The sequence below is a fragment of the Limnobacter sp. UBA7229 genome, assembly GCF_002473065.1.
In the GTDB taxonomy this organism is placed as follows: domain Bacteria; phylum Pseudomonadota; class Gammaproteobacteria; order Burkholderiales; family Burkholderiaceae_B; genus Limnobacter; species Limnobacter profundi.
On record NZ_DKTN01000013.1, the window covers coordinates 1 to 57671 of the forward strand.

Sequence of the window (57671 nt, forward strand, 5' to 3'; positions counted from 1 at the left end):
GGGAGCTGAACTTGCAATGGGTCGCACGATGACCAGTCAGAAAACTTGCCGGCTTGGCGCGCCGAGACCAACGATCGCGCCATGGCGCGAAAGCCAAGACCCGACCGTTACTTTTGGAGGGCTTGGCTTAGTGCAGGCTCAAGCTGACAAGCCGAAATGCCAAGTTTTCGGGCAGCGGTGACCCTTCAAGTTTAGCTCCCAAGCCCACTAGTCCAGTGCAACACAAGTAACCCACGCCGAGTGAGCAGAAAACCTCAGCGGATGTCGAACAACTCCACATCAAACACCAAATCGGTGTTGCCCGGGATTGGACCTGCACCACGCGCGCCATATGCGGTATCAGATGGACAGAACACGATTGCCCGATCACCCACCACCATTTCGCACAAAGCCTGAGTCCAGGCTGGAATCACGCGGTTCAGCGGGAAAGAGATTTTCTCGTTGCGCTTAATTGAACTATCGAACACACGACCATCCAGAAAGGTGCCTTCATAGTGCACTTCCACGATTGAATTCGGTGTTGGCTTTTGTGTACCGGTGCCGCGCTTTTTGAAAGTCAGCTTCACGCCAGATGGCAGTACGAGTTCGTCGCCAGCGGCGGCGTTGTTGGTTGAATCAGTCACGGCATTACCCCAGGTAAGAATTAAGACAAGCGCTTATTCTAACCCGGGGTGTTCAGCCAGCCGTAAATTCAGCCTTGAAATCAATAGGTTTTGTAGGGCAGGAATTTGCCGCTCATATTGATGCTGACGCGGTCACCCATGGGGTTGGGCTCACGCTGCAAATCCATTTTGAAGTCGATGGCACTCATGATGCCGTCACCAAACTCTTCATGAATGAGTTCCTTGAACGTTGTGCCGTACACACTGATCAATTCATAAAAGCGATAAATCAAGGGGTCGGTAGGCACAGCGGTGGGCAGCGATCCCTTGTAAGGCACAACCTGCAGGCAATCAACCGCCTCGGGTGGCAAGGCCAAATACTCACCAATTTTCTTGGCTTGTTCTTCGGTCAGTGTCATCTGGCCCAACAACGCAGCTGTGCTCCATTCCTTGGACTGGCCTAGTACTTTGGCGCAGTCGTCCCAAGTGCATTTTTTCTTGCGCTTGGCCAATACAATCATCTCGGTTACGTCGGTTCGTTTCATGGTGCACTCCTTTGAATCAAATTTAGTGGGGGTGTTGTCTCGGTGCTAATTTTCGTGTTGCTCAAGGCCTTCAGGCCTGGGCGAACCACCGTGGGTTGTTGGTGTAGCTCAGCATTCAGCTTGTTGCTGTCTGGCTCTGTACTGGGTGCAGGTGCTGCGCGGTTCACCAGAAAATCAACCAGGTGGTTGCGAATGGCGTAGTACTGCGGATCATGGTGCACGGTGCTTCGGGTGCGTTCACGCGGCATGGTGTTTTCAACAATTTCAGCAATGCGCGCGCGCGGGCCGTGGCTCATCAGCATCACTTTGTCGGCCAGTAAAATAGCCTCATCCACATCGTGCGTAATCATGAACACGGTTTGCCCGGTGGCCTTCACAATTTGCAGCAACTCGTCTTGAATCGTGCCTCGGGTCAGCGCATCCAGCGCGCCAAAGGGCTCGTCCAGCAACAGCATTTGCGGTTGAATGGCAAACGCACGGGCAATGCCCACTCGCTGTTTCATGCCGCCAGAAAGTTCATGCGGCTTTTTGTTTGCGGCTTTACCCAAACCCACCATGTCCAGATACTTCATGGCGTGTTCACTGATTTCCTCCGGCGACTTTTCAGGCCAACGTGAACGCACACCAAACTCCACGTTTTTCAACGCTGTCATCCAGGGCATTAGCGCGTGGCTTTGAAACACCACACCACGGTCCAGCGAAGGGCCCACCACTTCCTTGCCATTCATGATCACATAGCCTTGCGTGGCTTCATCCAGCCCGGCCAGAATGTTCAGAATCGTGCTTTTGCCACAACCCGAATGGCCGATGATGCAAACAAACTCGCCTTTCTGAATGTCGAAGTTCACGGCCTCGAACACAGGTGGAACCGAGGTATCAGCAGGCGCATAGCTTTTTACCAAACCTTCCACTTGCAAGAAGGCGGCGGCTTTTTCATTGGGTATCAGGTCTTTGCTGAATATCTTGTGTTCAGTCGTCATGGTTGTTTACTCCTTGTAGCTGACCAGCTTGGCCATGCGAGCCAGCAGCGTATCGAGCAACATGCCGATCAAGCCGATGAACAAAATTGCGCTGATGATGTTGGCAATCGACAGGTTGTTCCATTCGTTCCACACGAAGTAACCAATGCCTGTACCGCCCACCAGCATTTCAGCCGCCACAATCACCAACCAGGCAATGCCAACGGAAATACGCATGCCCGTCATGATGGTGGGCGCCGCTGCCGGCAAAATCACCTGAAATGCTGTGCGTAGCGAACTCACCTCCAGCGTTTTGGCCACGTTCAACCAGTCGCGTCGAACCCCTGCCACGCCAAATGCGGTGTTCACCAACATGGGCCATATGGAGCAAATGAAAATCACGAAGATGGCTGAGGTGTCGCTGTCTTGAATCGTGTACAAGGCCAGCGGCATCCAGGCCAAAGGCGATACCGGCTTCAAAATTTGAATGAAGGGATCAAGCGCCTTGTACAACAAGGGCGACATGCCAATCACAAAGCCCAGTGGAATCGCCACCAAAGCGGCCAAACCAAAACCCACCAGCACGCGAAAAATGGAATAGCCCAATTGAATGCCGATGCCTTTGTCATTGGTGCCACGGTCGTAAAACGGATCACTGATGTGCCCCCACAACTTTTCACCCACATCGCCCGGGGTGGGCAATGGGGTTTTGCTGCCTGTGGATGCAGCCTGACCCACCAGTGCTGCATATTCAGGATCTACATTCACCTCGGCTTGCTCGGGCAAGGTGGCAATGGTCCAAATGGCAATCAACACCACCAGGATCAAACCCGACAAAGCCCATGGGGCCCACTTTTGCTTCCTGAAGTCTTTCATGCCGCTTAACCCTTGGTTCTGGAAATTGCGAAGCTGTTGAGGTATTCCTCTGGCTTCTTGGGATCGAAGGGCTTGCCCATCACACTGAATTTTTTGTCGAGCGATGACGGTGGCTGCATGCCCACTTCTTTCATCAAGCGGGTTGCATCGGTGGCCAAAAATACATCTTTGGCAATTTTGTTGTAGTCCACATCGCCCTTGATTTGTCCCCAGCGTTTCATCTGGGTCAAAATCCAGATCGCAAAACTTTGGTAAGGGAATGGATCGAAGTCGATGCGCTGCGGGTCCTTCTTGATACCACCCAAGCCATCGGCATAGGTGCCGGTCAACACCTGTTCAACCACTGTCAGCGGCTGGTTCAAATAATTGGTGGGGGCAATGGCTGCTGCAATTTCCTTGCGGTTCTCGGCTTTGCGGGCGTAGGCCGTGGCATCCAGCACCGCCTTCAACAGGGCTTTGTAGCTGTTGGGGTTTTGAGTCACGAATTCTTTGCTGGCCGCAAATGCGCAGCAAGGGTGGCCCGACCAAATCTCTTTCGACAGAATGTGAATAAAGCCCACGCCGTCGTACACTGCACGCTGGTTCACTGGGTCGGGCGCCAGGAAACCATCAATGTTGTCTGCGCGCATATTGGCCACCATTTCGGGAGGTGGCACTGAACGAATTTGTACATCGCGATCGGGATCAAGGCCAGCCTCGGCAAGGTAGTAGCGCAACAGGTAGTTGTGCATGGAGTAGTCAAACGGCACTGCGAACTTGAAGCCTTTCCAGTCTTTCGGATTGCGTTTGTCTTTGTGCTTCATGGCCAAGGTAATGGCCTGACCATTGATGTTTTCAACTGCGGGCATGGTCCATGGAATGGCGTTCGAGCCTACACCCATAGAGATGGCCAAAGGCATGGGCGACAACATGTGCGCTGCATCGTATTCTTTGGCCAGCGACTTGTCGCGCACCACCGCCCAACCAGCTGTTTTCACCACTTCAACATCCAGACCTTGCTTGGCATAAAAACCCAATGGCTGCGCCATGATGATGGGGGTTGCACAGGTGATTGGAATGAAACCCACCTTCAGTTTTTGTTTCTCCAGGGGGCCATTGCTTTGCGCAAAGGCCTCCTTGGCTGCAGCCAAGGGAAACAAGCTTCCAATTGCAGCCATGGCAGTGCCACTGCCCACAGCGCGCAGGAAATTGCGGCGCAGGTTGTCATCGGGAAACAGCGCATGCATCACCGCGTTTTCAACGGCACGCTCTTCCATCTGTTGCACGGCCAATTGTTGATCATGCTCTGCCTGGCTGTTGTGTTGGCCACAGGCGCAACGCATGCCCAAGCGGGTATTGGGATCAAACGGGTTCTTGAAAAAAGACATGGTGAACTCCTATGCAGTGTTGCAACAATCAGGCTGTGGCGCGGTTCAATGCGGGGCGAAAATAATCAATGTCGTGTTGGTATTGCTGGTAGGCCTTGGTGTACTCCATCACACGGGCCACCTCAGCAATGAATTCTTCGTCGTAACCGGCGCGGCGCAGCAGGTGAAAACCCACTTCCATGCCGCTTGCGATGCCGCCACCTGTTACGATCCGGCCGGCATCCACCACCCTTGCACGGCTTACCTGGCAGGCTGGTGCTATTTCCGCCAGGCGGTCGATTGGGGTTTTTCCAAGGTGCGAAGCTTCCAGGCGATCGGGTTCTTTGCGGTTGGTGGCAGCCAAGCCATCGAGCAAACCCATGCGAGCGTAAATCCACGAGCCCGTGCACACGCTGGTTAGCAAACAAGTGTTGGGCAGCGTCCGAACGTAGCGGTGCAAGTTGCCATTGTTCATTTCCTGCCGGGTACCAAAACCACCCGGAATCAGAAACGCATCCATTGCGGGTGTGTCAGAAAACGAATAGTTGGGCAACACGGTGAAACCAGCCTGCGTTTGTACCGGCCGCATGCTCTCGGCAATCAGGAACACTTCCAGTTCAGGGTCGAAACGCTTGGCCACCGAGAACACGCCATAGGGCGCTGCGTAGTCCACCACCTCGGCTTCCTTGAACACATACACACCCAGTCTGAACCCTTGCATTCTGGCCATTGGCGCTTCTCCGGCAACACTGCATTAACAGGCTTTCAGTGTGCCGCGGGGGTTGAAGGCTGGGTATCACGCCATTTGTGATTGTGTTGTAGTGCTGGCCCTACAAGAAAATTACAAGCCATGCAGCTTGGTGTAGTTCACCAGATCCACCAGGTTTTTCAGTTCGAGTTTTTCAAACACACGGGCGCGGTAAGTTGAAACCGTGTTGCCCGACAGGCACAAGGCCTGTGCAATGTGTTGAACTGTCTCGCCCTGCGCCATCAAACGCAGCACCTGCATTTCACGATTGGACAGTCGCTCGTGGGGCGGCCTGTCAGCTGGCTTGCGCAAATCGTTGGCCATCAGGTTGGCTGTAGCAGGGGTTAGGTACACTTGCCCGGCGCAGGCCATTTGAAGGGCCTGTGTCAACTCTTGGGGCGAGCAACCTTTGTTCAGGTACGCATTGGCACCACTGCGAATGGCACGCAAAGCAAACTGCGCTTCGGGGTACACCGACAACATCACCACGCCCAGTTTCGGAAATTCACTGCGCACGCTTTTCAGTACATCGAAACCATCGCGTTCGCCCAGTGCAACGTCGAGCAACACGGCATCAAAGCTGCCCTTGCGAAGTTTCTGCATAGCCTCGACACCATCGGCTGCCTGCTCGCTTTGGTACTGCCCATCAAACTCATCCAGAATTTGAACCAGGCCACGCCGAATAATCATGTGGTCGTCCACAATCAAAATCTTCATAAGGCGAGTACCTCGGGCAGGCGCAGCTTGATGCACACGCCCTGCCCCAAAATTGAATCGATCGAGCAACGTGCGCCAATATCCCAAGCCCGTTCTTCGATACCCATTAACCCGAACCCGGCATTGAAAGTGCGCACTGCCATGCCACGGCCGTTGTCTTTCACCTGAAATACCACCGCCCGCCCTTCAGTGTGCACGCGCACCTCTACTTTGTTGGCACCCGAGTGCTTGCTGACATTGTTCAGCGCTTCTTGCAAAATTCGGTACAAGGCAGTCTCGGTGGCTTTGCTCAGACGAACATGTTCCAGTGCCGGGGCAATGTCGAGTGAACTCACCACATTGGTGCGTTGGGAAAACTCACCCAGCAAATGTTCCACTGCCGCCCAAAGCCCAAGATGATCCAGCACACCCGGACGAAGATCAGAAAGTATTCGCCGCAAACTTTCCATGGCACCCTGTGCCAGGTCCAGCATGCTCTCAATTCTCAGGGTCAGTTTTTCATCGTTCGCACAGCGGTAGGAAAGCGCTTTCAACTCCAGATCGAACGCAGTCAACTTTGCACCCAGGTCGTCGTGCATCTCACGCGCTATTCGGGTGCGCTCTTCTTCACGAACGGTGGTCAGGTGTGCAGAAAGCCTGCGCATTCGGTCGTGCGCTTTCTGTAATTGCGCGGTGCGTTCAACCACCCTGCGCTCCAGTTCAACCTGCGCAGCAGCACGAATATTTTGCGCTTCAACCCGCTCGGTGATGTCTGTGAATGTGACCACAGCGCCCACCACTGCTTGTTCTTCGAAAATCGGGTAAGAAGCGTACTCAGCATGAAAGCAGCTGCCATCCCTGCGCCACAACACTTCATTGTCAACACGGCAACCCTTGTTTTCCTGAAAGGCGCGAAAGATTTGGCACTGACACACCGGCATCAAATCGTTGTTCGCATAGGAGTGGTGCATCAGGTAATGCATGTTCCTGCCGAGCACTTCATCGGCCGAATAACCCAACATTTCCGCGCCTGCCTTGTTGATGAAAACACAACGCCCTTTCAGGTCGATTCCATAGATGCCTTCACCCGTGGAGTCGAGCAACAATTCGAGTTGCCTTCGCCAGGCAGCATGATGAGAAAGTTTGGAAAGATGCTTGAACACGGCAGTGCACCTGAAGTTGAATCAACATCAAACTAGCAAGAGCAATGCCAATAAAATTCAAAAAGTTTTTGAAAATTTGCACGCGAGTGGTGCGAAAAAAAAACGACAAAATTTATTGAAATTTACACACAAACGGGTTGTTGATCATGTATTGATGAAAAAAGCTTTTCAGTTAATAAAATTTGATGTACACATAACTCACCACACCGTTTAAGGAAGGTTACACAACATGGTTACAACAGATCAAAAGCCAGTCGAAGCCGAGGCAAGCAAAGCAACCCCAGCTCCAAAAAAACCAGCAGCAAGAAAACCCGCTGCTAAAAAACCAGCCGCTGCAAAACCAGCAGCAGCGAAAAAACCAGCAGCAGCAAAACCCGCTGCCGCGAAAAAACCAGCTGCTGCTAAACCTGCCGCTGCAAAAAAACCAGCCGCCAAACCAGCTGCTGCAAAAAAGCCTGCCGCTGCTAAACCAGCTGCTGCCAAAAAACCAGCTGCCGCCAAAAAGCCAGCTGCCGCCAAGAAACCAGCTGCTGCAAAACCTGCAGCGAAAAAGCCAGCAACATCACGCGCCAAGGCAGCCACTGCCAGCGTAGCGAATGCTGCAGCCAAAGCAAAGAAAACTGTGGCCAAAGCAAAGCCAGCCGCCAAGGCCAAGGCCGCAGCAGCCAAGTCAGTGTTCAGCGCAACTGATCGCAAGAAATTGTTGAGCGATGTTCAGAAGCAGATCAAGGACCTTGAAAAACAAGTCAAGGGCATGGTCAAGTCAGTTCAAACTGACGTGATCGCCAAGATCAAAAAGCAACTGGGCATGAAGTAATCCAGAAATAGCAAAAATAATAAGACCGCTACACGACCTTTCGTATGAAAGGTCTTCTGTAGACTTGATTGAAACCCGTTGTGCGAGAGCACTGCGGGTTTTTTATTTTCCGAGTGGATTCATTTGCGGATCGAAATTGTCCAGACTGGGATATGAAACCCGCTGGCGTGAAGCCAGTGTGTTCACTGCAACATCGAGCTGCTCAAGCATTTCAACACGGGCTTCTTGTGTGATGTAAGGCACATGGTAGGCGGCAAAAGGTTCCAGCACATCAAAGCCGGCATAGCCCAAACTGCCGCGCAACACAGGGCGCAACATGGTATTCAAATCACCGTGAATGGCGTCATCGCCAAACATGTGTTCACGCCCACCCAGTGTGAAAGTAAGCCAGGCCTGTTTGCCCTTCATCAAACCACGGTCGTAAAAATTCCGGCCGCCATAAACCACGCCCGACAAAAATACCCGGTCAATCCAGCCCTTCAAAATTGCAGGCAAGGAAAACCAGTACAACGGAAAATTCAGCACTAGCAAGTCGCATTGCTTCAGCAACTCTAGTTCGGAGGCAATGTCGGCTGGCAAGGTATTGTTTTTCTGGGCATGCCGTTGTTCAAGGGCGTATACCAGGTAATCCGGATTGCTGCGTTCAGCGAAATCAGTGGCACTGGCCACTGGGTTGAATTGCTTGGCGTATAAATCTGACACGGTCACCGTGTGGCCCTGCTCTTCAAAACGGTTTTGCATGCGCTTCATCATTGCAGTGCAGAATGATTGGGGCTCGGGGTGTGCATGCACAATCAGAACGTTCATGGTGTCGGCTTCTTTTCAAGAAAATGATTAGCCATGCTACCAAAAGAAAAGGGGCCGCCAGTCAATTGGCAACCCCTTTTCAGCGCCAACCACTGGGCTTTTAAATGACGCCGTAAGCCAGCATGGCATCCGCCACCTTCACAAAGCCACCCACATTGGCACCCTTGAGATAATCAATGTGACCGTCTTCTTCCGCGCCATACTTCACGCATCGCTTGTGAATATCGCTCATGATGGTTCGCAGGCGCTGATTCAGTTCATCGCGTGACCAGGACAAGCGCATGCTGTTCTGGGTCATCTCCAAACCTGATACTGCAACACCCCCGGCATTGGCGGCCTTGGATGGCGCAAACAAAATACGCGCCTTCTGGAACGCATCAATTGCCCCTTTTTCAGAAGGCATGTTCGCACCTTCAGACACGCCCATGCAACCATTCTTGATCAACATGGCAGCTTCTTCGGCATTGATTTCATTTTGCGTCGCACACGGAAAAGCAAGATCGCAGGGTATGTGCCACGGGCGTTTGTCAGCAACAAACTCTGCATTCGGATACTGGTTCAGGTACTCGCTGATGCGGGCCCGTTTCACTTCTTTCAGTTCTTTGATGTGCGCCAGCTTCTCCATCGTAATGCCGTCTTTGTCGTGAAGTGTTCCGGATGAATCGGACATGGTGATCACTTTGCCGCCCAGCGCCAGAATTTTCTCGACTGCATATTGCGCCACATTGCCAGAGCCGCTGACTGAACACACCTTGCCCTCAAACTTCAAACCTTTGTAGCTCAACATGTCTTCCATGAAATAGACCACACCGTAGCCAGTTGCCTCTACTCGAATTTCACTGCCGCCAAAGGCCAAGCCCTTGCCGGTGAGCACACCAGTGAATTCATTACGGATTCTTTTGTATTGGCCAAACATGTAAGAAATCTCCCGCCCCCCAACACCAATGTCGCCGGCTGGCACATCGGTGAAGGGACCAATGTGGCGGGAAAGTTCGGTCATGAAGGCCTGGCAAAAACGCATGATCTCGCGATCGCTTTTGCCTTTGGGATTGAAGTCTGAGCCACCCTTGCCGCCACCCATGGGCAAACCAGTCAGGCTGTTCTTGAAAGTTTGTTCAAAAGCGAGGAATTTCAAAATGCTTTGGGTCACGTTGTCGTGAAACCGAATACCCCCTTTGTAAGGGCCAATCGCATTGCTGTGTTGAACCCGGTAGCCACGTTGCGTGCGCACATTGCCCTGATCGTCTTCCCAACACACCCGGAAACTGACAATTCGATCAGGCTCGGTCAGTCGCTGCAAAATTTGAGCAGCCTCGTACTTCGGATTTTTTGCAACAAAAGGAATGATGTGTTGTGCAACTTCATGCACTGCCTGGTGAAACTCTGGTTCGCCGGGATTTCTGCGAATCAGTCCATTCATGAACTCTTCTAATTCTGGCGAGCTGCTCATCTCTTATTCTCCTATCGAAGGACGACGTTGGACTGCGTGTAAGCAGTTTACCGAATCGCCTGAGATAGAGCACTCTGGATTTCTGTGGATATCCCCAAAAAGTGGGCACAACCTAGGGGATAGCATGTGGACAAGTAGTCCAAGCTATTCAAAACATGAGGAATTAGATGGCCTGACTAATTATTGTGCAAGCTCGGTTCTGGCATGCTGTTGAGTGCAGCAATTTAAGTGCTTAACTGGCAATTTAGTTCTTAACTGGCAATTTAGTTCTTAACTGGGTCTGAACCAGCTTCGGCAATGGGCTGCAGGCTGGCCACAGCAGGCTCTCTAACGCCGTACCCACACTATCACGATGAGGGCTCAGAGACTCATATTCGCAGTGCGATACCTTGCTCTCTTGGCTGTAGAATCGATGAATACCAATTCTTAAATACATGGACACCTGCACTCAATGCTTACTGGCGAATTAAAAAATCAAATTAACGCGATTTGGGACTCGTTTTGGTCTGGTGGTATCTCCAACCCCCTAGAGGTCTTGGAACAAATCACCTACCTGCTATTCATCAGACGTCTGGACGATGCGCATACGCTTGAAGAAAACAAGTCGAGTTTGCTGGGCTTACCTATGAGCAACAGGGTTTTTCCGGAGGGCAGTGACTCGAAGGGGAGAAGTTATGATGACCTCAGGTGGTCCCGCTTTAAAAATTTCGCACCATCTGAGATGTTTGAAGTAGTTGGCGAGCATGTGTTTCCTTTCATTCGTACAAAGGGAGGCGACGGCTCCACCTACAGTCGACATATGAAAGACGCGAGATTCACGATTCCCAGCCCCAGCCTACTGGCCAAAGTGGTGGACATGCTGGACAAAGTTCCCATGGATGACCGCGATACCAAGGGTGATTTGTATGAGTACATGCTGGGCAAGATTGCTTCTGCTGGCCAGAATGGTCAGTTCAGGACCCCTCGCCACATCATAAAACTCATGGTTGCAATGACAGCACCAAATCCAAAAGATGTTATCTGCGACCCCGCAAGCGGAACATGTGGTTTTCTGGTTGCCTGCGCAGAGTACCTGCAAGAAAAGCGGCCGGAGCTTTTCAATGATGCTGAGGCACGCCAGCATTTTCATAACACAATGTACAACGGCTATGACTTTGACAACACGATGCTACGTATTGGCAGTATGAACATGGCGCTACACGGGGTTGAAAACCCTGACATCAGTTACAAAGACTCTCTTGCTCAAGAACATGGTTCAGATGAAGAAAAATACAGTTTGATTTTGGCCAACCCACCCTTTGCCGGTAGCCTGGACTATGAGAATACCGCTAAAGACCTGCTGACCATCGTCAAAACCAAGAAAACCGAACTGCTGTTCATGGCTTTGTTCCTGCGTCTACTTAAACCAGGTGGGCGTGCAGCGGTGGTAGTTCCGGATGGGGTTCTATTTGGGTCAAGCAAAGCCCACAAAGAACTGCGCCGCATGTTAGTTGAGGACCAAAAGCTAGACGGTGTATTGTCACTGCCCTCGGGAGCCTTCAAGCCCTACGCAGGCGTGTCCACCGCTATCCTGTTCTTCACAAAAACGAATTCCGGTGGTACAGACCATGTGTGGTTCTATGACATGCAAGCCGACGGCTGGAGCTTAGATGACAAACGTCAACCGCTTCTAGATGAGGGTAAGCTGGGGCCGTACCCCGTGCAGCCGCTGACCGAAGCCGAACATGCAAAGAATAACCTCCCCGATGCACTTGCACGATGGGCACAACGCGATGCCTCTGAACGCGAGCGACCACGCACCGCGCAAAGTTTCTGCGTATCAAAGTCCAACATTGCGGCACAGGGCTATGACCTTTCAATCAATCGATACAAAGAAGTAGTACATGAGACTGTGGAGCACGAACACCCGCTGGAGATTCTGGCTAAGCTGAAGCAGTTGGAAAATGAGATTCAGACAGGGATGGCAGAGCTTGAGGGGATGTTGAAGTGAATAGTTTTCCAAGAATTCCCTTGGGCGAATGCTGTGAAATCGTATCCGGCGCTACACCCGATACAGGGACAGCGGGTTATTGGGAAGGCGATATTTGTTGGGCAACACCTAAAGACCTTAGCGGTCTCGATGGGCATTACATTTCAAATACTCCGCGCAAACTCACAAAGCTAGGGCTTGAAAGTTGTTCCGCGTCAATTCTTCCTGCTTATTCGGTCCTCTTTAGTTCGCGTGCGCCAATTGGGCACGTTGCCATCAATACGGTGCCTATGGCAACTAACCAAGGGTTTAAGAGCTTTGTGCCAAGTTCAGATATTGATGCGAAGTTCTTGTTCCACTGGCTGCGAGCAAATCGTTCCCATCTTGAGGGTTTAGGTGTTGGGGCAACCTTTAAAGAGCTCTCCAAAGCCGTCATATCCAAGGTTGAAGTTCCAGTACCTCCAATATCAGAGCAACGCCGCATCACTTCCATCCTCGACAAAGCTGATGCGCTGCGTACAAAACGCCGTGAAACCCTGGCTCAGCTCGACCGCCTCGCTCAGTCGATTTTTGGGGAGATGTTTGGGGACCCACTAACAAACTCGAAAGGTTGGCCTGAAGGTGCCTCACTGGGCGAGGTTGCCGATATTGTTTCTGGCGTCACCAAGGGTCGAAAGTTGGAGGGGAAGACAACCCGAGAAGTACCTTACCTAGCTGTGGCCAATGTACAAGAAATGCGACTTAACATGACTACAGTGAAGCGTATTGAAGCGACCGAGGAAGAAATAAAACGCTATGCACTACGCGATGGAGACCTACTGCTCACTGAAGGTGGCGACCCTGACAAACTGGGACGCGGCACACTTTGGCATGATGAGCTACCGGAGTGTATTCATCAAAATCATGTTTTTCGCGTTCGTGTGACTGCTGATTCTATTACGCCATGTTTCCTTAATTGGCTTGTCGGTAGCCAACGCGGCAAGCGATATTTTCTGAAGTCAGCTAAGCAGACAACAGGCATCGCTTCCATCAACATGACGCAACTTCGAGGATTCCCTTTACTTTTGCCTCCAGTTAGTCTTCAACTCGAATTTGAAGGGGCAATTGGCACAATACAGAGTCACACAGCGCGACTCCGCGCGGCTATGGATTCGTGCGACGCTCTGTTTGAGACCCTACAGGACCGCGCCTTCCGAGGAGCACTCTGACCATGCAGCAACAAAATATTCCTATTGGTACTCTCGTCGACATGTACAAGCGAGGAGAGCTACGCTTGCCGGAGATTCAACGCCACTACGTTTGGCGTGCAACCAGGGTTCGAGACTTGTTGGACTCTCTATATCGCGGCTACCCTAGTGGCTCCATCCTCATGTGGGAAACGGATGAGCCAGTGCCAACCCGAGACTTTGCCATCGCGCAGGAAACAACGGCTTTCGCCGGTCGGAAATTACTGCTTGACGGTCAACAGCGCCTCACTTCACTGACAGCTGTGCTGGGTGGAGAGATGGTACAGGTTCGAGGGCGTAAACGGCCTATCGATATTCTGTTTAACCTAGACCACCCAGAGGGCCCTCCAATTCACGACACGGAAATCACTGCTGACCAAGACTCACCAGTGACCAATGATGATGAGGAAGGCGATGAAATTGATACTGATGAAGAAGAGGATGCGTCTGGTTCAGGTCTTCAGGAACAACTGAAACGCCGGACCTTTGTCGTAGCCGCTAAAAACTTGGCGACTTTACCTAATTGGGTTTCTGTTACCCAGGTATTCTCGACGGAAGGCGATGCACAGATTCTGAAAAAGGCCGGAATTACCTCCTTCGATGACCCACGATTTCAGCGATACTCAGACCGCCTCAAAAAGCTCCGTGCCATCAAAGACTATACCTACGTGGTTCATGTGCTAGAGCGCAACATGAGCTACGAAGAGGTGACTGAGATATTTGTTCGCGTTAACTCGCTTGGAGCCAAGCTTAAATCGTCAGATTTGGCCCTTGCTCAAATGACCTCACGTTGGCAAAACCTGCTGAAAGAACTTGAGACCTTCCAAGAAGAGTGCGAACAGAACTGGTTTTCAATTGATTTAGGGCAGTTGGTTCGAGCAATCGTGGTGATGGCAACCAAACAGTGTTTGTTCCGAACCGTGGCTAGCACACCACCAGCAGTTTTGCAGGCTGGATGGGAAGAAGCAAAGGAAGGCCTTCGATTTGCAATCAATTTTCTAAGAACCAATGCCGGGATTGAAGATGAGTCCCTACTCTCCTCTCCTATGTTCATCCATGTGTTGGCAGCGGTCAGTCGTCTTAAAGACAATAAGCTGACCGCCGACGAGCAAAGTAAGCTATTGCATTGGCTACTTGTTGCCAATGCGCGTGGACGATACTCAAGAGGCTCAACTGAGACCCTGCTCAATGAAGACCTAAATATCGTTTTTAAGTCGGGCGACATTGGCGCTTTGCTTGCTCCCGTAAAACGACAATTCGGTCGCTTGCATGTTGAACCAGGCGACCTTGCCGCCAGGGGTGTAAATAGCCCATTGTTCTCGCTCGCTTACCTCGCACTTAAAGATGCTGGTGCCAAAGACTGGTACAGCGGTCTTGGTTTATCTCTAACCCACCAAGGTAAGCTGCACTTCATTCAATGGCATCACATCATTCCCAAGTCGCTTCTGAAACAAAAGGGTTATGAGACAGGCGAGATTAATGAAATAGCCAACATGGCTTTCATCACAGGGCAAACAAATAGACGTATCAGCAACAAGGACGCATCGTCTTATCTAGTAGATGTTGTTGCAAAGCAAGGCAAAACTGCCCTGGAAAGCCAGTGTGTACCGACGGACCCTGAGCTTTGGTCTATTGATAATTATCGAGGCTTCCTTAAGCATCGACGGGAGGCACTTGCGGACTGCATGAATCAATTCATCCAGAAAAAATCAGGAATATCTGTATTTGATATGAATTAACGTGAAGTAGGCGCAAATGGCAGAGACTGAATTTCCCGAAGACTACTATTTGACAGAGGGTGATTATCAAGCACAGCTTGAAAAGCAGCTAACTGCTGCGCCAACTCAAGAGTCAAAAGCGCTCATTATTGATACTTATGACAGCAGCATTAGGGAGCTCCTTGATTTGCAATCTACAGCTCTTGAATACAGGTCAATACTCTTGAATCGACTGCAAATAAACGACAACTTAAGAGTTAAAAATCGAATAACGAAAAAACACCTTCGGCGTCATTATTTGTAGACCTGAGCAAACAGAGGTTGATGGGTGAGAACCAAACTTAAAAAAGTCATTTCTGATTGGTACGAGGGGCGAACCGTAATTTCCAAACCCCCAATTCTTGGGGTATACCAGGAACGGCATTGGACCGCACAATGGGTTCACGCAGCTGTCGAGTTCCACAGAAAAGAATGGAAATGGGCCATACCCGTATATTTGACGGTGGTGAGTTGGCTATTAATTAGTTAATCTACTGAAAGAAAAAAGACCTGAGGCATATCAAGAATGAGCAATTTCACCTTTCTCCAATTCGAATGGCCTCTGGTCTTTGAATCGGCTGCCAAAGCTGAAGAAATGGTGAATGCTGACCCTAGAACTTCTTGTTTCTACGCTCGGCGCTCGCTGGAGATTGCAGTTGCATGGCTTTTTGCCCACGACAAATCTCTCAAAACGCCCTATCAAGACACCTTAGCGGCGTTCATCCATGAACCCACCTTCAGAAATTTGGTAGGGGACGCACTTTACACGAAGGCAAGATTAATCAAAGACCTAGGTAATATCGCGGTACACAGCTCGAAAAAAATGACCCAGGCTGACGCAGTGAATGCAACGCGAGAACTGTTCCACCTGAGTTTTTGGCTGGTCCGCACCTACGGCAAACGAAATCGCCCCGAGCCTGGTCTTACATTCAATCTTGGTAGCATCCCCGCACCAGTTGCCATACAAACACAATCTGCCGAGCAATTACTGAAACTTCAGGAAACGCTCAAGGATAAAGACAACAAGCTTAAGGCGGCACTGGACGCAAAAAACAGCCTGGACGATGAGCTACGCAGACTTCGGGAAGAAATCGAGAAAACCAAGCTGGTCAATCAGGCTACGCCTGATACACATGACTACTCGGAAGCCGAAACTCGTAAGGCCTTTATTGACTTACTTCTGAAAGAAGCTGGATGGGATTTGAATCCATCCAAGAACTTTGAAGTGGAAGTCAAGGGCATGCCGAACAATCAGGGTGTTGGCTACGTTGACTACGTGCTTTGGGGCGATGACGGAAAACCACTTGCCTTGATTGAAGCCAAACGTACCACTCGCAGCCCGATGGAGGGCAAGCAGCAAGCCAAGCTTTACGCCGACTGCCTGGAAAAAGCGTATGGTCAGCGCCCCATCATTTTCTACTCCAATGGCTATGAGCACTGGATTTGGGACGACGTATCTTACGCTCCTCGCCCAATTCAAGGGTTTTACAAGAAAGTTGAGCTGGAACTTGCAATACAAAGGCGGACCAGCCGAAAGTCACTTTGTACAGGGGTAATCAACAGCAGTACCGTTGAGCGTTACTACCAAATCAGGGCTGTGCGTCGAGTTGGGGAATCGTTCGACAAAGACAAACAACGAAAGTCTCTTCTTGTGATGGCTACAGGGTCTGGAAAAACCCGAACTGTAATTGCATTGATTGATTTATTGATGCAAAACAATTGGGCAAAGCGAGTGCTTTTCCTGGCAGACCGAGTTGCATTGGTAAATCAAGCGGTGAACGCATTCAAGGCCCATTTACCAGATGCCCCGCCCGTCAACCTAGTGACTGAAAAAGAGACTGAAGGTCGTGTGTATGTTTCGACATACCCAACCATGATGGGCTTGATTGATGAAGCTAAAGATGGGCAGCGTAGGTTTGGTGTTGGACACTTTGACCTGATTGTGATTGATGAAGCACATCGCTCTGTCTACCAAAAGTATCGAGCAATTTTCAATTATTTCGATTCGTTACTGGTGGGATTGACTGCCACGCCAAAGGATGAAATCGACCATAACACCTACGGCCTTTTTGAACTTGAAACAGGCGTCCCCACTGATGCCTACGGATTAGATGAAGCAGTAGCTGATGGCCACTTGGTCCCACCAATTCCGATTTCCGTTCCTCTGAAATTTCAGCGCGAAGGTATTCGATACGACGACTTATCGGATGAGGAAAAAGAAGAATGGGACCAGATGGAATGGGATGAGGAAGGAAACGTTCCGGAAGAAGTTGATGCACAGGCTTTGAATAAATGGCTGTTCAACGTGGATACCGTCGATAAAGTGTTGGAAACACTGATGACAAAGGGTCAAAAGGTTGCTGGCGGAGACAGACTGGGTAAAACCATCATTTTTGCAAAAAATAATGACCACGCGGATTTCATCTCCACGCGTTTTGACGCCAACTATCCCCAGTTCAAAGGGCATTTTGCTCGGGTTGTGACTTACAAAACTGAGTACGCCCAATCCATCATCGATGACTTCTCCAGCAAAGAGAAAATGCCGCACATTGCGATTTCAGTGGATATGCTGGACACGGGTATTGATGTACCCGAAGTCGTGAACCTAGTGTTTTTTAAAGCTGTCAGGTCCAAGACAAAGTTTTGGCAGATGGTTGGCAGGGGCACTCGTCTTTGCAAAGACCTATTTGCACCAGGCGACGATAAGAAAAACTTCTATATTTTTGACTTTTGCCAGAACCTTGAATATTTCAGCCAGAACCCTGATGGAGCAGAAGGCTCGAATACCGAGCCGTTGAGCGCCAGGTTATTCAAGACTCGCTTGGAGATTATTGGTGAGATTCGTCAGAAACTCGAAGATGAAGCCCCAACTGGGTTAGGAAGTGACACAGACGCCATCTACGCGGCGGGACTGACTCTCAAAAAAGTGCATGACGACTTTGTGTCTCATCTTCAAGAGACAGTCCAAGGGATGAATATCGACAATTTTATTGTTCGCCCCCATCGACAGGTTGTCGATAAATTTGCCAAACCTGAAAACTGGCAGAGCCTGACAGAGGAAGATAGACACGACCTTTCGAACGAAGTTGCAAAGTTACCGAGCGCCCTTTCAGACGACGATGAAGATGCCAAACGGTTTGACTTGTTGTTGCTAAAGACACAGTTAACGATTCTTCAGGCAGGAACTGACTTTCCAAACTTGAAACAAAAAATTCAAGCCATAGCTAGTGCACTTGAAGAGCATGAGTCAATTCCTGCGATAAAGGCGGAAATCGTCTTGATTCAATCAATTGCTTCCGAGGAATGGTGGGAGGGTGTTACGGTAACCGCTTTAGAGCAGGTTCGCCGCAAGTTACGTCGGCTGGTGAAGTTGATACCCAAAGTCCAGAAAAAAATTGTTTACACAAACTTTGAAGATGAAATCGGAGAGGCCTCGACCATCAATTTACCAGAGGTAACCGCCGGACTTGATATGGCAAAGTTTAAAGAAAAGGCACGTCAGTTTTTGAAGCAGCATGAAAGTCACTTGGCTTTGCAGCGCCTGAAACGTAACCAACCGCTGACAAAAACCGACCTTGAGGAGTTGGAAAAAATGTTAACAGCGGCAGGCGGCTCAGCTCCGTTGATAAAGGCAGCAGCGGAGAAAAGTCACGGCCTGGGCCTATTTGTGCGCTCACTCGTCGGACTTGACCGTGAAGCTGCAATGGGAGCATTCAGTGAATTTATCAAGGATGGACAGGCCACTGCCAATCAAATTGAGTTCATCGAAATGGTTGTTTCGGAACTTGTGCAGAACGGAATCGTAGACCCATCACGCTTGTTTGAAACACCATATGTGTCAATCAACTCTCAAGGGCCAATTGGAGTTTTTCCACCCGAAAAGGTCCGTCGCATGGTGGGTGTACTGGAAGACATACGAAGAGCTGCTATTGCTGTTTAGTCTTAGTCCAACTAGCCCTTCATGTTCTCCAAAATAGGAATTAAACGGAGGTTAGGATGTCACAAGAGCCTGTTTCTGATGAGTTCGTCAAAAGCTTATTGGCTAAAAACAAACAATCGACAAAAGGATTTGAGTGGAAAGCACTCCCGAACACAGTGGGACACCGATTCACTTTTGAAACTGCACTGGATTGTGACGAAGTTACCTTAGAAGGTGTGCTTTTTCGGTCAATTTATCAAAAGCTGCCGCCACGCACAAAAGGTATTGCAACGATTCAATTCGAAGAAATACAGAAGGTGATGATACAAGTTCACAGCCATCGTATCTGGGCTATAGACGATGACAGCAAAGGTCATAAAAACCCACCCACGAAACCAGGTGCAACTCCGCGCCTGTTTGATGGAAAACAGTTAACCTCTAGAGCACATATGCATATCTGGCAAAACGGAGAAGAGAGCTATGCGGAGCCTGTCGCAGCTCCACCAAATAACTTGGAAGGATTATTTCAATTAACTACAGCCTGTGTGAAAATAAAATTTCAAGAGCCATTTGTTCACCCGCTCAAGGGTGTGCAAGAACAGTTGTTTAACGAATGAACTGTGATGCAATCCAAAAGCTTCTAAGCTGGAAATGCGAACCAGCCGGAGAACGCGCCTTCAAACTCACCTCCCCCATAAGTTTAGGGGTGGACGGGGAACTGTTGTCAGTTTATTTGGCGTACCCAGACGATGGAACCATCTACATGACGGATGCAGGTCAATGCCTGATGCATGCACGTGCACACGGCATCAAGATTTCAAAACAACGAATGGACTACCTAAATCGCACCGAAGGTACTCAGTTTGCACGCTTCGCCATGAGTGGTGAAATTGAAGTAGAAACCTCAATCAATAATGCTGAATCGGCCCTTTGGGATGTTGTGAAACTAGCGTTGAATTCAGCGTTTCATTATCCGAAGTGGCGGCCTAAATTCCATGAGGTAAAGTTTGAGCAAACTGTTAGGGAATATCTCGCGAAAGAGTTCGGAAAAGATAGCCTCACACGCAACTATGAGGTAACAGGACTCAGTGGAAAGATTATTGAATTCCCCATGCTTCTGAAAACGAACGGTAAAGACTACCTAATACAGACCCTCGCCTCCGATGGTGACAACTACGATTGGACTCGAATTTATTCGATTCATGGGAAGTTCTCTGATATTAAAAGAACATCTCTACCGGCAAAACGTCTGACAATTATTGAAAAAAGCAGTAGCAAGCAACTTGGTACAATTAAGACATTTTTGAGTGAGGTCACTGAGGCCACGCTTCTCGAAAACGCTGTTAACGCAATAGCAGCCTAAGCTACCTATCCCTACGGAGATTCCGAGAGCAGCCAATATCAATTAACCAATACCGCGTGCACTCTCATTCAGCGGGCAAGTTCTACCAATGTCAGATACGTTTTTTAATCTCAGCAATCGCGTTATGCACGAACTCGCTAGACAAACCACCAACAGAGTGTTCAGGTGTAGCAAATGAAAGCATGTAGGCCGCTTTACCCTGAAGCTGGTGGTATTTATCTACGTATCTTTCGGGATGCAGGGATGCCTGATGTAGTGCTGCTCGCAAATTTCGTCTCTGTTTACGAGAAGGTTGGGCCCATTCGTTAACAACTACCCCTGTTACGACTTTACGGGAGGAAGGGCCAAAAATCCGAGTTTTTGAATCGTTGAGTTTTAGCCCAATACCCGAAAGCAACTTTTGAGCCACAGAAATTGCTTTTTCTATCTCTGATTTTTCTGAACCACTAATCGAAATATCGTCCGCATATCTGGTATACGTCAACCCGTGGAGACCTGCGTATTCCGACATGGCTGTATCAAAATCGAAAAGTACAATATTTGATATAGCAGCGCTTGTTGGAGCCCCTTGTGGCAATCCATCATCGTATGAACACAGTTTCGCAACCAAAAGTGCCGTATTTATCTTTAGTCCCCCCTCTACTAATTTTTGGGTAACGACTGCAGTTGTTAAAGAAGGGAAAAAGTCTGACACGTCAATGTTGGCGACGTATCTTTGACGAAGATGCTGAAGGGCATTCTGTCTAATAGAACACCCACGTTGGTATGCAGTGGCAGATGTATGGACAGGTAAAGACCTCAGCACATAATCCAGAAAAAAATACTGCACCACTTTCATCATGGTGCGGGGAGCCGTTATAAGTCTTGGCTTTCCATTGGATTTAGGTATTTCAAAGGTTCGGTAGTGTTTCTCTGGCTTGTGCTGCATAGAAGTCAGTAGTCCAGGACTTATTCCTAAACTTAATGCAATTTCATTGACCCCAATTCCGAACTCTGATGAGTCTTTGGTTCCGCACGCAAGAACACAGCTCTTTTCCGATTGGAACGACAGAAAGCGCAAACGAGGGCCAGAGGTCAGGGTAGAAGAGCCAACAAAAAGTTGCTTTGAGAGGAGCGGCCAATATCCACGGCCGGAACTCCGAGCTGGGCGAGGAGGGACGGCCGGGGATATTGGCCGCTTATCCTCTTGTAATACTGGTTCAATCACTACGGCTGACGATGCATCAGCCTTCTCTGTTTCCTGAACCTCTGGTGATTTAAGTTTACTAACACACAACTCTTTCAGCAAGAACAAACGGGTTTTGTCTCTAAGCTGACGTTCCGTCTTACTGAGCTTGTTTGCACCCCGCTTAGTGAGCGAATACAGTTGATAACGCTTATGTACGCATACAACGTCAGCTAGCTCTTCCCAATTTTCAATTAATTTCTGAACCTCACTTAAGTCAAGCAGTTGCTCCTGACTATCTAAGGCGCTCTGTACAAATCTGACGACTGTCTCCGCACTCGCGGGTTGAATAGTTGCGAGTGCCAACCTGATAAGCTGAGGGTATACGCGAACAGTCATTCCTGGCCACCGCCGCCAGATGGACGGCCCCTACCGTCCAAAAAATGCGTCGAACGCCTACCTCTCAGTCTATTAATTATTGGCTTAGTGTCGGCTGTCTCAAAATCCACGTAAATTGCTCGCCCATAATCATCTGCTGCACGTGCAGGGCCTTGATTGAAGTATGAGACGTCGTCTTTAAAAGCCTCATCAGCTATAAGAATAAAATCGCAACTTCCTTGAGACTCATGCGCCAGCCAATGTACAAAGAGCCCTAATTCACAAAAGGAACCAACACTACTTGCAATCAAAACAATTGCTGCACATTCCCGACGAATAAATTCAAGCTCATGGTCATGCGCGTATCCAGAAGTGGTGTGAAGACGCAAATTTTCGAGCCCATCATCTTCGCCTAGCACCACTTCAAAACCATCGCTTGTCATTTCGTCAAGTAAACGTTTTCTCAATCGTGCGGCAGGTTTTGTCTCGACTTCTTTCAGAGAAGGTCCGCAAAGAAAGACGACCATTCGGTTATCGCGATAGAGGTCGGCAACACTAGCTGCAAAGCGTTTAACTGAAGGCTTCATTTACCTTTTCTAAACTATTGAAAATACTATACTCAACTGTAGTTCAATCATACAGCACGATAATAAATGTGCAGAGCCGCTACCCACTAAAATCATAAAGCACGGGCGTTCTGTAGGAAGAGCCATTTAAAATTCTAACGACTTCATTCCAAACACTCTCGGCAACAAGGCTTTGATGCCTCTTTTTGAGCGTTGTAAGTGGGACAGTACCTTCCAATTCCGCCCAACTTAGACCATACGTAAATTTCTTAACAATCAAATCCATCACCTCTTTGTGCTGGAATTTTTTTGGAGCCCCTTTGCAAACCAAGGGCTCAATCTTTCTCCACTCTGGTGCGCTCATCTCAGGGTATCCGTCGATTCTTGGGAGGATGCAAGCTTCACTCACGCGTCCCCTTTTTTCAGAGGGCACGAGCACTCCACTATGAAAAACCAGTGCCCCCTGGTCCAGTTGCAGAATCGGTGAATCACATTCCTCATGTGGCAGCAATTTAGTAATCACCATAGAGGTCACGACAACGCTCCTGTCCGCCAAAGATACCCCGTGGAAGACCGAGTTCACCGCAGCAACAGGAAGACTACTTGTACCCAAAATACCACCGAGGGCCTTAGTAGCAATCCCGCTAAAGCAATTTTGTGCGCTGCGAAAATACTTCAAATACAACAGGGGGCTCAGAGCAGTTGGCTGGGTAACAGGGTTCAGTCCAAAGTTTTTTCTAGGACAAAGATGGAACCTAACTTCAGGCTTATGTTGCCAGTTTTGCAAGGTGTACATAGACGTTAACAGCGGCAATCGATGAACAAAACTGGCAAGACGGTCAAAGGGTTTAAAAAGAGCCGAAATCAACACGGCAGAAGGAATTCGAAAAATAGTGCCGTCGATGCAAAGTTCCCAGACTTGATGCGTAATGCGTTGGTCAACAGGCAGCCAACCGTACTGGTTGCATGCTTCAACTTCAATAAGCTGCGTAAATTCAAAATCTACAGTGCACCGCACTGACCTGCTGCCAGTAAGCATTTGTGCTTGTTGCTTTATTGAACTGCTAATGGAGCCAACTGAAATCCTTTCTCCATTGGTATCAATTAGCTTAATGCCGTTTTCTGTACAAAGCTGTGCTCGCATGTGCTTCTCTTAAAGTCTAAAACTCGTATAGGAGGGATGACTTAAAAAGAGGAACTAAAAAATTATTTAGTTGAGACGACCGAGTTCAGGTCAATTGATGGCTGGTAGTTACCAAGTGCGTACATGCATTGGAGGTAAAACGCGAAAGTAAACTTTCCGCGCGAAACTTTAGTCTTCAAGGCGGATTCTGAAAAGCGCTCGCCAGAGGATGACTCTAAAGCCTTCGAGAGCTCCATGTAGGTAACCCTGCGACGAAGCATCTCACTACGCAGAATGGCAACTGCTTCGCGGTTCCAAATCTCAGGCGGTTTGTGGGTCGGTGAGGTCACAGATTCAAATGGCTAAGAACGTTAAAAGTTTAGGCTAAAGCAAAAGACTAAAAACTAAAATTTACCAAAATCTATCGAAAAATTGATATTGATAGAAATAAATGTTTTCCATCATTTTGGTTTCATATGTGAGACTTTTGTTTCTTATAAGACTATTTACATAAGATTTAAATTCTAGAGAACTGATTTAACTGGACATTTTTCCGATTTTTTAGGGTGGCTTTTCTACATGACATATCGCAGTCAAGCCATAGGAGAAATGCAATGCGTGCCAAGAACAATCTAAAAAATCAGCAGAAAAAAATCAGGGAACGAATCGGTAACGCATTCGGGCATGTCCCTTATATCAAAGCCACGGAAATTTCTAGCACGGGAACCATGACCAGAGAGTTCAGCTTCCGTTTTAATCGAGTCATCCACGTGCTCTCAAAAATTGAGAGAGACACTTTACTAAGACTTGAATTTGACCCACAAGTAACCAATGTCTACGAACAATATGCCCTAGACCTTGAAACAACAGCGCGAATTGCACATCGATTGAAAGTAAAACACCCCAAATTGATTCAAAAGGGTCCGCAACAGGATGCTGTCATGACGACAGACTTCTTAGTTCAACTCACTGTCGAGGGAAAAAATTACTTTGTTGCAGTCGACTGCAAGCCTACTGGCTACAACCTAGCTACGCCAAAAACTGTTCGCAGTGTAACTCGGGTTATCGAAAAACTTACCATCGCTAGGGAGTTCTGGAATGCTCATGGAGTCGAACACATCATCATTACCGCTGACCAACTGGACTCGGAAATCTCAAAAAACTTGTCCTGGGCCCTCTCTATCAACCGGGAACCAACTGTATTTGAAGTGGCAGCGTTGGCCACGCAGGAATTGAAAACTCTCATAGACCAAGCCAACCCATCGCACAAGCTTAGCGCAGTGTGTTTGGAACTTGACAACCTATCAGGTACTCCTGGACTAGGAGCGGAAGCCCTCAAACACCTATTACTGACCCACAACATCAAAGCGGACCTACGAGAGGGTCTGCTCGTGCACCAGCGTATTTCATCTGTGAGAGCTGCACAAACTCTGGATTTCTGGAGCACAAAATGAGCAATGGATTTCGACTAGTTGGCGACCTTGCAATTTTGGAAGGTGAAAAAGTAAGACTTCTCCATGAATTCAAGGAATCTGCCTGGGTTATCAGAATTGATGACGCTAAAGCTATGCCCATAAAATGCAATGGAAAAGACCTAGAAATTTATGAGTGTGAAAAGGATATTGAGCAAAAACTATTTTTAATCGGGGAATTGAACAGACTTTGCCCACACTCAAAATCTATCTATGAAAAGAATGTCGCATTGGTTCATAAAATTATGAACCACGGACCTAAAATATTTGATGCCAAATACCGCAGCTCTGTTATTAATGAGCTCGTCGAAAATGGAGAAGCTTCAAAACCAACACTGTACAAATTAATAAAAACATTTTGGTGCAGTGGCTGTGACAGTCATTCACTTATCCCCAGCTATTTCAATTGTGGGAAAAAAGAATCTGCCGATGAGTCTGCACCAAGAGGCGTAAAACCAAAATACTACGCGACTTATATACTCAGACCTGAAGAACAGGCAAAAATAGTCAAGCTAATTGAGCGCGACTTTCTGGTGCCAAACGGCCCTACGTTCGCATCTTTCTACTACACCCTGCTATGCAAAACTCATCCAAAGAATGTTGAGCTGGCAAACCAAGGCATACTCGAACTAATGGGAAACGTGCCCTCATACGGGCAAGTTAGGTATTTATTAGAAAAGCATTTTCCAGCCGATGTAATTCAAAAGAAAAAAGCGGGCGATAAAACCTTCGAAAGAGACATGGCGTTACACACAGGCAGCGCTGCGGGCAGTACCGCGCAATCAGGCCTAGTTTACGAAATTGACTCGACGATTTGTGAAGTTAATATCGTACATTCAGAATACAGAAACTACATCATCGGAAAAGCAACACTCTATGTATTGGTCTGCCGCAAATCGAAATTAATTGTGACCTTCCATTTATCATTAAACGCCCCATGCTGGGACGAAGCTAGTGAAGCTATTGCAGGCTTGGCGAATAGCATGGAGGAACGCTGTAAAAAATACGGCATTGAATTTAACCCAGAAGATTGGCCAGCGGAAGGTATCAAGCCAAGGGAAATTGTTGCAGACCTTGGACCAGAATTCACGGGTAAAGCAAGTGATTTACTTCCCAAAGAACTTAATATCAGCCTTACGAATACACCAAGCCAGCAGGCGCATAGAAAGGGCACAATTGAGTCAACATTTCATCAGACTCACGTGGCAATTTTCTCGAAAGTAGACGGTCAAGTCCGAGATGTTGATTCCAGAAAAAGGCAACGTGAAAAAAGGGAATTTGAGGCAAATTTAACTCTTCACGAACTTGATAAAGTTCTTCTAATGTCGGCCATTATGCAAAACAGAAAATGCATAAAAACTAATGATTATCCGATTGAAGAGGTTCTCAAGGGAAATGTAATCACCCGAATTTCGTTATTCAACTACAGCCTTAGAAACGAAATGGGAGTCCCAACGCGGTTTCGTGAGGGCGAGGCACGAATGAAGCTCTTACGCCAAGGTGAAGGAACACTCACGAGGCAAGGGATTCGTTTTAATAACCTCGAATACAGCGTGGGACCCTCCAACGAGAACTACCAAAACTTGAGCTCCTTTGTGGCTTCTCTTAATGGTTCTCAACGTAAAGCTTCCCCAAAGGTAGCTGTTAGGTATTCGGGACAATGCGTAAATTCTATCTGGGTTGAGCATCCTGGCATCAAAACTGTACCTGTACAGCTATTCTTAAATGAAGCCTATAGGCAGTTTAAGGATATGTCGTTCGCAGAGCATGAGATTGTTCATAAGCAGCTAAATGAGAACAATAAAAAGAATGAAAGCGCGACGCTTGAACTGCAGGTAACGTTCACCAAAGAAACTGATGAAATTACAAAAAATGCCAGAGAAAGAAAGGCTCAGTTTCCAAAAGTTTCCGCAGATAAGCAAAAAAAGTTGAAACCGGAAATGAGAAAAGACGAGCAGCGAACCCAGAGAACTAAAAATCCACTTTTCGTCTCACCTGATAATTTTCAGTCTGGTGATTCGAAACAGAAATATGGAGAAAACCAACGCTCTGAAACACGAATTGAAGCCGAAGACGTTCAATTCACTGAACTACCTCTAGTTTCAACTGTGGATAACAGTCCTATTACCCCAAAAAAGAAAAAGAACTCATTGGCCGCATGGGCAAAAAACAATAAACCAGGAGTTACGAATGCAAATTAAATCACCCATTGAATCAATCAAAGGCATGAAAGTGTGTGTGACCATGGAGGAAATAGTGCAAGAAATGGCTCCTGTTGCAGCTTTCGCCGACTACCTCACATCCGACATCTCTTTCTTACAAGGTAATCCCTTAGTGGAAGCATTACCTGCGGCCTATTCCTCTGATGAAGAGATAAGAGAACAAATTGCATTCATGCCAGACTTCGATGAATCACAAACCGAACTTCCGGACCAGACAAGACTGATGCTAGTTCAATCTATCGCGGACCTATTTGTTCCATTCGAAAGAAATGTGAATCTAGCAAGGCAGTTGGACACAGTTATTAGATTTGGCTATCGCCATCGTGAGCTACCAAGCATGAAACTTCAGAACGCAAAGCCGTCTTCCAGCAGTCGAAGAAGAAATCGGGAAAAATTCTCATCCATTGCTTCTCAGAAACCGATGTCAATGACGCTCATCGCGGGCTCTGGTAGCGGAAAATCAACAGCTGTAACCAATTCGCTGTCTGGGATGCCCCAGGTAATCTTCCATCCTCAACACAACTTGTACCAGATTACTTATTTGATTGTTGAAATTCCATCAACCGCAAAAAGCGATATCCCGTTTCTCAAGGCTGTCATCGCTGAAATAGATAGACTTTTGCCAGGTTTTGGTTACAAAGACACCTATCTTCCATCCAGCAAAGCGTCCTCTATGAGAGGGGTAGACTGGTTTTCAGTAGTGTGTGACTTGTTGAGAACACATCAAGTTGGAATTCTCGTGATTGAAGAAGCGCAGAAGCTGGCAAAGTATACAGTTGGCACAGAAGAGACTCTCAATAGTCTTTTGACCATAATCAATTCTGTAAAAGTCCCAGTGCTAACTGTCGGAACTCCTGCAGCGATGGAGCTGCTGGACTCTCGGTTACAGGATGCCAGACGCGCTTGCGGGCTTCTGAACCCAGTCTGGCAAAATCTAGCTTTTACCGAGGTCAGCGATAATGACGAAGACCAGACCGAATTTGAGACATTGATTCATCTGTTAGCGAGCTTTAATTGGACCAAGACAGAAATTCAAATCACACCTGAACTGCTACATGAGATTTTCTTTTACTCCCAAGGAATCGTTGCGGTCATCACGTTACTTTTTATCTTCGCTCAAACACGAGCCATCATTGATGGCTCAGAAAATGTCACTTCTGAAACATTCAGAACCGTTTATGAAAATGACTTGGTCTTCTTACATCCGATGCTGAAAGCCCATAGAGACAAAGACTTCGCAGCTTTGAGTGAGTTTGAGGATATGAAGTTAAGTTTGTCAGACATCGCGAAGGAACTTGGAGTTGAATTATCCAAAGATGGTGTGACTGACTCAACCACACATGTGCGTCGCATACTCTGTAACAAGCTAATTCAGACTGGTCTGAACGCAGTGAGTTCAGACCGCGTCAGTAAGAATGCGCTCCTGACAGATAACTTAATTGAATAAACTCTTATTCAATCCAGCTGGCCTGTACCCAATCTTTGCCGACGAATTATTGCTTAGCGCGGTACTAAGAAAAGTTCAGGCACAGTCCATACACGCACGACTGTTGTTGGAGCGGGTACTGGCATTGGGTCCAGCGGCGAAAATTTGCTTCGGTGGTGGTGAGTTGTTAGGGGATAAAAGTAGGTCTTGTGCGAGCTACACGGAGTTGTTGTTTAGGCACTCACTCGTACCCTATCACATTGAATTTTGGTGCAATGAAGACCAGACAAATTTTTTTGCTGGAGGAGCTCCATTATCACAATATTTGAAAAACCATTTCCTAAAACAAATTAGATTTTTTAACAACTCATGCCCAACACTTCGGTTGTGTAAATCCTGCGTTGGTCTGGAAATCGAATTTTTAGGCACGAGTTTTTGGCACAGAAAACACCAACTACCGGGTGTTGTCAGCTGTCACATCCACAACTGCGCTCTGTACAAATCGGAAATCCCAAATAAATTCGACTATCGATTACAGAACTTAAAACTCCCGCATCAAACGAAGAACCTAAACCGGGTCATGGAGTTTTCAAGTAGGGAATTTTGCTTAGCACTAGCCTTGAACTCTGAGGCTTTACTTGATGCAAACAAAATCAACTTGGAACCGAAAAGTACCCACCGAATGCAAGAGTTGCAAGATGAGTTTTTTACATGTGACACACTTACAGCCAGAGAGAGGATAAGGTGGATTCGGTCAAAATATAAGCAACATTTGGCGAATCACTTTCTCACCTTCAATCGCATTTCAATTCCTCCGCCAGCTAACTTCGATATTCCAGCATCAATCGGCTACGAGCAACATTCAACCCTCTCTCATCTAGTTCTAAGAACTATTCTTCAAATGGATAGCTTGGGAGCCTGACGAATATGAAAAATATTCAGAAGCGAAAAACAATAAATTTCAAGCTATCACCAGATTTAGCAAACACTAAAGAGAATGAGAACGAGCGCATATGGGCGGCAATTCGTGGGCCCATATTTGAAGTTTTCTTACACAAATAACATGTTGACGAGCTTGGCCTACATCTATAAAAATAATGATACAACTTTGACTTTTGGGCAAATTGCAGATGCGAAAATCACAACAAGCCAGATTTAAAATCGCCTCTGCCCGCAAGGACAACAAAAAAGGAAACCGTGGCGACAGAGTGAGCCCACAAATGTCGGATTCTAAGAAGAAATTATTCTCAACAATCGAGTGTGAACCTGAATTTGGCGAGACTGCTTTTTTGAAAAGGTATACCGACATCATTGAAAAAAGCTAGTTTGTTTACGACGGTTAGCTGAAACTTGGTAAAAACTGCTTACCTTCAACAGTCATCAATATCGTAGAGACCTGCTTCTTCTGAAGCCCTCGCAATTAGTTTCAAGTTGGCTAACCTTCGCTCACGTAATTTCACACTGAAAGCCTCAACATCGGCCATCAAAAAAACCAAACGGTTGTTTGCCTGTCGTGTTGCCACAAGCTCCTCGGCTTTAACTAACTTACGAACATGGACACGGGAAAGGTTCAGCTTTTCTGCAACCTGTCTTGACGTAAGTGTTTTATTCTCCATCAAACCCTCCACTTAGCACTCTCGGCTTTCAACCTCATCTCCCTCTTGATAACAAGATTTTTGGTGATTGACAAGGATACAAAAGTCTAAGTGATGCTGGCTCGTATCGATGGACTAATGAGTTAAGAACTTAATTGCAATCCAGTTTCAAACTTAAATTGCATACCTGGAAAGGGTGATGGCAAATCGGTTAACAACTAATTTACAAATCCGAATTTCAGAATTTTGTAAGTCATTGATTTGTCGATAGGTGGAGTTCAGAACTCAAATTGCTGTACACACTGTGTTTTTGAATCTGGGTGTGGCGGTAAATGATCGAAGCCTCCATCCGGTTCTTGGCTTTCAGGCGTTCCAGAATGTCTTTCACATGCCCCTTCACAGTTTCCACACTGATCTTCAGCAGCACGGCAATTTCCTTGTTGCTGTGCCCGGCCCCAATCAATTCAAGCACCTCAACCTGTTTGTGGGTGAGCGCTTTTGACAAAGTCGGCATTTGCAGCAATTCAATATTGGCTTGGCTCAAGCCTACTCGAATCAGGTCGATCATTTTTGCAAAGGGTGTGAATTTTGAAAATGCAATAAACCGTTCAAGCTGATGACGCTTTAACTGCCCCATCACTTTCTCGTCGTTTGCAGTAATCAGCACCGGAATTTCAGGGAACAGCGTTTCAAACAGACCAATAAAAGTCTCGGCTTGGACATCGCGCAAATGAAAGTCTGTGATGATCAATGCGGGAAACTCTTCCACAGCATGCCGTGCGGCTTCCTTCAAGGTAGAAAACTGGCGAATGCGGGCATGGGGTGCCACATCCTTCACCATTTCGACCAAGCCGAAACTGACGATTGGATGAACATCAATTACAAACACCACTTGCCGTTCCAGGCCTTCCAGTTTTTTAACCACCGCGCTTCTCACAGAAACAATTCACCATGATTTAACTTTAATTGACGAAGCCACCCATCCGTGCCGGAAATAAACTCGGTAAATCGATTCAAATCGGTGTTTCAATCTGTGGAAAGAAAAAACCATTGACATCGTGTCAATCGTTCAACTAAGATCCATTTCATGAACTATGTGATCGAACGTCGCGAAGAAGAAAAGGAACGCCGTCGGGAAGAAATTCTCGACGCAGCGGAACTTGTTTTTTCTGAAAAAGGCTTTGACGCAGCCACTATGGATCAAGTAGCACGCAAAGCGAGGGTTTCGCGTGCACTGGTGTATGTGTATTTCAAAGACAAGGCAGCCTTGCATTTGGCAATTTGCCTGCGGGGTTTGCGAATACTGCGCGAAATGTTTGAAGCCGCACGAAACCAGCATGCCACTGGTGATAACCAAATTCGGGCGATTGGCCAAGCTTACATGCAGTTTTCAGAGGAGTACCCAACGCATTTCGCCGCCATGTCGAGGTTTGAAGCCTCTCACCATGAAATTGCACTGGACGATCCCTGCTCGGCAACACTGGAAATGATTCAGGCCGGGCAACAAGTTCATGAACAAACCGTGTTGGCTCTCGCCAAAGGCATGGCAGATAAAACATTGCGAGACGACCTGGACAATCTGATGCAAATTTCGATCACCTTGTGGGGCTTCACACACGGCACCATTCAGTTGGCGCAAACCAAGGCCAACTTCATGGCCACCATGGGCATCAGCAAAGAATCTTTCATGAACCAGGCTGTAGAGCTGGTCATGCAATCCCTGATCAACCGCAATGGCGGAGGCAAAAAATGATCAAGCAAAGTCGCACAGGCGCCCGCAACAGGGGCGCTTTTTTTTACCTTCTATTTGACAGGCGTCTAATGGCTGCATTGCTGTTGATGGCTTTTCAAGTTCAGCAGCCCAGTCAAGCGGGCACCCCGCTTGACGACTACTTGAGCCAAGCCATGTCCAATAACCCCGCCTTGGCGCAGGCCAACTTTGAAGTGGAGGCTGAACGTCAGCGACTTGAAAATTTGCGTGCGCGCTTTTATCCCAGCCTTGCATTGCAGGCGCGCGCAAGTGTGGCCGAAGGTGGTCGCACCATCGATTTCCCGGCAGGCGATTTACTCAACCCCGTGTACGCAACATTGAATGCACAGGCCGTTGCCGCAGGTCAACCGCCACGCTTTCCCACAGTGGAGAACCAGTCAATCCCGCTGCTCCGCCCCACCGAACAAGACACCCGTTTGATTGTGCGTGGCCCAATTTACGAACCTGTACTGGACCAGCAACTTCAAGCGCAAACCCAGGCCGTCGGCGCACAAGAGGCCGCACAACTGCAGGTAAAAGAAGAGTTGGTGCGCGACCTGCACACCGCCTATTGGCAATATGCACAGGCCAAGGCCCGAATCGCCATTCTTGAGGCCAGCCTGCGAACGCTGAAAGAAAACGAACGAATCAACACAGTGCTGTACAAGGCCGGGGAAACCACCCTGGATGCACCGAAACGTGCCGAAGCGGAAACACTTGAAATTCAGGTGGCCTTGCGCCAAGCCCAAACGCAGGCCTTGCTGGCCAAAGAGTATTTCAACCTGCTGCGCTATGCCCCAAACGACAGCGCAGTAGAACTGCCGCAAGAGGAGCTGAACCCCAGTGCCATTCAAACACTGCTGGATGAGCTCACCCCGAAAACGCAGGGCAACACTCCAGCGCCAGCCCTCACCCGGCTTGAACGCAGCCTGGCCGCCCAACGCGCCCAACTGGATGCCAGCCGCGCAACTTACAAGCCCACACTGGGCTACTCGATCGAAGGCGGCTATCAGGGACGCGACTACAACACCGGCCCCAACACCGGATTTGCCAGCGCATCGGTGGTGTTGAACTGGACCCTGGCAGACGCCGGAATTCGCAGCAGTGAAGTGGCACGCAGCCAGGCACAGGTGCGGGCACTGGAGGCCCGCGCGCGGCAAGTGAACCGGCAACTTCAACTGGCCAAATTGCAAGCCAGGGAAAATTTGCTGGTGTCGCTAGACAGCATCCAGGCGCGCATGGCCCAACAGGCTGCATCCGAGGAAAGCCTGCGAATCAATGAACGCAAACGCGACGCTGGCGAAACCACTCAAGTTGAATTTTTAAGTGCCGAACAAAGTGCAACACGCGCACGTTTGGGCTTGGTGACTGCCGTGTACCAGGCCCGAATTGACCATGCTGTTTGGCAGTACAACAACCGAAACATTCCCGAGCCAAGCCCACAGGAAGGAGCTCAACCATGAAACCCGCACTCGTAATTTCAACCCTCTCCTTGTTGGTTCTGGCAGCCTGTGGCCCAGCCACCCCCGAGGAAGCACCGGCAGTGGAATACCGATTGGTGAAAACCGAAACAGTACAAAGTGGCCCTGCAGCCAGCTTGATCGAAGTGGCTGGAATTGGTGCCTTTCGTGACGAAACCCGATTGAGTTTCAAAGTGGGCGGCGTGATTGAACGAATCAATGTGCGCGAAGGCGAAACTGTGGAGAAAGGCCAGCGGCTGGCTGCGCTGAACAAACAAGATGTCAACGCAGCTGTGAGCCAAGCCAGCGCGGGCTTTGAAAAAGCCCAACGCGACTTGCAACGCGGCAAATTGCTCCGTGATCAGGAAGTCATTTCTAAAGTACAACTCGACAACCTGGAAACTGCTGCACAAGCTGCACGTGCACAACTCAGCCAAGCCCAGTTTGCAAGCCAAACGGCTGAAATACAGGCTCAAGCCAATGGCGTGGTGTTGAAGCGTTTTGCGCAAACCGGTGAAGTGGTGTCGCCAGGCCAGCCGATATTACTACTTGGTAGCAAAAGCAGCGGCTTTGTCATGAAGGCGAGTTTGACTGACAAGCAAGCGGTGCACATACAGCTGGGTGCCAAGGCCGAGGTGCAATTCGACGCACTGCCCGGCGTGAAGTGGCCCGGAAAAGTAATTGAACTAAGCCAGGCAGCAGACCCCGCCACAGGCACCTACGGCGTGCTGGTTGAGGTAGACACACGTGCCCATGAAAACATCAACCTTTTATCGGGCATGCAAGGGCGTACCCGCATTGAACCCGCCAACTTCAATGGCATGCGCAGCTATGTACCCATAGAGGCCGTGGTCGAGGGCGACAACAAAGCCGCCTGGATTTACACCGTACAAGCAGACAACACCGTGAAACGTCAAACTGTAGCCGTGGCCTTTATTCAAGCAGACCGGATCGCATTAATCGACGCCCTGCCCGAAGGCACTCGCGTGGTGAGCACAGGTGCAGCCTACCTGCAAGATGGTGAAACCGTGAAAGTTCAGGAGTAATCCAGATGAAACTCTCGGACTTTTCCATCAAGAATTACCAGTTCACGCTGGTGATATTTTTCCTGCTGACAGCAATTGGCATCAGCGCGTATCAAAACATTCCCAGAACCGAAGACCCGTATTTCGACATCAGCGCATTTCGCATCAATGTGATTTATCCAGGTGCTGACCCTCGCGAAATGGAACAACAGGTAGCCAAGCCCATTGAAGATGCCCTGCGCAGCCTGGACGACTTGAAAGAAATGCTTTCAACATCCCGCAACAGTGGCGGTGTGGTGTTTGTGCGTTTTGATGCGGAAGTCGATGTTGATAAAAAGTTCGATGAAGTGAACCGTGAACTCAACAGCATTCGGGACCAGCTACCCGCAGGCATACAAAAGCTGGAGATTGAACGAATCAACCCCGGCTTCACCAACATCATTCAATACTCCCTGGTGTCGGAAACAGCAAGCTATGCCGACCTGGCCAATTACGCTGAAGACCTTTCCGAGGCGTTCGAGCGTATTTCATCGGTGCGTGAAAGCGAAAGCTGGGCCTACCCCGAGCAGCAGGTACGCGTTAGCCTGAACTTTAAAAAGCTGGCTGAGCTGGGTATCCAAGCCGCCGATGTGGCACGCATTGTTCAGGGTGAGTCGCTGAACATTCCAGGTGGCCCGGTTGAAGAAGGTGCACGCCGTTTGAATGTACAAACGTCGGGCCAGTACCGCAGCGTCGAAGAAATCAGAAACACGGTAATTGCAGGCACAGGTACAGGTGGTGATTTGGGCGGTCGCCTTGTTCGCGTGGGCGATGTGGCCGATGTGCAATGGGACTATGAAAACCAGGAGGTGATGGCCCGCTTCAATGGTCAGCGCGCCGTGTTTGTTACCGCCAACCAGAAAGATGAACGCAATATTTTTGTAACCCAAAAAGCCTTGCAGGAAACCGCGGACGAGTTCGAGAAAACCTTGCCCCCCAATATCAAAATGGAACGGGGGTTTGAGCAATACAAAAACGTGGAAAAGCGTATTGATCGCCTGACCTTCGACTTTGCCCTGGCTGTAACACTGGTGCTGATCACCCTGTTGCCGCTGGGTTTGCGGGCCTCAGGCATCGTGATGGTCAGCGTACCGCTTTCGCTGCTTACAGGTTTGGCCTGTTTGTACTATGCAGGCTTTTCGCTGAATCAGCTTTCCATTGCAGGCCTTGTGGTTGCCTTGGGCTTGTTGGTCGACGATTCAATTGTGGTGATCGAAAACATTTCACGCTACCTGCGCATGGGTTATAACCGCGTCGATGCAGCACGCTTGGCCACCAAGCAAATTTCGCTGGCTGTTTTGGGCTGCACTGCCACGCTGCTGTTCGCCTTCCTGCCCCTCTTGATGCTGCCTGACAACGCCGGAAAATTCATTCGATCACTCCCCGTTGCAGTGGTGTTCACAGTGATCGCGTCGCTGTTTGTTGCGCTCACCATTATTCCGTTTTTGGCCAGCCGTGTACTGAAAAAAGACGAAAATGAGCACGGCAATATTGTGCTGCAAAAGCTGATGGGGCTGATTGATAAAATTTACACCCCACTACTGCACCGTGCCTTGCAAACCCCGAAAACCGTGGTGGCCGCATCGCTGGTGCTTTTCGTGGCCAGCCTGGGTTTGGCGCCACTTATGGGTATGTCGCTGTTCCCCAAAGCCAATACACCGCAGTTTGTGATTGAGGTAGGGTTGCCCCCTGGCTCCAGCCTGACGGCCACCGACACTGTGGTGAAACAGGTGGAAAACAAGCTGGCGAAGTTTGAAGAAATTACAGCGGTCATGGCCACCGTGGGCGAAGGCAACCCACAAATTTATTACAACGTATTTCAGCAAGACAAACAATCGAATGTAGGTGAGCTTTTCGTTCAGCTCAAGGAGTACAACGACGACACACCCAAGTTGCTGGATAACATTCGCAATGAATTAAAAACGATTGCCGGTGCCAATCTGATTGTGCGTGAGTTTGAAAATGGCCCCCCCATTGATGCACCCATTGGCATCCGTTTGGTAGGCCCCGAGATCGAAACACTGCGTGAATTGTCTGCACAGGTGGAGCGTATCATGCTGGCCAATCCTGGCACACAAAACGTGGACAACCCCCAGCGCACGGGGCGTAGCGACCTGCGCCTGAAAGTGAATTTCGAGAAAGCTGGCTTGCTGGGTGTGAATTCTGCCGAGCTGGACCAGGCAGTGCGGCTTGCCATTGCAGGCGCGTTTGCTGGTGAAATTCGCCAAAGCAATGGCGATGCGTACACAATCAGTGTGCGTGGCCCTGCGGGTGTGCGGAGTAATCTGAGCGCACTGGACGACTTCCATGTGATCTCACGCACTGGTCAGGCGGTACCACTGACCCAACTTACCACGCTTGAACTGGATGACAACCTGAACAGCATTTACCGCTTCGACCGCGAACGCGCCGTGTTGCTGACCGCTTACACACGCACTGGGTACAACACCGAGAAAATCAGCAATGAAATTGCCAAGCAGATCGACGAGATGGGCCTGCCCACCGGTTATCGCTACAAAATGGCAGGTGAAGTAAAGAGCCGACAGGAAAGCTTTGCCGGTTTTGGCACTGCAATCCTGATTACGGTGTTCGGTATTCTCGCCATTCTGGTACTGGAATTTGGCAGTTTCAAAAGCACCTTGATTGTGCTGTTCGTGATTCCACTGGGTGTAACGGGTGGCATGGTCATGCTGTTCCTCACCGGTAACTCACTGAGCTTCACAGCGATGATTGGCTTCATTGCGCTGATCGGCATTGAAATCAAAAACTCGATTTTGCTGGTGGACTTTACCAACCAGTTGCGCGAAGAAGGCAAGGGGCTGGATGAATCCATCGAAGAAGCGGGCCGTATCCGTTTCCTGCCTATTTTACTGACCAGTGCCACTGCTGTGGGCGGCCTGCTGCCTCTGGCGCTGCAGGGAGGCGGGCTTTATTCACCGATGGCATGGGTGATTATTGGTGGCCTCATTTCTTCAACTTTCATCGGTCGCCTTGTGACCCCGGTGCTGTACAAACTGTTGCCACCCGACTTGCAGAGAACATAGCCTAAGCCATTGATTTCACCTACAATACGGCCTCAATGCACAAGGACACACTGAAATCATGAAAAAACCCGCAGGCCGCAACAGTAGCGCAGGCCGCACTGGCGACTCGGGGCGTTCCGGCCCACCGGCACGCCCCAGTAACCGCAACAAAACATCAGCCCCGGCAAAACCCGCAGCCCCTGGCCGTGGCCGCCCCAGCAGCGCCGCTGGCAAGGCTGGAACTGCGGCAGCAACACCCGCCGCAAAACCCGACCGCAACCGCGCAGCCATGCGCAGTGCCCCTGTGGCCCCGGCGGCTGGTGCTGCACGGCCACGCCGCAGCAAGGTTACCGGCACAAACACGCTGGACATGCTCGACCCGTTTGAGCCACAACGCTTAAGCAAAATCATGGCTGCGAAAGGCCTTTGCTCTCGTCGCGAAGCCGATTACCTGATTGAAAACGGTTGGGTTCGCGTGAATGGAAAAGTGGTTGACGAGCTGGGCGCCAAAGTGCTTCCAACCGTGACCATCGACCTGGATGCACGCGCAAAAAATGTACTGGGCAAACAGGTCACCATTCTGTACCACAAGCCAATTGGTGTGGTATCGGGCCAGCCCGAGGGACGCTACAAGGCAGCCATGGAATGCCTGGGCCTGGAAAACCAGGCCGACCGCAAAACATCAACCCCTTTCCAGCCCGCCATGCTGAAAGGTCTCGCGCCAGCAGGTCGCCTGGACATTGATTCCACGGGCTTGCTGGTACTGACCCAAGATGGTCGCATTGCCAAACAACTGATCGACGCCAACAGCACAGTGGAAAAAGAATACCTGGTGCGAGTAGAAGGCGAATTGACTGACCGTGGACTTGAAATGCTGCGTTATGGCCTGAGCCTGGACGGCGAAGCGTTAAAACCAGCCCGCGTCAGCTGGCAAAACGAAGACCAGCTGCGCTTTATTCTGAACGAAGGCAAGAAACGACAAATTCGCCGAATGTGTGAAATTGTGGGCCTGAAAGTGGTGGGTTTGAAACGCGTTCGAATTGGCCGCGTAATGCTCGGCGACCTGCCCGTGGGGCAGTGGCGTTTGCTTACTCCGGAAGAACGATTCTGAAGGGGTAAAAATCCACTCTATTCAGGTGATTGATTACAAATGACTTCCGGTATTCTCGAATTTAACATTTGGACAAAGTTACATTCGAGAATTCACCATGCATGCCCAGCACTCGGCCCTGAACCAGCAAGCTTCCAACGCCCCGGTGCAGCTTCCCCCCCACGGATTCTTTACATTTTTAAGCAGGCTGTCTGGCGTAGCTCCCAACGCCACTGACCTCACTTCAATCCGGATCAATGCGGACTGGCTGTGCGTGGTAGTCAGCTTCGCCTGCCTGGTGTTTGCCACCCTCGAAGGTCTGGCCTACAACAACATAGCCCAAGCGCTGGGCTGGGGTATCCCGCTTTTCCTGGGCAGCCTGGCGATTACCCGCTGGCATGCCGGGCAGCCACTGACCATGCACATCAACGCAGCACTGCTGGTTGGCATGGGTGCCTTGCATGTCCACATTGCACGCGGACTACTGGAATACCACTTCAGCTTTTTCATCTTGTTGCCAGTGATGCTGGCTTATCGGGACACCCGCCCCCTGCTCAGCATGGGCTTGTTGATCGTGATTCATCACATTGTGTTCGACATGCTCCAGCAAGCAGGTTTCGAATGCTATATCTTCCGTGGTCCATTCTCGGGTATGCCTGCCGTGGCGCTACACGGCTTTTACGTGTCCATTGCAGTATTGCTGCTGTCGGTGATTGCTCAAACCCTTCGGCAACATGCCCTGGCCGCAGAAGAAGGCACCAAACTGCTGGCTTATCTGGACAAGGAAAAAGGCATCAACCTGCGTGTGCGTGCTCAAACCGATGAACAAGGCCGCATGTCGCCCATGGGGCAAGTATTCAACGACTACGCAGACAACATGGCGTTTGTAGTGGCTGCATTCAAAATGCTTCGCGCCGATATTCGCGAATTGTCGCAAATTGCCAAAGAACTGGGTGCGGGTAATACACAACAAATGGAAGAGAGCTCACAGGCTTCCAAAAAGCTGCGCGACTTTGTTCAAAGCCTGGGTAACCAAACCCGCATGGGACAAAGCACAGCCGAGTTGTCCAAAAAAGCGACCGAAGACAGCTTTGATCTGCTCAATGAACTGAATCAATCCCTGGAACAATTGCAACGCATCGGCAAACAGGCCTTTGATTCCAGCCAGCAAATGCAGGCCCTGCACAAAGAATTCCAGAAGGAGTTTTCACCCGCTGCAGCACAACAACTACAAACCACACTGAGCACACTGGACAACCTGAACGAACGCACCAACGGATTCATGGCCAGAATGGATGTGCTGAAAAGTGGCTTGAGTGCCATTGAAAACCAGTTGGTATCCATTGATCGTGCCACGCACCAGTGGGTGGAAAATGGCCACGGCAATCAACGTCAGGGTTGGGAAGTGCTGGGTGCCATGGAAGGCATGCAAGCGCGCACGGAAAGCGCATTCCGCACCTTGGCCAGCACGGTACAAACCATTTTGCGCTCAGATGAAATGATGCGCGAAATGGAAAAACGGCTCTCGAGGTTTGATGTATGAGCCTGAGCAATGTTCTTGACGACCCGCTGATCAACGAACTACTGGACAGCGGAACCACACGTTACGCCCTGCTGGGCCATGTCACAGACGAATTAAGCCTGATCGCCGCCAGCAAACTGTTCCGCCAAGAACTGGGATTCAAATCGGGTAGTGAACTCATCGTGAATCGCTACGGCATGGCCATTTACCGGGCATTGTCCAATGCATTGCTCCGGCAACAGGGTTGGACAGGCCATGTCAAAGTCAATGCACAATGGCTGAGTTTGCAAATGCTGGCGCACGGCGAATTTGGTGTGCTTCAGGAACAAGAGGTAAAGCGCACCCAGTTGTCACCACAGGTACCTGCGGTTAATACACCTGAACAACGCCCAGAAACCCCGGACAGCACCGACAAGAAAATTCCCACCAGTGTGTTGTTGAACGTTGACGACAAAGGACGAATCAAAAAACTAAGCCCTTCGCTGGAAGAGTTTTTAGGACAAAGCAGCGAACAACTGGAAAACCTTGATGCGGCCAACCTGGTGTTTCGCACGGATGTGGGTCAATTCAAGCGACTGCTCGATCAAGTGAAATATCAAACGGGTTCTACGGACGGCTCCTTCCGCCTGCGCAACACCTTCAATGATGTGGTGTACTTCGACTGGACGGCTGCCTGCATCGGCGCAGACATCTTGCTGATTGGGCGCTCAAGCAATATTCACCTTGAAGAAGCATTGTTGAAAAGTGAAGAGCGAATCAACAACATTCTTGAATCGATGGACGATGCATTCTTTGCCATCGACATGAATGGCTATGTGAACTACCTGAATGAAAAAGGCGCAGAACTTCTGGGTAAAACTGCACCGCTGTTGTTGGGCCGCATGGTGTGGGAACGTGCACCCCACCTGAAGAAAACACCCTTGTTCAAATACGTGAACCAGGCCAAAGGCAGCATGCAGCCAGAGACATTTCAGTGGCAAGACCCGGCCAACGAAATGTGGTACCAAGTGAAAGCCTACCCAAGCGATGAACTGATTTCGATTTTCTTCACTGACATCAGCTCCATCAAGCGCAATGAAAGCAAAATGCGGCATCAGGCCACGCATGATCCGCTTACGGGTTTGCCCAACCGTTTGGCCCTGTCGCAAACTTTGCAAGAATTGCTTGGCAATGACCAGGTTCAGGATTTCAAACTGGGCCTGCTATTTATCGACCTGGATGGCTTTAAGGCGGTGAATGACACGCTGGGGCATGACCGCGGCGACGACTTGCTGATTGCCGTGTCCAAACGTTTGCGCAGCGTAGTGCGCAGTTCAGACATTGTTGCCCGTTTGTCGGGCGACGAATTTGTAATCACCCTGCCCTACATTGCCGACCAAGACACCGCATTCAATGTGGGCCGAAAGGTCGTGGACGCAGTCAGCAAAAAACCGTTTGAGTTGGGTGAAAAGAAAATTTATGTGGGTGCCTCGGTCGGCGTGGCCCTGTTTCCCACCGACGCCACCGATGTGGAAGGCCTGCTGAAACATGCCGACATTGCGATGTACCAAGCCAAACAAGCCGGCAAAAATACGGTGCGCGTATTCCACGCCAACATGAGCGCAACCCTGCAGACCAAAGTGGATCTTGAGAACGATTTACACGATGCAATTTTGCACGATCGAATCGAATTGCATTACCAGCCACGCTTTAACGCCAATGGGTCTATTTGTTCAGTTGAAGCGCTGGCACGCATGCGTTCCCGCACAGGCGAATTGATTCCACCTGCCCAGTTCATTCCGATTGCCGAGGAAACCGGTTTGATCATTCCGATGGGTGAACAGGTGATGCGCAAAGCCTGCAAATGGCTGAAAGACACCAACAAGAAACTGAAGAATCCCATTAGCGTTTCGGTGAATGTATCTGGAATTCAGCTGCTGGATGGCAAACTATGCGGGACTGTCGAAAAGGTGCTGAAACTAACAGGCCTGCCAGCAAAGTTGCTGGAACTTGAACTGACTGAAACCGTGTTGATGCAGAATCAGGAAACCGTATTGCATGACCTGAACCGCTTGCATGAATTGGGCGTTTCCTTGTCGATTGACGACTTCGGCACAGGTTATTCATCGCTGGCAACCCTGCATCGCATGCCGGTTCAGTCCATCAAGCTGGATCGATCCTTTGTCAGCAACCTGCCCAACAAGGCAGACAGTGTGATTTTGTCGCGTACCGTGTTGGCCATGGCACAGGCACTGGGTTTGGGTGTGGTGGCCGAAGGCGTTGAAACCGCCGAGCAACGTGACTTCCTGATTGAGTCGGGTGTGCTTGAGCTGCAAGGTTTTGGCCTGGCTCGACCGATGACGGCGGACGATTCACGCCAGTTTGTATGGGCCCAGCAAATTACAAGCGACAAGGCAAAGAAAATTCTGGCGTGACAGCTTGGGTTCCGGTCTCTCGGCGCTTTTTTATCGTCCGATCGGCTTGGGTTCCGATCTCTCGCCAGAAAACCTGTTTCTCCCTTGCTGAGCCTTGCGATGCCTGAGAACGACCCTCCCAAACTGCGGGTCGGGTCCGTTCTCTGTCGCCCATGCTGGGCAACACCGGCCCTGCTCGGCACGCAAGGGCAGGTTTTCTTGAAGGCGAGGCGATCGAAACACCGCCGCCGATTGGGCGATGAAATCAGCCGTGAGTTGCGTGGTTAGGGAGATTCGCCAGTGCCGATTGACCATTGAACACCGCCGTGAGTCGCTCGGAGGTGGCGAGGCGCTGCACGGGAGTGCTGGGAGCTGAACTTGCAATGGGTCGCACGATGACCAGTCAGAAAACTTGCCGGCTTGGTGCGCCGAGACTAACGATCGCGCCCTGGCGCGAAAGCCAAGACCCGACCGTTACTTTTGGAGGGCTTGGCTTAGTGCAGGCTCAAGCCGACAAGCCGAAGTGCCAAGTTTTCGGGCAGCGGTGACCCTTCAAGTTTAGCTCCCAAGTCACCAGCCAAGTGGGAAACAAACAGCAGCAGTATCCCTTGAAGTTTGGCTCCCAAGTCACCAATCCAGTGCAACACAAATAACCCACGCTGAGTTGGCCAGAAACCGCAGCCTCACGCTCTGCCTTCCGCCTTCGCATCCTCAAGATCAAACTCAACCCCAAACCCGATCGACCCGCGAAATACCTTCACTTTGATCAAGGGCCCCACCGGGCGCAGCTGATCCCAAATCCAGCGGGCAATGTTTTCTGATGTGGGCAGCTCAATCAACTCGTTCAAATATGAATGATCAAGCCGCTTGTGTACCGCACCCACATGTTGGGTCAAAAGACTTTCAGGCACCACATAGCCATCAATGGCAGGGCCTTCAAACCACACCTCGGCGGTGTAGCTGTGGCCGTGCAAACCCGGCCAGTCAGGCAGCTGGTGTGCCACATCGAAGGTAAATTGTTTGAAAACTTTCATGGCATTCCAATGACTTTGTGGGTTTGTACACTCAAACGCCACTGAGGTTTGTTCAGGCAGGTTTGTATGGCCACCTGCAAATTTCTGGATTTCTTGACAGGGTCGGAGTCGTCCATGGCTTGCACAAAATAGTGCTCAAACTGCAATCGACCCAAGGCATTCAAATCCTGCCCTAACTGTGGCACTACAACCTTTAATTCATGGCCGTTGGTTTGTACCAGCTCACTGCCGAACTTGGGGCTGACACAAATCCAGTCCACGCCCTCTGGTACAGGCAGGGTGCCATTGGTTTCAATTGCAATTTCAAACCCTTGCGCATGTACAGCGTCAATCAGCGCAGAATCGAGTTGCAAGGTGGGCTCGCCACCGGTGAACACCACATAAGGCTTTGCGGTGCCAAGGCCACCTTGATACGTGTCTGCAATGGCCTGGGCCAGGGCAACAGCGTCCTTGAACTTTCCACCACCCACGCCGTCGGTACCTACGAAATCAGTGTCGCAAAATTTGCACACGGCTGTGGCCCTGTCTTCTTCGCGACCTGTCCACAAATTGCACCCGGCAAAACGGCAAAACACAGCCGCTCGACCCGCTTGGGCACCTTCGCCTTGCAGGGTATAAAACATCTCTTTGACGGTGTAAGTGGCCACGGCAATTTCGCTTGTTTGTTACAGGCGCAATGCTACTTGAATTGAGAAAGTGTGCCCAGAAAAAGGGCAAAAAAAATGCCCGATATGGTTAACCGGGCAAACCTCAGAAGCAAAAGAGGAGGGATGTGAACCCACAGTTTGCAAGCAGTCGTAATTGCCTGCAAGCCCATTTTTCGAGGCTTTCCTCGAAACTCCAAAGTTACATCCAAGGTTTTTGACTAGAGTAAAACCTCAAAAAACCGCGAAATATAATCGCTGCTTTGCTTTCCGGTAAACGCTTGCAATCCAAGCGCTCAATTAGAGCAAAACACCCAATTCGCGCACGGTGTTGTTTTATTTTTAACACCCTGTTGTTTATTTCCCGCCAGCGCCCTTCAAACACGCATTCAACAGCGTCTGCATTTTCTCAAGACCCTGTTCATTCATGCAATCAATGTTGCGCTCGGGGATCAAATCCACCTCGGGATAATTGTCGATGGCCTCGCTTAAGCTGTCTTCGCGCAGCAGGTGCAACATGGGGTAAGGCGAACGGTTGGTATAATTTTCAACATCGTCAGGCTCGGTGCCGCCAAACTGGTAATCCGGATGAAAACTGGCCACCTGGTAAACGCCCTCCAGGTTCATGTCAACCAGTAACTCATCGGCCGCTTCCAGAAAATCGTTGTAGTGGTAAAAATCCTGCAGCACTTGCGGGTGAATCAAAAGTGTTGTTTCCACGGCTTCGTCCACATTCAACAAGGCCAGCTCGTGGGCAAGTTCGTCCAGCAGCGTGGCCTCATCCTTGGCCTTACTCACCACAAAACGCACACGGTCTTTCACCAACTCGCGCTTGGCAAATGGGCACAAATTAAAGGCCACCACCACCTGCTCTACCCAGCGGCGGGTGGCTTCAATAATCTCAAGGTCTGTTGTGTGGGTCATTTAGAACGGCAACTTCACATCGGGAGCCACCGCCAAAATGGCAGCCTTGAATTCGCCTTGAATGCGAGCCAGCGCAGCATCACTGTCCGCTTCAAAACGCATCACCACCACGGGTGTTGTGTTGGATGGGCGCGCCAGCCCGAAACCATCGGCATACTCCGCCCGCACGCCGTCAATGGTGTTTACCGATTCCGAACTTGGAAACTTACCCTCGGCCTGCAAGCGTTTCACAATGTCAAAGTTCACACCTTCAGCAGTTTGCAACTGCAATTCGGGAGTGCTCGATGAATTGGGCAAAGCATTCAGTTCAGCACTGGGGTCGCTGCCGCGGGACAAAATCTCCAGCAAACGCACGCCCGCGTACAAACCATCGTCAAAGCCAAACCAGCGTTCCTTGAAAAACACATGGCCGCTCATCTCGCCTGCCAGTGGGGCACCGGTTTCCTTCAACTTGGCCTTGATCAGGGAATGGCCTGTTTTCCACATCAAAGGCTCGCCACCGGCCGCCTTCACGGCTTTGGCCACATGGCGTGTGCACTTCACGTCGTAAATCACCATGGCACCGGGGTTGCGGGCAATCACATCACGGGCAAACAAAATAAGCTGGCGGTCGGGGTAAATAATTTCACCGTCTTTGGTCACAACGCCCAGGCGGTCGCCATCGCCGTCAAAGGCCAAACCAATTTCAGCATCGCCGTTTTTCACGCAAGCAATCAGGTCTTGCAGGTTCTCCGGGTGTGCAGGGTCAGGATGGTGATTGGGGAAATTGCCGTCCACTTCACAGAACAGTTCAGTCACCTCACAGCCCAAAGCTTCATACAGTGTTTTTGCAAATGCACCGGCCACACCATTGCCACAATCCACGGCAATTTTCATGGGGCGTGCCAGTTTGATGTGCCCCAGAATATTGCTCAAATAATCAGGCCACACATTCAGTTCACGGTAGCCGCCGCGTTGTACGCCAGCCACCACGCCACGCACAGGCTTCTCGGTTTGAATCCATGTCAACAGTCCCTGAATGGTATCGCCATACAAGGTTTCACCTGCCACCATCATTTTCAGGCCGTTGTATTGTGGTGGGTTGTGGCTGCCGGTCACCTGCACACCCGTACCATTGCCCAGCAAGAAGGTTGCAAAATAAACCAGTGGGGTTGCCACCATGCCCACATCCACCACATTCACACCCGCATCCCGAAAACCATCGGCCAGTGCGCCACACAGGCGTGGGCCGCTCAACCGCCCATCGCGCCCTACCACCGCCTCGTTTTTGCCGCGGCTCAATGCCAAATGCCCCAAAGCACGCCCCACGCAATAGGCAGCGTCTTCGGTCAAGGTGTCGTCCACGATGCCGCGAATGTCATAGGCTTTGAAAATAGAGGAGGAGATGCTCATGGTTGAATACCTGAAATAGTCAAAATAGGAAAAAGGAAACGCAAAGGCCTTGTCTTACTGAATGCGTTGAATACTTGGACTCAAGGCATAATACTACTTTCGTTGTTTTGGTTTGTTTTCATTATGGCCAACTATGTGATTGGCGACGTTCAAGGTTGTCACGATTCTTTGCTCAAGCTCTTGGACAAGGTTCGGTTCAACTCCGAGGTTGACGTGCTTTGGTTCGCAGGCGACCTGGTCAACCGCGGGCCCCGCTCGCTGGACACACTGCGATTCGTACAAAGCCTTGGCGAAAGGGCCCACACCGTGCTGGGCAACCATGACCTGCACTTGCTGGCCCTGTGGTGCAACAGTGGCCGCAGCCATGAAAGCGACACCATTGCTGAAGTGGTGAATGCACCCGATGGCGAAGCATTGGTGAACTGGCTGCGAAGCCAGCCCTTGGCCCTGCGCTTGCCACCAACACAAAATACCTTGGATAACGGATTGCTGACCCATGCAGGCCTGTTGCCGGAATGGAGTTTTGAGGATGCGTTGGCATTGTCCGAAGAAGTACAGCATGTGTTGTCTGGCCCGGACTGGCAAACCTTCATGGCCGAACTGTACGGCAACAAGCCCAATCGCTGGGACCCAACGCTCGAGGGATTTGATCGCCTGCGTTTGATTGTGAATGTATTTACCCGCATGCGCATGGTGCGCGACGACGGCAAAATCGACTTCAAATACAAACTGGAGCCAGCCGACGCACCCCCAGAACTGAAACCCTGGTTTGAACTTGCGCGAGAATTTTCAGGAGAAGGCCCAATCTTGTTCGGGCATTGGTCCACACTGGGCCAGCTGAAAAACAAGGCTGGATATTGCCTGGACACAGGTTGCGTGTGGGGCGGTCAACTGACTGCACTTCGCCTGGAAGACGAGGCCATTATCCAGGTAGACGCAGTCGAGCCACCCCTGCCTACCATTGCCTGAATTCAAACAGCCGCGCTGGTATTGCTACACAGCGCGCGTATTTTTTCATGCGCTTCATCGCTGAGTTCATGCCGTGTGCGCCCCTCTGGGTTGATCGGCGCGTGAATATACAGCTGGACCACATACCCGGTTTTACTGTTTAACAACACCTGAATGTTCTCTAGCAAGGTTTGTTCACCGATGAAGGCAGGCTGCGCAGAAAACTTTCCATCGGGGGTGAAGTACTGCAAGCTGACTGGCAACAAAGGCACCTTGGCCTGTATCGCGGGTTGTACAAAATTGCTGTGAAAATGCAAAGGTGCATCTCCAGGCCCGGTTGTACCCTCCGGGAATACAGCCACGCAACGCCCGGTACCCAATACCTTGACGGCAGCGTGAATCACATCGCGAACAGCATGCCGCTTGCCACGCTCAATAAAAAGCGTACCGCTGCGCTTGGCCAGCAAACCACCAATGGGCCATTGGGATATTTCTGATTTGGCGATAAAAGTAACCGGGTGAATGCTGTTGAATGCAAAAATATCCAGCCAGGAAACGTGCGTGCTGTAAAGCAAACACGGTTTGTGAATGGCGTAATTCGATTCAGGCGATTCATACACCACCTTCACCTGCACATTCAGAATACCCAGCAATTGGCGGGCCCATCGCTTCTCGATTGCCTCTTTCAGGGCCTTGCCCAATATCGGCCAAAACACCAAAGCCACCACAAAACCGTACAGCAGGTGAATAACCAGACGAAGCAACATGAACACTTTACGCATGCCTTGAAGTCCTTGTACTCGGGGGCCTTTAGGCCACCAGCACTTTCATTTTGCTTTTTTCAAGGCTGCTGTAGCCCACGTTGCCATTCACCATGGTCAGCTGCACTTTGCCCTGCATGGGGAAACCATTGAACGGTGTGTGCTTGCCCTGACTGATCAAACTGGCCTCGCCCACCACCCAATCTACTTCCGGGTTGAACAGGCACAGGTCGGCCGGCATGCCAGTGCGCAAACTGCCCGCTTGAACCTTGATTATGTCGGCGGGGTTGCCACACAACAATTCAACAATTCGTGCGGGGGGCACGTTCTGCTCACGCATCCACTTCACCGCCAAGGTCAGCAGCAATTCCAGTCCGGTTGCGCCCGCCTCGCTTTCTGCAAAAGGCAACAACTTGGCATCATCATCCACGGGCGTGTGGTCGGAGCAAATCGCATCAATGGTGCCATCCAGCAAACCGGCGCGAATGGCGTCGCGGTCGCGCTGCTCGCGCAAGGGTGGGATCAGGTGGGCGTTGGGGTCGAAAAAACCAATGTCCAGGTCAGTCAAATGCACATGGTGAATTGCCACATCGCAAGTCACGGGCAAACCTTCGGCTTTGGCTTGCCGAACCAGTTCAATGCCCTTGGCCGAACTGATGCGGCAAATGTGCATGCGCGTGCCGGTTGTGCGTACCAGCTCAAAATATGCCTGCAGGGCAATGGTTTCGGCCATCACCGGAATGCCGCTCAAACCCATGCGTGAAGCATAAGCACCGGCATGGGCCACGCCTCCCTTGCTGAAGTTGGGCTCGGTGGGCCGCAAAAACACGGTGAAACCGAAGTTACGGGCATACTTCATGGCTTGCAGCAACACACGCAAATCGCGAATGGGCGATTCAGCCTGGCTAAAGCCCACACAACCTGCCTCGGTCAGTTCGGCCATTTCAGTCAGCGTTTCGCCATTCAAACCCGTGGTCAGGGCGCCCAGCGGGTACACCTTGGCCAGGTTCAACTGGCGTGCCTTGAACTTCAGCATTTCAATCAAGCCGGGCTCGTCCAGCACGGGTTCTGTGTCGGGTGGGCATACCAGCGAGGTAATACCGCCAGCCATGGCTGCTTCCATTTCACTTTCAAGGGTGGCGCGGTATTCATAGCCTGGTTCGCGCAGGCGCGCCGACAAATCCACCAGGCCGGGCAACACCCAAAGGCCGGAGGCGTCAATTGTTTTGCTGGGTGCAAAGTCAGCTGGCATTTCGCCCTTGGGCGCTACCGCCACCACGCGACCAGCGGCCACAGCCACATCCATGATTGCATCGGCACCGATGCTGGGGTCTATCACATGTCCGCCAGAAATCAACACTCGCATTGTTTTTCCTTTATGGGCAAATTCACGTCAAGCGCTTTTACTGGACGACGCCAGAATACTCATCACCGCCATGCGCACGGCAATTCCGAATGTCACCTGATTCAAAATCACGCTTTGCGGGCCATCGGCCACTGCCGAATCAATTTCTACACCACGGTTCATGGGGCCGGGGTGCATCACGATGGCATCGGGTTTGGCATGGCGCAGCTTTTCTTCAGTCAACCCAAAGTGCTTGAAATATTCTTGAGCCGACGGAATCAGGGCACCGGTCATGCGCTCTTTCTGCAAACGCAGCATGATGATCACATCGCAATCCTTGATGCCTTCTACGAGGTCGTGGTAAACACGCACCCCCATGTTATCCAGGTGGCTGGGCAACAAAGTGCTTGGGCCCACTGCACGCACCTCGGGGCAACCCAAAGTTGTAAGAGCATGGATGTCGGAACGCGCAACACGGCTGTGCAAAATATCGCCCACAATGGCCACACGCAGCTTGGTGAAGTCTTGCTTGTAGTGGCGAATGGTATACATGTCGAGCAGTGCTTGTGTTGGGTGGGCATGCCGCCCATCGCCCGCGTTGATCACATGAATGGTGCCACCGCTGGTGCGGTTCAAATGCTGGGCCATGAAGGTGGGCGCACCACTTTCAGAATGGCGCATGACAAACATGTCGGCCGACATGGCAGCCAGATTGTCGATGGTGTCGATCAGCGACTCACCCTTGCTGGTCGACGAAGACCCAATATTCAAGTTCACCACATCGGCCGACAAGCGCTTGGCTGCAATCTCGAATGTGGTGCGAGTGCGGGTGGAGTTCTCGAAAAATACATTGAACACCGACTTGCCGCGCAACAAAGGCACTTGCTTCACATCGCGATCAGTCACTGACAAAAACGATTCTGCCGTGTCCAGAATGCGATGGATCATCGCCTTGGGCAGCCCTTCAATACTCAGCAGGTGAATCAACTCACCTGCGGCATTCAGTTGAGGGTTATTCAATTTGGTTTTACCTCCAGCTCCAGGCGGAAAGCACCTTGCTCATCTTGGGTCAATACAAACGCTTCATTCGGTTTCAAGGGCAGGTGCTTGCCCACATACTGCGCATCAATCGGCAATTCACGGCCACCACGATCCAGCAACACGGCCAACTCAATTTTTGCAGGCCTACCAAAGTCGAACAAATGGTTCACAATCGCCCGCGTGGTTCGCCCTGTGTACAACACATCATCAACCAACAATATGGTGCGACCTTGTACATCAAAAGGCACCTCGGCGGGTTTGGGTGCCTCTTTCAGGCCACGCTCAGAAAAATCGTCGCGATAAAACGCGCTGTCAAGGAATCCGCATGGCAGGGCAAAACCCAAATCTGCATGCAGGCGCTCGGCAATCCAGGCGCCTCCGCTGTGCACCCCAATCAGTCCCAGTTCAGAACGGTCGGGAAAGGCTTTTTCAATTTGATCACGCAGGCGGGCGTACAGGGCTTCGGGGTTTGGCAGGCTCATCGTCCCTCCAGAAAAAATTGTTCCAGAATCAGGCAGGCACTGCCCATGTCGACTCGGCCTTTGTTCTCGCAGGCGGCCTTGCCTCCCATACAGCTTTCCATGATTGCACTGGTGTAGCGCTCATCAACCCGGGCACATGGCAGGGAAAAACGCCCCTCCAATTGACGGGCGAAACGCTCACAACGTGCGGTCAATTCATTGTCGGCGCCATCCGCCTGCCGAGGCACCCCAACCACCAGGCCTTCGGGCTGCCACTCTTTAATCAGCTTTTCAATTTTGTCGAACCGCTGCTCATCATTTTGCGCTTCAACCACGGACACACCACTGGCAGTTTTGGTCAGGGAATTACCAAACGCAACGCCAATTCGCTTCAAACCAAAATCAAACGCCAGGTATTGTGTCGGTTTGGGCGAATGCACGGGCTTGGTCATTGATTAAGCATGCCCCGCAGCACCGCTCATCAGGGCGGGGTCGATACCCAGCATGGCGTAGGCGCTTGCAAAGCGTTCTTCCAGGGGCGTGTCGAACAATATTTCGTGATTGGCGGGCACGGTGAGCCAAGCGTTTTGAGCAAGCTCTTCTTCAAGCTGCCCCTCGCCCCAGCCGGCATAACCCAAGGTGATCAACCATTTGCCTGGCGCTTCGCCACGGGCCACGGCTTCAAGAATGTCTCGGGAAGTGGTCAAGGAAATTTCATCGTTCACTTTCAGCGATGAATTCCAGTTCAAAGGCTCGGTGTGCAAAACAAAACCACGCTCTGACGCCACTGGCCCACCCATCATCACCGGGAAGTGGGCTGGCATGTAGCCCTCCACTTCCACGTTGATTTTTTCCAGCAAACTTTCAATGGCCAAGTCGGTGGGCCGGTTAATCACCAAACCCATGGCACCCTTGCCGGAATGTTCGCACAAATACACCACGGACCCTGCAAAACTGGGGTCAAGCATGTTCGGCATGGCGATCAGCAACTGACCGGACAAGCTAAATTCAGTGGGTGTGGAAATTTCGGTCTCGCTCATGCCAAAATTGTAATGCCTTTTAACTGTGCAAAAGCGGGTAGGCGTTCCTCTACCCGCCTTTAAGCGCACAGATCAACCCAAATTTAAGTTGTTCCCATGCCTGCTTCACTTCTTGAAAACCACCCATTGTCGACCCAACCCCAACCGGGCCAGTACACCAAAGGCTTGATGTGGTTTCGGCGCGACCTTCGAACCCATGACAATGCCGCCCTGTTTTATGCCCTGAAACATTGCCAGCAAGTACATTGCGTGTTCGTGTTTGACAAAACCATTCTGGATGCCCTGGCCAACAAAGCCGATCGCCGTGTGGAGTTCATCTGGGAAAGCTGCATGGCGCTGAAAACAAAGCTTCAAGGCTTTGGTGGCGATTTGCACTTGGTACACGACCACGCCGAAACGGCAATCCCGGAATTGGCGACGAAACTGGGCATACAGGCCGTGTTCACCAACAAAGACTATGAACCCGCAGCGATTCACCGGGACATCACTGTGGGGAAAGCCCTTCAAAGCAAGGGTATTGAATTGTTGCGCTTCAAAGACCAGGCCATTTTTGAAGAGGATGAGGTATTGACCCAAGCTGGCAAATTTTTCAGCGTCTTCACGCCGTTTAAAAATGCCTGCCTGAAAAAACTGGACGAGTTCCATCTAACGCCCTACCCCAGCGAATCCAGAATGGCCTCTCTGGCCAAAGATTCCGATTTGCCCGCACCAAACCTGGAAGACATGGGCTTTAAACGTACCAATTTGCTGGAGATGATCAAGCCTGGCGAGGAAGGCGCACTGGATGCGTTTGAGGACTTTCTCAACCGCATGGACAAGTACAAAGTGGCGCGCGACTTCCCAGCCATCAAAGGCGTGAGCTACCTGAGTGTGCACAACCGCTTCGGCACCATCTCCATTCGCAGGTTGGCCAAAGCTGCCTATGACCGTTTTAAATTCGATGGCAGCGAGGGTGCCATGGGTTGGTTAAACGAACTGATCTGGCGAGACTTTTACTTTCAAATTATTTACCACCGCCCCGATGCGGCCGAGAAAGCCTTCAAACCGGAGTACGACCAAATCCGATGGGACGACGATGAAAAAGCAAAAAAGCTTTTCAAAGCCTGGTGCGAAGGCAAAACCGGCTACCCCTTGGTGGACGCCGCACAGCGACAGTTGAACCAGACCGGCTTTCAACACAACCGCCTGCGCATGGTCACAGCCAGTTTTTTGACCAAAGACCTTGGCATTGACTGGCGCTGGGGTGAAAAATACTTTGCCGAACACCTGAACGACTTTGACCTGTCAGCCAACAACGGTGGCTGGCAATGGGCTGCCAGCAGTGGGTGCGATGCACAACCCTACTTCCGTATTTTCAACCCCTACAGCCAGTCCGAGAAGTTCGATGCAGACGGCAAATTCATACGCAAGTACTGCCCCGAGCTGACCAAACTGTCCAACAAATACATTCATAACCCCACCGAATGCCCTCCCTTCGAGTTGCAAATGGCTGGGGTGGTTCTGGGTGAAACATACCCCAGGCCCGTGGTTGAACACGATGTGGCCCGGAAGAAAACGCTGGAAAGGTATGCGGTGGTCAAGAAAGCCAAAGAAGACTGATTTTGTCCGAACTTATGATGGTCAGTGCAGGTGCCTTCACCCATAATCACCGGTGAATTTGCATCACACAACCCCATACAAGAAGGAGACAAAACAGTGAACGCTTACACCACCGTATTACTTTATGCAGGCTGGGTCATGATTCTGGCCTTGATTTATGTTTCACCACGCGTGCCTCAAGCCCTGTTGGGCCAGAAGCGAATTGATGCATGGGAGCGCGGTAAAGAATCCACCGACCCGATGTTCTTGCAACGTGCAAAATCGGCGCACCTGAACTGCCTGGAAAACTTTCCGGTATTCGCGGGCGTTGTGGCCATGGCGGGCCTGATGGGAGAAGTTGAAGCCATCAACGGCATTGCCGCTTTTGTGCTGTACGCACGTATTGCACAAAGTGTGGTGCACATCAGCGGCACTTCATTCATTCAGGTGTTCTTGCGCGCCACGTTCTTCCTTGCGCAGTTGGGCCTGCAACTTTACATGGTGTACCTGTTGGTCTGTTAAACCGCTGTACGTGAATTGAAAAAACCGCCTTTGTTTATAACTCAGGCGGTTTTTTTTATCTTCAAAACAAAGCTTTATTTAATCGCAGCAAACGCCTTGTCAATCGCCACCTTGGTGGCTTCAATCACGGCATCGTCGTGCGTTACAGATACAAACCCAGCCTCGTAAGCCGAAGGTGCAAGGTACACACCCGCATCCAGCATGGCATGGAAAAACTTGTTGAAGCGGTCGCGGTTTGATGCACTTACCTCGGCAAAACTGCTGGGCACTTTCTCGCTGAAATAAATACCGAACATGCCACCAATGCTGTCTGCACAAAAGGTTTCACCGTGGGCATAAGCAACCTGGTTAAAGGCTTCCACCAACTTGCGGGTTTGGGTTTCCAGCTTCTCGTAAAAACCTTCTTGCTTCAACAAACACATCGTGGTCAAGCCTGCCGCCACAGCCACCGGGTTGCCACTCAATGTGCCAGCCTGGTACACCGGGCCAAGGGGAGCAATGCACGCCATAATGTCTTTACGACCACCAAAAGCGCCCATGGGCATGCCCCCGCCGATGATTTTTCCAAGGGTGGTTAAGTCGGGCGTAATGCCATACACGCCTTGCACACCCTGGGGGCCTACACGGAAACCGGTCATCACTTCATCGAAAATCAACACCGCACCATGCTGGGTGCACAACTCGCGCAAGGTATTCAAAAACTCGCGGGTGGGTTTGATGAGGTTCATGTTGCCGGCAACAGGCTCTACGATTACACAGGCAATGCTGCTGCCACTGGCTTTGAACAACTCGTGCAGTTGCTCCACATTGTTGTAGTCCAGCACACGGGTGTGCTTGGCAAAGTCCTCGGGCACACCGGCCGAAGTTGGGTTGCCGAAGGTTAGCAAACCGGAACCCGCTTTCACCAGCAAGCTATCCGCATGGCCGTGGTAACAGCCTTCGAATTTTACAATGGTGTCACGGCCGGTGAAGCCCCGGGCAAGACGAATCGCACTCATGGTCGCTTCGGTACCGGAACTCACCAAGCGAACCTGTTCCAGTGAAGGCAACATTTCGCACAATGTTTCTGCCATCACGATTTCGCCTTCGGTAGGCGCACCAAAGCTCAATCCACCTACTGCGGCTTCCTGTACAGCCTTGATCACTTCAGGGTGTGCGTGGCCCAACACGGCTGGGCCCCACGAACCAATGTAGTCGATGTAGCGCTTGTCATCCGCGTCCCACACATAGGGGCCATTTGCACGCTTGAAAAAACGCGGTGTACCGCCCACAGAACGAAATGCCCGAACGGGCGAATTCACACCACCGGGAATTGTTTTTTGTGCGCGCTCAAACAGCACTTCGTTCTGGCTCACTTCTTGACTACTCATTCTCAGGACTCCGCTTAATTAACTTGACTGCATCCATTCACTGCATCCACCCACTGCTGCGCCGCACAGCAAACCTGCTCAGCATCGGGTTCCGTTCCAAACAAACCATTGACCACTGCCACTGCGTTTGCACCTGCTTTCATCAATTCAGGCACGCGCTCAATCGTAATTCCGCCAATCGCTACCGTGGGTACACACAAATTGCCGGCCCGGGCAAACAATTCAAGCTCAGCGCGCACAGCATTGGGTTTGGTACTGCTGGGGTACATTGCACCAAAGGCCACATAACTGGCGCCATCGCGCACGGCTTGTTCGGCCAATTCAAACTGATTGTAACAAGAAGCACCCACCAGCCATCCGCTGCCAAGCCTGCTTCGGGCCTGCGCAATGGACTCATCGGTTCTACCCAAATGCACGCCAGCCACGGCGCCCCCCTCGAATTTTGAAAACTCCACCGAGGGCACGTCATTCAAAATCAGCGCCGCATCGTACTTCTCGCACAGGGCATCAAGCTGCCCGGCAAAATCAATCAACTCGGCTTGATCCCAATTCTTTTGCCTGCACTGAAACAAGCGCACACCGCCATCCAAGGCGGCAGCCACACAATCCACAATAGCGTCAGGAGTCCATACCGCCGAACGCTCGGGTGTAATGGCGTAGACGCCCTTGATGAGTTGCTTGCTCAATTGATTATTCAATCTGGTTTTCATCACCATCATCGCCATCGTCTTCCAAATGTTGCATCAAGTGCATGCGATCGGGAATCAACTGGCCTTTGCCCACCACAAAACCACAACTGAGGGCTTGCCAAGTGTATTCCAGTGCCAGCTCTACAGCCTCTTGAACGCTCAAACCCTGACCAAGCCCAACGGCACAGGCACTGGCCAAGGTACAGCCCGAGCCATGATATTGACCTAGCAGGCGTTCACAAGGAAATTCAACAACTTTTTTGCCAGGCACATACAAACGGTTCACAACATCGCCAGAATCCAGATGTTCGCCTTTCAACAACACCGCCTTGCACCCCATTTGCAACAAGCGTTCGCCCGCCTCGTCTACGCTTTGTGCGCCGGTAAATGCCTGTGCCTCGGGCCAATTGGGGGTGATCAAATCAACCAGCGGGAATAGCTGGTTTCTGTAACTGTCGAACAAGGCCTGCCCGCCAAAGGCATCGCCCCGGCCGGAGGCCCGCACGGGGTCTACTACCAACGGCACCGAAGGCCACAGGCTTTTTGCTTTCAGCACCGCTGCCACAGCCGCCGTGCTGCCCAACACCCCGGTTTTAATGGCACTGGGCGAAATGCCATCGTCCAGCAAGGCAGTGAGTTGATCATCAATCCAGTCGGGGGTACACGCCTCGAAGCGCGCCACTCCCGCCGTGTTCTGGGCTGTCAGCCCGGTCAGAATGGTCAGGGGATGTGCGCCAAGTGCGGAAACAGTCAAGGCATCGGCTTGCAAACCCGCGCCAGCAGTGGGATCTGATGCTGAAAAGGTCAGCACCAAGGGTACAGTCAGTGTCATTCAAAACCCAAAAAAGACCGACAACCTTTGTAGTCGGCTGCCAAACTCAGTATTATCCACCCGTTGCAATTTTTTTTCTGGAAGTAGCTCAGAATGAATACTTGGATTTGTTTGATTTGCGGTTGGGTATACGATGAAGCGGCTGGCGTGCCCGACGAAGGCATTGCCCCTGGCACCAAATGGGAAGATGTTCCACCAAACTGGGTTTGCCCGGAATGTGGCGCCCGCAAAGAAGATTTCGAGATGACTCAAATCTAAACTCCGAAAACCAATGGATCAATGACCGAACCACAAGCCGACCCCGCCAAAGCGTTTGAAGACCACGCCCCAACGCCGGTCAGGCCCAAGTTTGTTCGGCAGCTAGGGCAGTTTTCAGCAGGTTTGCTGATCGCAGCCCTGGTTTTGTTGACGGTAGGCCTGTTCGCCAAAAGCCAATCGGACAACATTCGCAATACACAGCTGGCCCAAATCAATTTGGTTGAAGGTCGCATTCAACAAGAATTGCTGGCCCTCAATGGCCCAGGCAGTGAAACCGTTCAACCTCAGGGCCTGAAGGCCCTGCTGGGTTTGGGCCAAGAGGTCAGCCAGCAAAACAAAG

At 50.5% G+C, this 57671-nt stretch carries 52 protein-coding genes (1 of these 52 running past the window's edge); 23 read left to right on the forward strand and 29 right to left on the reverse strand.

Annotation, left to right across the window (positions count from 1 at the left end; translation table 11 throughout):
- Nucleotides 1-254: 254 nt before the first annotated feature.
- The 8 genes from B4C79_RS06825 to B4C79_RS06860 all read right to left on the reverse strand — a co-directional run bounded on the left by B4C79_RS06825 (nucleotide 255) and on the right by B4C79_RS06860 (nucleotide 6935).
- The gene (locus B4C79_RS06825) at nucleotides 255-623 is read right to left on the reverse strand and encodes an FKBP-type peptidyl-prolyl cis-trans isomerase (RefSeq protein ID WP_008250135.1); all 369 of its coding nucleotides are present in this window, start codon (nucleotides 621-623) and stop codon (nucleotides 255-257) included.
- A gap of 80 nt (nucleotides 624-703) precedes the next feature.
- Nucleotides 704-1147 carry a cyanase gene (gene cynS, locus B4C79_RS06830; RefSeq protein WP_008250133.1) on the reverse strand — a complete coding sequence of 148 codons (444 nt, stop codon included), beginning with the start codon at nucleotides 1145-1147 and terminating at the stop codon, nucleotides 704-706.
- The gene (locus B4C79_RS06835) at nucleotides 1144-2127 is read right to left on the reverse strand and encodes an ABC transporter ATP-binding protein (protein WP_171097712.1); all 984 of its coding nucleotides are present in this window, start codon (nucleotides 2125-2127) and stop codon (nucleotides 1144-1146) included. Before B4C79_RS06835 ends, cynS begins: the two co-directional genes overlap by 4 nt.
- 6 nt (nucleotides 2128-2133) lie before the next feature.
- Nucleotides 2134-2982 (reverse strand): nitrate ABC transporter permease, encoded by an 849-nt coding sequence (ntrB, locus tag B4C79_RS06840; protein ID WP_205882483.1) that lies wholly within the window; start codon nucleotides 2980-2982, stop codon nucleotides 2134-2136.
- 5 nt (nucleotides 2983-2987) lie between these two features.
- A complete protein-coding gene (locus B4C79_RS06845) occupies nucleotides 2988-4349 on the reverse strand; it encodes a CmpA/NrtA family ABC transporter substrate-binding protein (protein WP_291739435.1) in 1362 nt (453 codons plus the stop codon).
- Between the two features lie 28 nt (nucleotides 4350-4377).
- Entirely contained in the window at nucleotides 4378-5058 is a 681-nt protein-coding gene (locus B4C79_RS06850) for a DJ-1/PfpI family protein (protein WP_291739436.1), read from the reverse strand.
- Between the two features lie 111 nt (nucleotides 5059-5169).
- Nucleotides 5170-5793, reverse strand: a complete 624-nt coding sequence (locus tag B4C79_RS06855; RefSeq protein ID WP_291739437.1) for a response regulator — start codon at nucleotides 5791-5793, stop codon at nucleotides 5170-5172.
- Nucleotides 5790-6935 carry a sensor histidine kinase gene (locus tag B4C79_RS06860; RefSeq protein WP_171097703.1) on the reverse strand — a complete coding sequence of 382 codons (1146 nt, stop codon included), beginning with the start codon at nucleotides 6933-6935 and terminating at the stop codon, nucleotides 5790-5792. The genes B4C79_RS06855 and B4C79_RS06860 overlap by 4 nt, the downstream gene beginning before the upstream one ends.
- Nucleotides 6936-7164: 229 nt before the next feature.
- Here B4C79_RS06860 and B4C79_RS06865 point away from each other — a divergent pair, with 229 nt between their 5' ends.
- A complete protein-coding gene (locus B4C79_RS06865) occupies nucleotides 7165-7752 on the forward strand; it encodes a hypothetical protein (RefSeq protein WP_291739438.1) in 588 nt (195 codons plus the stop codon).
- 102 nt (nucleotides 7753-7854) lie between these two features.
- On the opposite strand, the gene B4C79_RS06870 is transcribed toward B4C79_RS06865, so the two are convergent.
- A complete protein-coding gene (locus tag B4C79_RS06870) occupies nucleotides 7855-8559 on the reverse strand; it encodes an NAD(P)H-dependent oxidoreductase (RefSeq protein WP_291751135.1) in 705 nt (234 codons plus the stop codon).
- A 100-nt stretch (nucleotides 8560-8659) separates the two neighbouring features.
- A complete protein-coding gene (gene gdhA / locus B4C79_RS06875; protein WP_291751133.1) occupies nucleotides 8660-10009 on the reverse strand; it encodes an NADP-specific glutamate dehydrogenase in 1350 nt (449 codons plus the stop codon).
- A gap of 451 nt (nucleotides 10010-10460) precedes the next feature.
- Between gdhA and B4C79_RS06880 the strand changes: the two genes are divergently transcribed.
- From B4C79_RS06880 to B4C79_RS06910, 7 genes are all read left to right on the forward strand, one after another.
- Nucleotides 10461-11999 (forward strand): type I restriction-modification system subunit M, encoded by a 1539-nt coding sequence (locus B4C79_RS06880; RefSeq protein WP_291751132.1) that lies wholly within the window; start codon nucleotides 10461-10463, stop codon nucleotides 11997-11999.
- Nucleotides 11996-13186: a restriction endonuclease subunit S gene (locus B4C79_RS06885; protein WP_291751130.1), complete on the forward strand. Its 1191-nt coding sequence runs from the start codon at nucleotides 11996-11998 to the stop codon at nucleotides 13184-13186. The genes B4C79_RS06880 and B4C79_RS06885 overlap by 4 nt, the downstream gene beginning before the upstream one ends.
- Before the next feature lie 2 nt (nucleotides 13187-13188).
- A complete protein-coding gene (locus tag B4C79_RS06890) occupies nucleotides 13189-14943 on the forward strand; it encodes a GmrSD restriction endonuclease domain-containing protein (RefSeq protein WP_291751128.1) in 1755 nt (584 codons plus the stop codon).
- A 16-nt stretch (nucleotides 14944-14959) separates the two neighbouring features.
- Complete coding sequence (locus B4C79_RS06895) at nucleotides 14960-15226, forward strand: hypothetical protein (RefSeq protein ID WP_291751126.1); 267 nt, start codon at nucleotides 14960-14962, stop codon at nucleotides 15224-15226.
- Between the two features lie 261 nt (nucleotides 15227-15487).
- On the forward strand, nucleotides 15488-18901 hold the full coding sequence (locus B4C79_RS06900) for a DEAD/DEAH box helicase family protein (RefSeq protein WP_291751124.1): 3414 nt from the start codon (nucleotides 15488-15490) through the stop codon (nucleotides 18899-18901).
- A 56-nt stretch (nucleotides 18902-18957) separates the two neighbouring features.
- On the forward strand, nucleotides 18958-19497 hold the full coding sequence (locus tag B4C79_RS06905; protein ID WP_291751122.1) for a hypothetical protein: 540 nt from the start codon (nucleotides 18958-18960) through the stop codon (nucleotides 19495-19497).
- The gene (locus B4C79_RS06910) at nucleotides 19494-20243 is read left to right on the forward strand and encodes a DUF1828 domain-containing protein (RefSeq protein WP_291751120.1); all 750 of its coding nucleotides are present in this window, start codon (nucleotides 19494-19496) and stop codon (nucleotides 20241-20243) included. The genes B4C79_RS06905 and B4C79_RS06910 overlap by 4 nt, the downstream gene beginning before the upstream one ends.
- Before the next feature lie 91 nt (nucleotides 20244-20334).
- Here B4C79_RS06910 and B4C79_RS06915 read toward each other — a convergent pair whose 3' ends face one another.
- From B4C79_RS06915 to B4C79_RS15870, 4 genes are all read right to left on the reverse strand, one after another.
- Nucleotides 20335-21807, reverse strand: coding sequence for a retron St85 family RNA-directed DNA polymerase (locus B4C79_RS06915; RefSeq protein WP_291751118.1), 1473 nt, complete (start codon nucleotides 21805-21807; stop codon nucleotides 20335-20337).
- Nucleotides 21804-22373, reverse strand: coding sequence for a hypothetical protein (locus B4C79_RS06920; RefSeq protein WP_291751116.1), 570 nt, complete (start codon nucleotides 22371-22373; stop codon nucleotides 21804-21806). The genes B4C79_RS06915 and B4C79_RS06920 overlap by 4 nt, the downstream gene beginning before the upstream one ends.
- Before the next feature lie 79 nt (nucleotides 22374-22452).
- The gene (locus B4C79_RS06925; protein WP_291751115.1) at nucleotides 22453-23496 is read right to left on the reverse strand and encodes a hypothetical protein; all 1044 of its coding nucleotides are present in this window, start codon (nucleotides 23494-23496) and stop codon (nucleotides 22453-22455) included.
- Between the two features lie 62 nt (nucleotides 23497-23558).
- Nucleotides 23559-23825, reverse strand: coding sequence for a DUF6471 domain-containing protein (locus B4C79_RS15870; RefSeq protein WP_367274717.1), 267 nt, complete (start codon nucleotides 23823-23825; stop codon nucleotides 23559-23561).
- Nucleotides 23826-24089: 264 nt separating this feature from the next.
- Here B4C79_RS15870 and B4C79_RS06930 point away from each other — a divergent pair, with 264 nt between their 5' ends.
- Genes B4C79_RS06930 through B4C79_RS06940 form a run of 3 tightly spaced genes read left to right on the forward strand, consistent with a single transcriptional unit; the run spans nucleotide 24090 to nucleotide 28616 of the window.
- Complete coding sequence (locus B4C79_RS06930; RefSeq protein ID WP_291751113.1) at nucleotides 24090-24929, forward strand: TnsA endonuclease N-terminal domain-containing protein; 840 nt, start codon at nucleotides 24090-24092, stop codon at nucleotides 24927-24929.
- Nucleotides 24926-27148: a hypothetical protein gene (locus tag B4C79_RS06935; RefSeq protein ID WP_291751110.1), complete on the forward strand. Its 2223-nt coding sequence runs from the start codon at nucleotides 24926-24928 to the stop codon at nucleotides 27146-27148. The genes B4C79_RS06930 and B4C79_RS06935 overlap by 4 nt, the downstream gene beginning before the upstream one ends.
- Nucleotides 27138-28616, forward strand: coding sequence for an AAA family ATPase (locus B4C79_RS06940; protein ID WP_291751107.1), 1479 nt, complete (start codon nucleotides 27138-27140; stop codon nucleotides 28614-28616). The genes B4C79_RS06935 and B4C79_RS06940 overlap by 11 nt, the downstream gene beginning before the upstream one ends.
- A 1349-nt stretch (nucleotides 28617-29965) precedes the next feature.
- Here B4C79_RS06940 and B4C79_RS06945 read toward each other — a convergent pair.
- Together B4C79_RS06945 and B4C79_RS06950 are read right to left on the reverse strand one after the other, a co-directional pair.
- Nucleotides 29966-30211 carry a helix-turn-helix domain-containing protein gene (locus B4C79_RS06945; protein WP_291751103.1) on the reverse strand — a complete coding sequence of 82 codons (246 nt, stop codon included), beginning with the start codon at nucleotides 30209-30211 and terminating at the stop codon, nucleotides 29966-29968.
- A 232-nt stretch (nucleotides 30212-30443) separates the two neighbouring features.
- A complete protein-coding gene (locus B4C79_RS06950) occupies nucleotides 30444-31115 on the reverse strand; it encodes a response regulator transcription factor (protein WP_291762553.1) in 672 nt (223 codons plus the stop codon).
- Nucleotides 31116-31277: 162 nt separating this feature from the next.
- Here B4C79_RS06950 and B4C79_RS06955 point away from each other — a divergent pair, with 162 nt between their 5' ends.
- From B4C79_RS06955 to B4C79_RS06985, 7 genes are all read left to right on the forward strand, one after another.
- Complete coding sequence (locus tag B4C79_RS06955) at nucleotides 31278-31943, forward strand: TetR/AcrR family transcriptional regulator (RefSeq protein WP_291739182.1); 666 nt, start codon at nucleotides 31278-31280, stop codon at nucleotides 31941-31943.
- Nucleotides 31940-33403 (forward strand): TolC family protein, encoded by a 1464-nt coding sequence (locus B4C79_RS06960; RefSeq protein ID WP_291739181.1) that lies wholly within the window; start codon nucleotides 31940-31942, stop codon nucleotides 33401-33403. The genes B4C79_RS06955 and B4C79_RS06960 overlap by 4 nt, the downstream gene beginning before the upstream one ends.
- On the forward strand, nucleotides 33400-34446 hold the full coding sequence (locus B4C79_RS06965; RefSeq protein ID WP_291739180.1) for an efflux RND transporter periplasmic adaptor subunit: 1047 nt from the start codon (nucleotides 33400-33402) through the stop codon (nucleotides 34444-34446). Before B4C79_RS06960 ends, B4C79_RS06965 begins: the two co-directional genes overlap by 4 nt.
- 5 nt (nucleotides 34447-34451) lie before the next feature.
- The gene (locus B4C79_RS06970; RefSeq protein ID WP_291739179.1) at nucleotides 34452-37508 is read left to right on the forward strand and encodes an efflux RND transporter permease subunit; all 3057 of its coding nucleotides are present in this window, start codon (nucleotides 34452-34454) and stop codon (nucleotides 37506-37508) included.
- Nucleotides 37509-37857: 349 nt separating this feature from the next.
- Complete coding sequence (locus B4C79_RS06975; RefSeq protein WP_205882534.1) at nucleotides 37858-38598, forward strand: pseudouridine synthase; 741 nt, start codon at nucleotides 37858-37860, stop codon at nucleotides 38596-38598.
- Nucleotides 38599-38695: 97 nt separating this feature from the next.
- Nucleotides 38696-40120, forward strand: coding sequence for a hypothetical protein (locus tag B4C79_RS06980; RefSeq protein ID WP_291739178.1), 1425 nt, complete (start codon nucleotides 38696-38698; stop codon nucleotides 40118-40120).
- On the forward strand, nucleotides 40117-42513 hold the full coding sequence (locus B4C79_RS06985; protein WP_291739177.1) for a bifunctional diguanylate cyclase/phosphodiesterase: 2397 nt from the start codon (nucleotides 40117-40119) through the stop codon (nucleotides 42511-42513). The genes B4C79_RS06980 and B4C79_RS06985 overlap by 4 nt, the downstream gene beginning before the upstream one ends.
- 662 nt (nucleotides 42514-43175) lie before the next feature.
- On the opposite strand, the gene B4C79_RS06990 is transcribed toward B4C79_RS06985, so the two are convergent.
- The 4 genes from B4C79_RS06990 to B4C79_RS07005 form a co-directional block, all read right to left on the reverse strand.
- On the reverse strand, nucleotides 43176-43526 hold the full coding sequence (locus tag B4C79_RS06990) for a 6-pyruvoyl trahydropterin synthase family protein (RefSeq protein ID WP_171097682.1): 351 nt from the start codon (nucleotides 43524-43526) through the stop codon (nucleotides 43176-43178).
- Complete coding sequence (queE, locus tag B4C79_RS06995) at nucleotides 43523-44173, reverse strand: 7-carboxy-7-deazaguanine synthase (RefSeq protein WP_291741014.1); 651 nt, start codon at nucleotides 44171-44173, stop codon at nucleotides 43523-43525. The genes B4C79_RS06990 and queE overlap by 4 nt, the downstream gene beginning before the upstream one ends.
- 354 nt (nucleotides 44174-44527) lie before the next feature.
- Nucleotides 44528-45094: a DUF1415 domain-containing protein gene (locus B4C79_RS07000; RefSeq protein ID WP_171097677.1), complete on the reverse strand. Its 567-nt coding sequence runs from the start codon at nucleotides 45092-45094 to the stop codon at nucleotides 44528-44530.
- The gene (locus B4C79_RS07005) at nucleotides 45095-46486 is read right to left on the reverse strand and encodes a phosphomannomutase/phosphoglucomutase (RefSeq protein WP_291741011.1); all 1392 of its coding nucleotides are present in this window, start codon (nucleotides 46484-46486) and stop codon (nucleotides 45095-45097) included.
- 123 nt (nucleotides 46487-46609) lie between these two features.
- On the opposite strand from B4C79_RS07005, the gene B4C79_RS07010 reads away from it, so the two are divergent.
- Nucleotides 46610-47455: a symmetrical bis(5'-nucleosyl)-tetraphosphatase gene (locus B4C79_RS07010; protein ID WP_291741009.1), complete on the forward strand. Its 846-nt coding sequence runs from the start codon at nucleotides 46610-46612 to the stop codon at nucleotides 47453-47455.
- Nucleotides 47456-47457: 2 nt separating this feature from the next.
- On the opposite strand, the gene B4C79_RS07015 is transcribed toward B4C79_RS07010, so the two are convergent.
- Genes B4C79_RS07015 through B4C79_RS07040 form a run of 6 tightly spaced genes read right to left on the reverse strand, consistent with a single transcriptional unit; the run spans nucleotide 47458 to nucleotide 52082 of the window.
- On the reverse strand, nucleotides 47458-48216 hold the full coding sequence (locus tag B4C79_RS07015) for a lysophospholipid acyltransferase family protein (protein ID WP_291741007.1): 759 nt from the start codon (nucleotides 48214-48216) through the stop codon (nucleotides 47458-47460).
- Nucleotides 48217-48244: 28 nt separating this feature from the next.
- The gene (locus B4C79_RS07020; protein WP_291741006.1) at nucleotides 48245-49561 is read right to left on the reverse strand and encodes a dihydroorotase; all 1317 of its coding nucleotides are present in this window, start codon (nucleotides 49559-49561) and stop codon (nucleotides 48245-48247) included.
- Between the two features lie 27 nt (nucleotides 49562-49588).
- Nucleotides 49589-50560: an aspartate carbamoyltransferase catalytic subunit gene (locus B4C79_RS07025; RefSeq protein ID WP_291741004.1), complete on the reverse strand. Its 972-nt coding sequence runs from the start codon at nucleotides 50558-50560 to the stop codon at nucleotides 49589-49591.
- Complete coding sequence (gene pyrR / locus B4C79_RS07030) at nucleotides 50557-51063, reverse strand: bifunctional pyr operon transcriptional regulator/uracil phosphoribosyltransferase PyrR (protein WP_291741002.1); 507 nt, start codon at nucleotides 51061-51063, stop codon at nucleotides 50557-50559. Before pyrR ends, B4C79_RS07025 begins: the two co-directional genes overlap by 4 nt.
- Nucleotides 51060-51494, reverse strand: a complete 435-nt coding sequence (gene ruvX, locus B4C79_RS07035) for a Holliday junction resolvase RuvX (protein ID WP_291751370.1) — start codon at nucleotides 51492-51494, stop codon at nucleotides 51060-51062. The genes pyrR and ruvX overlap by 4 nt, the downstream gene beginning before the upstream one ends.
- 3 nt (nucleotides 51495-51497) lie before the next feature.
- A complete protein-coding gene (locus B4C79_RS07040; protein ID WP_291740028.1) occupies nucleotides 51498-52082 on the reverse strand; it encodes a YqgE/AlgH family protein in 585 nt (194 codons plus the stop codon).
- 96 nt (nucleotides 52083-52178) lie between these two features.
- Between B4C79_RS07040 and B4C79_RS07045 the strand changes: the two genes are divergently transcribed.
- On the forward strand, nucleotides 52179-53681 hold the full coding sequence (locus tag B4C79_RS07045; RefSeq protein ID WP_291740026.1) for a cryptochrome/photolyase family protein: 1503 nt from the start codon (nucleotides 52179-52181) through the stop codon (nucleotides 53679-53681).
- A gap of 96 nt (nucleotides 53682-53777) precedes the next feature.
- Entirely contained in the window at nucleotides 53778-54182 is a 405-nt protein-coding gene (locus B4C79_RS07050; RefSeq protein WP_291740024.1) for an MAPEG family protein, read from the forward strand.
- A gap of 74 nt (nucleotides 54183-54256) precedes the next feature.
- Here B4C79_RS07050 and hemL read toward each other — a convergent pair whose 3' ends face one another.
- The 3 genes from hemL to thiD are packed head-to-tail and all read right to left on the reverse strand — an operon-like array spanning nucleotide 54257 to nucleotide 57073.
- Nucleotides 54257-55552: a glutamate-1-semialdehyde 2,1-aminomutase gene (hemL, locus tag B4C79_RS07055; RefSeq protein WP_291740023.1), complete on the reverse strand. Its 1296-nt coding sequence runs from the start codon at nucleotides 55550-55552 to the stop codon at nucleotides 54257-54259.
- Nucleotides 55553-55566: 14 nt separating this feature from the next.
- The gene (thiE, locus tag B4C79_RS07060) at nucleotides 55567-56262 is read right to left on the reverse strand and encodes a thiamine phosphate synthase (protein ID WP_291751373.1); all 696 of its coding nucleotides are present in this window, start codon (nucleotides 56260-56262) and stop codon (nucleotides 55567-55569) included.
- A complete protein-coding gene (gene thiD / locus B4C79_RS07065; RefSeq protein ID WP_291740019.1) occupies nucleotides 56243-57073 on the reverse strand; it encodes a bifunctional hydroxymethylpyrimidine kinase/phosphomethylpyrimidine kinase in 831 nt (276 codons plus the stop codon). Before thiD ends, thiE begins: the two co-directional genes overlap by 20 nt.
- A 93-nt stretch (nucleotides 57074-57166) precedes the next feature.
- On the opposite strand from thiD, the gene B4C79_RS07070 reads away from it, so the two are divergent.
- The gene (locus B4C79_RS07070; RefSeq protein ID WP_008249735.1) at nucleotides 57167-57331 is read left to right on the forward strand and encodes a rubredoxin; all 165 of its coding nucleotides are present in this window, start codon (nucleotides 57167-57169) and stop codon (nucleotides 57329-57331) included.
- A gap of 21 nt (nucleotides 57332-57352) precedes the next feature.
- Nucleotides 57353-57671, forward strand: partial view of a hypothetical protein gene (locus B4C79_RS07075; protein WP_291740018.1) — the beginning only. The gene runs 1049 nt beyond the window's last position; the window shows 319 of its 1368 coding nt (coding positions 1-319); it begins with the start codon at nucleotides 57353-57355; its stop codon lies off the right edge, out of view.

Bases quoted from the DNA above. Each gene is read 5' to 3' on its own strand.
- B4C79_RS06850 (WP_291739436.1), bottom strand. From the start codon at position 5,058: ATGGCCAGAATGCAAGGGTTCAGACTGGGTGTGTATGTGTTCAAGGAA.
- B4C79_RS06895 (WP_291751126.1), top strand. From the start codon at position 14,960: ATGGCAGAGACTGAATTTCCCGAAGACTACTATTTGACAGAGGGTGAT.
- B4C79_RS06940 (WP_291751107.1), top strand. From the start codon at position 27,138: ATGCAAATTAAATCACCCATTGAATCAATCAAAGGCATGAAAGTGTGT.
- B4C79_RS07020 (WP_291741006.1), bottom strand. From the start codon at position 49,561: ATGCGAGTGTTGATTTCTGGCGGACATGTGATAGACCCCAGCATCGGT.
- B4C79_RS07040 (WP_291740028.1), bottom strand. From the start codon at position 52,082: ATGAGCGAGACCGAAATTTCCACACCCACTGAATTTAGCTTGTCCGGT.
- B4C79_RS06880 (WP_291751132.1), top strand. From the start codon at position 10,461: ATGCTTACTGGCGAATTAAAAAATCAAATTAACGCGATTTGGGACTCG.
- B4C79_RS06910 (WP_291751120.1), top strand. From the start codon at position 19,494: ATGAACTGTGATGCAATCCAAAAGCTTCTAAGCTGGAAATGCGAACCA.
- B4C79_RS06970 (WP_291739179.1), top strand. From the start codon at position 34,452: ATGAAACTCTCGGACTTTTCCATCAAGAATTACCAGTTCACGCTGGTG.
- B4C79_RS06980 (WP_291739178.1), top strand. From the start codon at position 38,696: ATGCATGCCCAGCACTCGGCCCTGAACCAGCAAGCTTCCAACGCCCCG.
- B4C79_RS06945 (WP_291751103.1), bottom strand. From the start codon at position 30,211: ATGGAGAATAAAACACTTACGTCAAGACAGGTTGCAGAAAAGCTGAAC.
- cynS (WP_008250133.1), bottom strand. From the start codon at position 1,147: ATGAAACGAACCGACGTAACCGAGATGATTGTATTGGCCAAGCGCAAG.
- B4C79_RS06955 (WP_291739182.1), top strand. From the start codon at position 31,278: ATGAACTATGTGATCGAACGTCGCGAAGAAGAAAAGGAACGCCGTCGG.
- B4C79_RS06935 (WP_291751110.1), top strand. From the start codon at position 24,926: ATGAGCAATGGATTTCGACTAGTTGGCGACCTTGCAATTTTGGAAGGT.
- B4C79_RS06985 (WP_291739177.1), top strand. From the start codon at position 40,117: ATGAGCCTGAGCAATGTTCTTGACGACCCGCTGATCAACGAACTACTG.
- ntrB (WP_205882483.1), bottom strand. From the start codon at position 2,982: ATGAAAGACTTCAGGAAGCAAAAGTGGGCCCCATGGGCTTTGTCGGGT.
- B4C79_RS06900 (WP_291751124.1), top strand. From the start codon at position 15,488: ATGAGCAATTTCACCTTTCTCCAATTCGAATGGCCTCTGGTCTTTGAA.
- B4C79_RS07010 (WP_291741009.1), top strand. From the start codon at position 46,610: ATGGCCAACTATGTGATTGGCGACGTTCAAGGTTGTCACGATTCTTTG.
- pyrR (WP_291741002.1), bottom strand. From the start codon at position 51,063: ATGAGCCTGCCAAACCCCGAAGCCCTGTACGCCCGCCTGCGTGATCAA.
- B4C79_RS06845 (WP_291739435.1), bottom strand. From the start codon at position 4,349: ATGTCTTTTTTCAAGAACCCGTTTGATCCCAATACCCGCTTGGGCATG.
- B4C79_RS06975 (WP_205882534.1), top strand. From the start codon at position 37,858: ATGCTCGACCCGTTTGAGCCACAACGCTTAAGCAAAATCATGGCTGCG.
- B4C79_RS06835 (WP_171097712.1), bottom strand. From the start codon at position 2,127: ATGACGACTGAACACAAGATATTCAGCAAAGACCTGATACCCAATGAA.
- B4C79_RS07000 (WP_171097677.1), bottom strand. From the start codon at position 45,094: ATGACCCACACAACAGACCTTGAGATTATTGAAGCCACCCGCCGCTGG.
- thiE (WP_291751373.1), bottom strand. From the start codon at position 56,262: ATGAAAACCAGATTGAATAATCAATTGAGCAAGCAACTCATCAAGGGC.
- B4C79_RS06920 (WP_291751116.1), bottom strand. From the start codon at position 22,373: ATGAAGCCTTCAGTTAAACGCTTTGCAGCTAGTGTTGCCGACCTCTAT.
- B4C79_RS06915 (WP_291751118.1), bottom strand. From the start codon at position 21,807: ATGACTGTTCGCGTATACCCTCAGCTTATCAGGTTGGCACTCGCAACT.
- B4C79_RS06925 (WP_291751115.1), bottom strand. From the start codon at position 23,496: ATGCGAGCACAGCTTTGTACAGAAAACGGCATTAAGCTAATTGATACC.
- gdhA (WP_291751133.1), bottom strand. From the start codon at position 10,009: ATGAGCAGCTCGCCAGAATTAGAAGAGTTCATGAATGGACTGATTCGC.
- B4C79_RS06865 (WP_291739438.1), top strand. From the start codon at position 7,165: ATGGTTACAACAGATCAAAAGCCAGTCGAAGCCGAGGCAAGCAAAGCA.
- B4C79_RS07015 (WP_291741007.1), bottom strand. From the start codon at position 48,216: ATGCGTAAAGTGTTCATGTTGCTTCGTCTGGTTATTCACCTGCTGTAC.
- ruvX (WP_291751370.1), bottom strand. From the start codon at position 51,494: ATGACCAAGCCCGTGCATTCGCCCAAACCGACACAATACCTGGCGTTT.
- B4C79_RS06960 (WP_291739181.1), top strand. From the start codon at position 31,940: ATGATCAAGCAAAGTCGCACAGGCGCCCGCAACAGGGGCGCTTTTTTT.
- B4C79_RS06855 (WP_291739437.1), bottom strand. From the start codon at position 5,793: ATGAAGATTTTGATTGTGGACGACCACATGATTATTCGGCGTGGCCTG.
- B4C79_RS06965 (WP_291739180.1), top strand. From the start codon at position 33,400: ATGAAACCCGCACTCGTAATTTCAACCCTCTCCTTGTTGGTTCTGGCA.
- B4C79_RS06990 (WP_171097682.1), bottom strand. From the start codon at position 43,526: ATGAAAGTTTTCAAACAATTTACCTTCGATGTGGCACACCAGCTGCCT.
- B4C79_RS06930 (WP_291751113.1), top strand. From the start codon at position 24,090: ATGCGTGCCAAGAACAATCTAAAAAATCAGCAGAAAAAAATCAGGGAA.
- hemL (WP_291740023.1), bottom strand. From the start codon at position 55,552: ATGAGTAGTCAAGAAGTGAGCCAGAACGAAGTGCTGTTTGAGCGCGCA.
- B4C79_RS06870 (WP_291751135.1), bottom strand. From the start codon at position 8,559: ATGAACGTTCTGATTGTGCATGCACACCCCGAGCCCCAATCATTCTGC.
- B4C79_RS06905 (WP_291751122.1), top strand. From the start codon at position 18,958: ATGTCACAAGAGCCTGTTTCTGATGAGTTCGTCAAAAGCTTATTGGCT.
- thiD (WP_291740019.1), bottom strand. From the start codon at position 57,073: ATGACACTGACTGTACCCTTGGTGCTGACCTTTTCAGCATCAGATCCC.
- B4C79_RS07070 (WP_008249735.1), top strand. From the start codon at position 57,167: ATGAATACTTGGATTTGTTTGATTTGCGGTTGGGTATACGATGAAGCG.
- B4C79_RS06890 (WP_291751128.1), top strand. From the start codon at position 13,189: ATGCAGCAACAAAATATTCCTATTGGTACTCTCGTCGACATGTACAAG.
- B4C79_RS07005 (WP_291741011.1), bottom strand. From the start codon at position 46,486: ATGAGCATCTCCTCCTCTATTTTCAAAGCCTATGACATTCGCGGCATC.
- B4C79_RS07045 (WP_291740026.1), top strand. From the start codon at position 52,179: ATGCCTGCTTCACTTCTTGAAAACCACCCATTGTCGACCCAACCCCAA.